Annotated in this window: 56 protein-coding genes (1 of these 56 running past the window's edge); 37 read left to right on the forward strand and 19 right to left on the reverse strand. The window is 57.0% G+C overall.

Annotated elements, in window-relative coordinates:
• Positions 1-232: 232 nt before the first annotated feature.
• The 4 genes from trmB to RHM65_RS04995 form a co-directional block, all read right to left on the reverse strand.
• On the reverse strand, positions 233-961 hold the full coding sequence (trmB, locus tag RHM65_RS04980; protein ID WP_322167041.1) for a tRNA (guanosine(46)-N7)-methyltransferase TrmB: 729 nt from the start codon (positions 959-961) through the stop codon (positions 233-235).
• A 10-nt stretch (positions 962-971) separates the two neighbouring features.
• Positions 972-1766 carry a thiazole synthase gene (locus tag RHM65_RS04985; RefSeq protein ID WP_322167040.1) on the reverse strand — a complete coding sequence of 265 codons (795 nt, stop codon included), beginning with the start codon at positions 1764-1766 and terminating at the stop codon, positions 972-974.
• Between the two features lie 75 nt (positions 1767-1841).
• Positions 1842-2042 carry a sulfur carrier protein ThiS gene (thiS, locus tag RHM65_RS04990; protein ID WP_322170638.1) on the reverse strand — a complete coding sequence of 67 codons (201 nt, stop codon included), beginning with the start codon at positions 2040-2042 and terminating at the stop codon, positions 1842-1844.
• 114 nt (positions 2043-2156) lie between these two features.
• On the reverse strand, positions 2157-2534 hold the full coding sequence (locus tag RHM65_RS04995; protein ID WP_322167039.1) for a DUF423 domain-containing protein: 378 nt from the start codon (positions 2532-2534) through the stop codon (positions 2157-2159).
• Positions 2535-2613: 79 nt separating this feature from the next.
• Here RHM65_RS04995 and mtgA point away from each other — a divergent pair, with 79 nt between their 5' ends.
• Positions 2614-3324: a monofunctional biosynthetic peptidoglycan transglycosylase gene (gene mtgA, locus RHM65_RS05000; protein WP_322170635.1), complete on the forward strand. Its 711-nt coding sequence runs from the start codon at positions 2614-2616 to the stop codon at positions 3322-3324.
• 182 nt (positions 3325-3506) lie between these two features.
• Here mtgA and rpoH read toward each other — a convergent pair whose 3' ends face one another.
• From rpoH to ftsY, 4 genes are all read right to left on the reverse strand, one after another.
• Positions 3507-4361: an RNA polymerase sigma factor RpoH gene (rpoH, locus tag RHM65_RS05005; protein WP_322167038.1), complete on the reverse strand. Its 855-nt coding sequence runs from the start codon at positions 4359-4361 to the stop codon at positions 3507-3509.
• Between the two features lie 112 nt (positions 4362-4473).
• Entirely contained in the window at positions 4474-5502 is a 1029-nt protein-coding gene (gene ftsX / locus RHM65_RS05010) for a permease-like cell division protein FtsX (protein WP_322167037.1), read from the reverse strand.
• A complete protein-coding gene (gene ftsE, locus RHM65_RS05015) occupies positions 5499-6170 on the reverse strand; it encodes a cell division ATP-binding protein FtsE (protein WP_322167036.1) in 672 nt (223 codons plus the stop codon). The genes ftsX and ftsE overlap by 4 nt, the downstream gene beginning before the upstream one ends.
• Positions 6167-7627: a signal recognition particle-docking protein FtsY gene (gene ftsY / locus RHM65_RS05020; RefSeq protein ID WP_322167035.1), complete on the reverse strand. Its 1461-nt coding sequence runs from the start codon at positions 7625-7627 to the stop codon at positions 6167-6169. Before ftsY ends, ftsE begins: the two co-directional genes overlap by 4 nt.
• A gap of 299 nt (positions 7628-7926) precedes the next feature.
• Here ftsY and RHM65_RS05025 point away from each other — a divergent pair, with 299 nt between their 5' ends.
• The 6 genes from RHM65_RS05025 to RHM65_RS05050 all read left to right on the forward strand — a co-directional run bounded on the left by RHM65_RS05025 (position 7927) and on the right by RHM65_RS05050 (position 13678).
• Positions 7927-9282, forward strand: coding sequence for a pitrilysin family protein (locus RHM65_RS05025; RefSeq protein ID WP_322167034.1), 1356 nt, complete (start codon positions 7927-7929; stop codon positions 9280-9282).
• Entirely contained in the window at positions 9275-10738 is a 1464-nt protein-coding gene (locus RHM65_RS05030; RefSeq protein ID WP_322167033.1) for a pitrilysin family protein, read from the forward strand. The genes RHM65_RS05025 and RHM65_RS05030 overlap by 8 nt, the downstream gene beginning before the upstream one ends.
• Positions 10738-11319, forward strand: coding sequence for a 16S rRNA (guanine(966)-N(2))-methyltransferase RsmD (gene rsmD / locus RHM65_RS05035; RefSeq protein WP_322167032.1), 582 nt, complete (start codon positions 10738-10740; stop codon positions 11317-11319). Before RHM65_RS05030 ends, rsmD begins: the two co-directional genes overlap by 1 nt.
• A 198-nt stretch (positions 11320-11517) precedes the next feature.
• Positions 11518-12564: a hydrolase gene (locus RHM65_RS05040; protein ID WP_416194748.1), complete on the forward strand. Its 1047-nt coding sequence runs from the start codon at positions 11518-11520 to the stop codon at positions 12562-12564.
• Between the two features lie 68 nt (positions 12565-12632).
• The gene (locus tag RHM65_RS05045; RefSeq protein ID WP_322167031.1) at positions 12633-13358 is read left to right on the forward strand and encodes an AzlC family ABC transporter permease; all 726 of its coding nucleotides are present in this window, start codon (positions 12633-12635) and stop codon (positions 13356-13358) included.
• Positions 13355-13678, forward strand: a complete 324-nt coding sequence (locus tag RHM65_RS05050; RefSeq protein WP_322167030.1) for an AzlD domain-containing protein — start codon at positions 13355-13357, stop codon at positions 13676-13678. The genes RHM65_RS05045 and RHM65_RS05050 overlap by 4 nt, the downstream gene beginning before the upstream one ends.
• A 51-nt stretch (positions 13679-13729) precedes the next feature.
• On the opposite strand, the gene RHM65_RS05055 is transcribed toward RHM65_RS05050, so the two are convergent.
• A complete protein-coding gene (locus tag RHM65_RS05055; RefSeq protein ID WP_322184420.1) occupies positions 13730-14584 on the reverse strand; it encodes a sulfurtransferase in 855 nt (284 codons plus the stop codon).
• Positions 14585-14625: 41 nt separating this feature from the next.
• A complete protein-coding gene (locus RHM65_RS05060) occupies positions 14626-15297 on the reverse strand; it encodes a TetR/AcrR family transcriptional regulator (protein WP_322167028.1) in 672 nt (223 codons plus the stop codon).
• Positions 15298-15517: 220 nt separating this feature from the next.
• Here RHM65_RS05060 and RHM65_RS05065 point away from each other — a divergent pair, with 220 nt between their 5' ends.
• The 5 genes from RHM65_RS05065 to RHM65_RS05085 all read left to right on the forward strand — a co-directional run bounded on the left by RHM65_RS05065 (position 15518) and on the right by RHM65_RS05085 (position 20151).
• Positions 15518-16948, forward strand: a complete 1431-nt coding sequence (locus tag RHM65_RS05065; protein ID WP_322184422.1) for a coniferyl aldehyde dehydrogenase — start codon at positions 15518-15520, stop codon at positions 16946-16948.
• A gap of 34 nt (positions 16949-16982) precedes the next feature.
• Complete coding sequence (locus RHM65_RS05070) at positions 16983-17522, forward strand: twin-arginine translocation pathway signal protein (protein WP_322167024.1); 540 nt, start codon at positions 16983-16985, stop codon at positions 17520-17522.
• 34 nt (positions 17523-17556) lie between these two features.
• Positions 17557-19149, forward strand: coding sequence for a GMC family oxidoreductase (locus RHM65_RS05075; protein WP_322184424.1), 1593 nt, complete (start codon positions 17557-17559; stop codon positions 19147-19149).
• Positions 19150-19337: 188 nt separating this feature from the next.
• Positions 19338-19817 carry a pantetheine-phosphate adenylyltransferase gene (gene coaD, locus RHM65_RS05080; RefSeq protein WP_322167020.1) on the forward strand — a complete coding sequence of 160 codons (480 nt, stop codon included), beginning with the start codon at positions 19338-19340 and terminating at the stop codon, positions 19815-19817.
• 82 nt (positions 19818-19899) lie between these two features.
• Positions 19900-20151 (forward strand): YfhL family 4Fe-4S dicluster ferredoxin, encoded by a 252-nt coding sequence (locus RHM65_RS05085; RefSeq protein ID WP_322167019.1) that lies wholly within the window; start codon positions 19900-19902, stop codon positions 20149-20151.
• A 14-nt stretch (positions 20152-20165) separates the two neighbouring features.
• On the opposite strand, the gene RHM65_RS05090 is transcribed toward RHM65_RS05085, so the two are convergent.
• The 3 genes from RHM65_RS05090 to RHM65_RS05100 all read right to left on the reverse strand — a co-directional run bounded on the left by RHM65_RS05090 (position 20166) and on the right by RHM65_RS05100 (position 22277).
• Positions 20166-20498 (reverse strand): multidrug transporter, encoded by a 333-nt coding sequence (locus tag RHM65_RS05090; protein WP_322167018.1) that lies wholly within the window; start codon positions 20496-20498, stop codon positions 20166-20168.
• 122 nt (positions 20499-20620) lie between these two features.
• On the reverse strand, positions 20621-21433 hold the full coding sequence (gene mutM, locus RHM65_RS05095; protein ID WP_322167017.1) for a bifunctional DNA-formamidopyrimidine glycosylase/DNA-(apurinic or apyrimidinic site) lyase: 813 nt from the start codon (positions 21431-21433) through the stop codon (positions 20621-20623).
• A 31-nt stretch (positions 21434-21464) separates the two neighbouring features.
• Positions 21465-22277 (reverse strand): HDOD domain-containing protein, encoded by an 813-nt coding sequence (locus RHM65_RS05100; protein ID WP_322170628.1) that lies wholly within the window; start codon positions 22275-22277, stop codon positions 21465-21467.
• A 251-nt stretch (positions 22278-22528) separates the two neighbouring features.
• On the opposite strand from RHM65_RS05100, the gene RHM65_RS05105 reads away from it, so the two are divergent.
• The 4 genes from RHM65_RS05105 to ilvD all read left to right on the forward strand — a co-directional run bounded on the left by RHM65_RS05105 (position 22529) and on the right by ilvD (position 27938).
• A complete protein-coding gene (locus RHM65_RS05105) occupies positions 22529-23068 on the forward strand; it encodes a type 1 glutamine amidotransferase domain-containing protein (RefSeq protein ID WP_322167016.1) in 540 nt (179 codons plus the stop codon).
• Positions 23069-23155: 87 nt separating this feature from the next.
• On the forward strand, positions 23156-24352 hold the full coding sequence (locus RHM65_RS05110; RefSeq protein WP_322167015.1) for a class I SAM-dependent rRNA methyltransferase: 1197 nt from the start codon (positions 23156-23158) through the stop codon (positions 24350-24352).
• Positions 24353-25178: 826 nt separating this feature from the next.
• A complete protein-coding gene (locus RHM65_RS05115) occupies positions 25179-25835 on the forward strand; it encodes a TIGR04211 family SH3 domain-containing protein (protein WP_322185258.1) in 657 nt (218 codons plus the stop codon).
• Positions 25836-26090: 255 nt separating this feature from the next.
• Complete coding sequence (ilvD, locus tag RHM65_RS05120) at positions 26091-27938, forward strand: dihydroxy-acid dehydratase (protein ID WP_322167014.1); 1848 nt, start codon at positions 26091-26093, stop codon at positions 27936-27938.
• Between the two features lie 146 nt (positions 27939-28084).
• Here the strand turns inward: ilvD and RHM65_RS05125 are convergent, their stop codons facing one another.
• Complete coding sequence (locus tag RHM65_RS05125; protein WP_322167012.1) at positions 28085-29140, reverse strand: haloacid dehalogenase-like hydrolase; 1056 nt, start codon at positions 29138-29140, stop codon at positions 28085-28087.
• 155 nt (positions 29141-29295) lie between these two features.
• Positions 29296-29814, reverse strand: a complete 519-nt coding sequence (locus RHM65_RS05130) for a dihydrofolate reductase (RefSeq protein ID WP_322184426.1) — start codon at positions 29812-29814, stop codon at positions 29296-29298.
• Positions 29815-29902: 88 nt separating this feature from the next.
• Between RHM65_RS05130 and RHM65_RS05135 the strand changes: the two genes are divergently transcribed.
• From RHM65_RS05135 to RHM65_RS05145, 3 genes are all read left to right on the forward strand, one after another.
• Entirely contained in the window at positions 29903-31282 is a 1380-nt protein-coding gene (locus tag RHM65_RS05135; protein WP_322184428.1) for a DUF2868 domain-containing protein, read from the forward strand.
• Positions 31275-32639, forward strand: a complete 1365-nt coding sequence (locus RHM65_RS05140) for a DUF3482 domain-containing protein (RefSeq protein ID WP_322184429.1) — start codon at positions 31275-31277, stop codon at positions 32637-32639. The genes RHM65_RS05135 and RHM65_RS05140 overlap by 8 nt, the downstream gene beginning before the upstream one ends.
• Before the next feature lie 197 nt (positions 32640-32836).
• The gene (locus tag RHM65_RS05145) at positions 32837-33271 is read left to right on the forward strand and encodes a YkgJ family cysteine cluster protein (RefSeq protein ID WP_322167008.1); all 435 of its coding nucleotides are present in this window, start codon (positions 32837-32839) and stop codon (positions 33269-33271) included.
• 164 nt (positions 33272-33435) lie between these two features.
• Here the strand turns inward: RHM65_RS05145 and typA are convergent, their stop codons facing one another.
• A complete protein-coding gene (gene typA / locus RHM65_RS05150; protein ID WP_322167007.1) occupies positions 33436-35256 on the reverse strand; it encodes a translational GTPase TypA in 1821 nt (606 codons plus the stop codon).
• 140 nt (positions 35257-35396) lie between these two features.
• Positions 35397-36851 carry a tRNA uracil 4-sulfurtransferase ThiI gene (gene thiI / locus RHM65_RS05155; protein ID WP_322184430.1) on the reverse strand — a complete coding sequence of 485 codons (1455 nt, stop codon included), beginning with the start codon at positions 36849-36851 and terminating at the stop codon, positions 35397-35399.
• Between the two features lie 334 nt (positions 36852-37185).
• Here thiI and glnA point away from each other — a divergent pair, with 334 nt between their 5' ends.
• From glnA to RHM65_RS05200, 9 genes are all read left to right on the forward strand, one after another.
• Entirely contained in the window at positions 37186-38592 is a 1407-nt protein-coding gene (glnA, locus tag RHM65_RS05160) for a glutamate--ammonia ligase (protein WP_322167005.1), read from the forward strand.
• A 228-nt stretch (positions 38593-38820) separates the two neighbouring features.
• Positions 38821-39243 carry a cupin domain-containing protein gene (locus RHM65_RS05165; protein WP_322184431.1) on the forward strand — a complete coding sequence of 141 codons (423 nt, stop codon included), beginning with the start codon at positions 38821-38823 and terminating at the stop codon, positions 39241-39243.
• 28 nt (positions 39244-39271) lie between these two features.
• Positions 39272-39793 carry a DUF4124 domain-containing protein gene (locus RHM65_RS05170; protein WP_322167003.1) on the forward strand — a complete coding sequence of 174 codons (522 nt, stop codon included), beginning with the start codon at positions 39272-39274 and terminating at the stop codon, positions 39791-39793.
• A 64-nt stretch (positions 39794-39857) separates the two neighbouring features.
• On the forward strand, positions 39858-40466 hold the full coding sequence (locus RHM65_RS05175; protein ID WP_322185260.1) for a DUF4124 domain-containing protein: 609 nt from the start codon (positions 39858-39860) through the stop codon (positions 40464-40466).
• 282 nt (positions 40467-40748) lie between these two features.
• Positions 40749-41834 carry a nitrogen regulation protein NR(II) gene (gene glnL / locus RHM65_RS05180; protein ID WP_322167002.1) on the forward strand — a complete coding sequence of 362 codons (1086 nt, stop codon included), beginning with the start codon at positions 40749-40751 and terminating at the stop codon, positions 41832-41834.
• Positions 41831-43264, forward strand: coding sequence for a nitrogen regulation protein NR(I) (gene ntrC / locus RHM65_RS05185; RefSeq protein WP_322167001.1), 1434 nt, complete (start codon positions 41831-41833; stop codon positions 43262-43264). The genes glnL and ntrC overlap by 4 nt, the downstream gene beginning before the upstream one ends.
• A gap of 93 nt (positions 43265-43357) precedes the next feature.
• Positions 43358-43696, forward strand: a complete 339-nt coding sequence (locus RHM65_RS05190; protein WP_322167000.1) for a hypothetical protein — start codon at positions 43358-43360, stop codon at positions 43694-43696.
• On the forward strand, positions 43693-44484 hold the full coding sequence (locus RHM65_RS05195; protein ID WP_322184432.1) for a hypothetical protein: 792 nt from the start codon (positions 43693-43695) through the stop codon (positions 44482-44484). The genes RHM65_RS05190 and RHM65_RS05195 overlap by 4 nt, the downstream gene beginning before the upstream one ends.
• A complete protein-coding gene (locus RHM65_RS05200; protein WP_322166998.1) occupies positions 44481-44678 on the forward strand; it encodes a hypothetical protein in 198 nt (65 codons plus the stop codon). Before RHM65_RS05195 ends, RHM65_RS05200 begins: the two co-directional genes overlap by 4 nt.
• 1 nt (position 44679) lies before the next feature.
• Here the strand turns inward: RHM65_RS05200 and mgrA are convergent, their stop codons facing one another.
• The gene (gene mgrA / locus RHM65_RS05205; protein WP_322166997.1) at positions 44680-45717 is read right to left on the reverse strand and encodes an L-glyceraldehyde 3-phosphate reductase; all 1038 of its coding nucleotides are present in this window, start codon (positions 45715-45717) and stop codon (positions 44680-44682) included.
• Between the two features lie 139 nt (positions 45718-45856).
• Positions 45857-46813: a serine O-acetyltransferase EpsC gene (gene epsC / locus RHM65_RS05210; RefSeq protein ID WP_416195118.1), complete on the reverse strand. Its 957-nt coding sequence runs from the start codon at positions 46811-46813 to the stop codon at positions 45857-45859.
• Between the two features lie 368 nt (positions 46814-47181).
• On the opposite strand from epsC, the gene RHM65_RS05215 reads away from it, so the two are divergent.
• The 9 genes from RHM65_RS05215 to RHM65_RS05255 form a co-directional block, all read left to right on the forward strand.
• Complete coding sequence (locus RHM65_RS05215) at positions 47182-48183, forward strand: D-cysteine desulfhydrase (RefSeq protein WP_322184433.1); 1002 nt, start codon at positions 47182-47184, stop codon at positions 48181-48183.
• Positions 48184-48391: 208 nt separating this feature from the next.
• Positions 48392-49189, forward strand: a complete 798-nt coding sequence (tcyJ, locus tag RHM65_RS05220) for a cystine ABC transporter substrate-binding protein (RefSeq protein WP_322166994.1) — start codon at positions 48392-48394, stop codon at positions 49187-49189.
• Complete coding sequence (gene tcyL / locus RHM65_RS05225; protein WP_322166993.1) at positions 49186-49854, forward strand: cystine ABC transporter permease; 669 nt, start codon at positions 49186-49188, stop codon at positions 49852-49854. The genes tcyJ and tcyL overlap by 4 nt, the downstream gene beginning before the upstream one ends.
• A gap of 3 nt (positions 49855-49857) precedes the next feature.
• Positions 49858-50601, forward strand: coding sequence for an L-cystine ABC transporter ATP-binding protein TcyN (gene tcyN / locus RHM65_RS05230; protein ID WP_322166991.1), 744 nt, complete (start codon positions 49858-49860; stop codon positions 50599-50601).
• Positions 50602-50896: 295 nt separating this feature from the next.
• On the forward strand, positions 50897-52021 hold the full coding sequence (gene ada, locus RHM65_RS05235) for a bifunctional DNA-binding transcriptional regulator/O6-methylguanine-DNA methyltransferase Ada (protein WP_322185262.1): 1125 nt from the start codon (positions 50897-50899) through the stop codon (positions 52019-52021).
• 200 nt (positions 52022-52221) lie between these two features.
• Positions 52222-53508, forward strand: coding sequence for an MFS transporter (locus tag RHM65_RS05240; protein WP_322166989.1), 1287 nt, complete (start codon positions 52222-52224; stop codon positions 53506-53508).
• 225 nt (positions 53509-53733) lie between these two features.
• Positions 53734-54495, forward strand: a complete 762-nt coding sequence (locus tag RHM65_RS05245; RefSeq protein ID WP_322166988.1) for a hypothetical protein — start codon at positions 53734-53736, stop codon at positions 54493-54495.
• Between the two features lie 173 nt (positions 54496-54668).
• Entirely contained in the window at positions 54669-55910 is a 1242-nt protein-coding gene (locus RHM65_RS05250; RefSeq protein ID WP_322166987.1) for an SfnB family sulfur acquisition oxidoreductase, read from the forward strand.
• A 20-nt stretch (positions 55911-55930) separates the two neighbouring features.
• Positions 55931-56942 carry the 5' portion of an SfnB family sulfur acquisition oxidoreductase gene (locus RHM65_RS05255; protein ID WP_322166986.1) on the forward strand. It continues 194 nt past the right edge of the window, so 1012 of the gene's 1206 nt are visible here — the first part of the coding sequence; its start codon is at positions 55931-55933; its stop codon lies beyond the right edge, outside the window.

Consider the following 56942-nt stretch of genomic DNA (forward strand, 5'->3'; position numbering starts at 1 on the left):
AGAGCTGCCGAAAGACTCACGCCGCCGCTCATTCTGTGGGAGCAGGTTTGCCTGCGAAGAGGTCCGTCATCGCGCCACTGATGTCGACTTGACGCCTGGGTCGCCTGCAATGACGCTTTCGTTGGCAAGCCAACTTCCCACAGAGGACTTCGGCTCCCACAGATTTTTTACAGCCAACCAAAATATTTCAACAAACAACACGTTATGTGTTGTTTGATCGAAATTTGTGTCGTTAGACAGCAAGCTTCTCGAACTTCAAATCCCACACGCCGTGCCCGAGCTTTTCACCCCGGCGTTCGAACTTGGTGATGGGGCGTTCGGTCGGGCGTGGCACGCATTTGCCATCTTCGGCCTGGTTGCGATAACCCGGCGCAACGTTCATCACTTCCAGCATGTACTCGGCATACGGTTCCCAATCGGTGGCCATGTGCAAAATACCGCCGACCTTCAGCTTGCTGCGCACCAGTTCAGCGAAATCTGGCTGAACGATGCGACGTTTGTGATGGCGGCTTTTGTGCCATGGGTCCGGGAAAAACAGCATCAGGCGGTCAAGGCTGTTATCAGCGATGCAACGGTTGAGCACTTCAATGGCGTCGCACTCGTAGACACGCACGTTGGTCAGACCTTGAGTCAGCACGCCATTGAGCAGCGCACCGACACCAGGGTGATGCACTTCAACCCCAATAAAATCATGCTCAGGCGAGGCCGCAGCCATTTCCAACAGCGAATGGCCCATGCCGAAGCCGATTTCCAGTGTGCGCGGCGCAGAACGGCCAAACACGTGATCGAAATCCACGGGCGCATCCACCAGCGGCAGAACGAACAGCGGTCGACCTTGGTCAAGGCCGCGTTGCTGGCCTTCGGTCATACGCCCCGCGCGCATCACGAAACTCTTGATGCGGCGGTGTTGGCGCTCTTCGCCTTCTTCCGGGATCGGTGCAGCTTCTAACGAATCAGTCATCAACGAGCTCTTACTTGATCAGGCCATCCAGCGGCGAGGAGGCGCTGGCATAGAGTTTTTTCGGCATCCGGCCAGCGAGGTACGCCAGACGACCAGCGACAATCGCGTGCTTCATGGCTTGGGCCATCATCACCGGGTTTTGCGCGTGGGCGATGGCCGAGTTCATCAGAACCGCCTCACAGCCCAGCTCCATGGCGATGGTCGCGTCGGATGCGGTACCGACACCTGCGTCGACCAGCACCGGCACTTTGGCTTCTTCGAGGATGATTTGCAGGTTGTACGGATTGCAGATGCCCAGTCCGGTACCAATCAGTCCCGCGAGGGGCATGACCGCGATACAGCCGATTTCAGCCAACTGACGGGCGATGATCGGATCATCACTGGTGTACACCATCACGTCGAAACCGTCTTTGACCAGAATTTCGGCGGCCTTGAGGGTTTCGATCACGTTCGGGAACAAGGTTTTCTGATCGGCCAATACTTCCAGCTTCACCAGATTTTTACCGTCGAGCAACTCACGGGCCAAGCGACAGGTGCGCACGGCCTCGATGGCGTCGTAGCAACCCGCCGTGTTCGGCAGGATGGTGTAGCGATCCGGCGGCAGGATATCCAACAGGTTCGGCTCGCCTGGGTTCTGCCCAAGGTTCGTTCGGCGAACGGCAACCGTCACAATTTCAGCGCCCGAGGCTTCGATCGCCAGACGGGTTGATTCCATATCCGGGTATTTGCCAGTGCCGACCAACAGGCGCGACTGGAACGTACGACCGGCCAGGACGAAAGGCTTATCGGTGCGAAAGTTGCTCATCGGAAATCCTCTTTAAGGTTGAGGTTCGTGCAGATTTGAAACCGGGTTAGACGGCCGCTGGTTGCTCGGCGCGGATCAACCGCCGCCGATAGCGTGGACCACTTCAACCTGATCGCCTTCGCGTAGGGTCGTGGAAACATGCTGGCTGCGCGGAACAATATCCATATTGAGTTCGACCGCGACTCTGCGTCCGGTCAGGTCCAGAAGGACGATCAACGCCGCGACGGTTTCGCCATCGGGCAGTTCAAAGGACTCGCCGTTCAATTGAATGTGCATGCGGGCAGCAGCCATCATTTTAGGGGCCAGCATTCTAGCCCGATCAGTACGTATGACCAAGGCAAAGCCGAGCCATTCGTCTCAAGCGGGGCTTGAGAGTCAGGACTCGAAGGCTTAAACCCCACCCAAGCGCCACGCCGTCAGGCCCAGCAACGCCCAACCGATCAAGAACGCCAAACCGCCGAACGGAGTGATGATGCCGAGCTGGCTGACGCCGGTCAGGGTCAACGCGTACAGGCTGCCGGAAAACAGCAGGATACCAATAGCAAACGAGATGCCTGCCCACGTCACCAGACGGCCGGGAATTTGGATCGCGATCACGGCAACCGCCAGTAAGGCCAAGGTGTGAATCAGTTGGTACAGCACGCCGGTGTGGAAAACCGCCAGGTATTCGGCGCTGAGCCGGTTCTTCAAGCCGTGGGCGGCGAACGCGCCAAGGGCTACGCCGGTGAAGCCAAAAAAAGCAGCCAGCATCAAAAAGCCACGAAACATGTCGAACTCCAGTCAACGGTTGTCATTTGCTCAGGGTCTGTATAATGGCCCGCTCAACAGCTCCGGCCAAGCCATCTCTATGCTGCGTCTCTTTTTCAATCGCCTCCTTAAAGCTCTGTTCTGGTTCGCAGCGGCCAGCGTCGTGCTGGTAGTGATCTTTCGTTGGGTGCCACCGCCAGGCACCGCGCTGATGGTTGAGCGCAAGATCGAATCCTGGTCTGACGGCCAACCGATCAACCTGCAGCGCACATGGCGGCCCTGGGACAAGATCTCCAACGACCTGAAAGTGGCGGTTATTGCGGGCGAGGATCAAAAATTCGCCGAGCATTGGGGCTTTGATGTCGAGGCAATTCAGGCGGCTATCGCGCACAACGAACTGGGCGGCTCGGTGCGAGGCGCCAGTACGCTGAGCCAGCAAGTGTCGAAAAACCTGTTTTTATGGTCGGGCCGCAGCTGGCTGCGCAAAGGGCTGGAAGTGTGGTTCACCGGCTTGATCGAAGTGTTCTGGTCCAAGCAGCGGATTCTTGAGATTTACCTCAACAGCGTCGAGTGGGACGACGGTGTGTTCGGTGCTGAAGCGGCAGCGCGGCATCACTTTGGTGTGAGTGCAGCCGCGCTCTCGACGCAACAGGCCAGCTACCTCGCCGCCGTATTGCCCAACCCCCGCGAATGGAGCGCCAGCCATCCCAGCAGCTATGTGTCCAGCCGTGCGAGCTGGATACGCCAGCAGATGCGTCAGTTGGGCGGGGATGATTATTTGGTGGGGCTGAACCATAGCCGCAAGTTTTAAACGCCAGCTCTGCGCTGATTGAACGGACTTCTTCGCAGGCAAGCCTGCTCCCACAGGTTCTGTTGACATAGATCCCGTGGGAGTTGGCTTGCCAACGAAGGGGACGCCACGGTTAAAACGAAACAACAAAAAAACGCCCCGACCATTTCTGATCGGGGCGTTTTTGTGTGTCGGCTAGCTGTTTACGCAGCGATCGACAGTTTCAGCTTGTTCATCGCGCTTTTTTCCAGCTGACGAATACGCTCAGCGGAGACGTTGTACTTCTGCGCCAGGTCGTGCAGCGTGGCTTTCTCTTCAGCCAGCCAGCGCTGATAAAGAATGTCACGGCTGCGCTCGTCGAGAACTTCCAGCGCCTGATGCAGGTTAGCGTTGGAGGTGTCGGTCCAGTCGGAGTCTTCCAACTGGCGAGCCGGGTCATAACGGTGGTCTTCCAGGTAGTTGGAAGGCGACTGGAATGCACTGTCGTCGTCCGCTTCAGCAGCAGGGTCGAACGCCATGTCGTGGCCGGTCAGACGGCTTTCCATCTCACGCACTTCGCGCGGCTCGACGCCAAGGCTTTCCGCCACGCGATGGACTTCTTCGTTATTCAACCAAGCCAAGCGTTTTTTCTGGCTGCGCAGATTGAAGAACAGTTTGCGCTGCGCCTTGGTCGTGGCGACCTTGACGATGCGCCAGTTGCGCAGAATGAATTCGTGAATTTCAGCCTTGATCCAGTGAACGGCGAACGACACCAGACGCACACCCATTTCCGGGTTGAAACGTTTGACGGCTTTCATCAAGCCAACGTTGCCTTCTTGAATCAGGTCAGCCTGTGCCAGGCCATAACCGGAATAGCTGCGTGCGATGTGCACGACAAAACGCAGGTGGGCGAGGACCATCTGCCGAGCCGCCCCAAGATCCTGCTCATAATAAAGACTCTCAGCCAGTTCACGCTCCTGCTCGGGCGTCAGCAAAGGAATGCTGTTGACCGTGTGCACGTAGGCTTCCAGGTTTGCGCCTGGGACTAATGCATAAACAGGTTGCAAAGAAGTGGTCATACGAAAAAAACCTCCAACTCACATGACAGGTGCAGTTCAGCACTGCGAAATTGACCGGGGAACCAGTAGACAAGTTCCCAAAACAGCTGAAATGACAACACAAAGTAAAAAATTAACGTGGCGCCAGCTCTCTTAAGTGGCGGGCTACCGCAATCCAAGCACCGATATACCCTAACAACACGGCTCCAAGCAAGAGCGACAGACCATCGGCTGCAGGTACGCCAGCCAATGAGAAGTCACTTCCGTACAAGCCGGCGAGTCCAATTACAGCATCGTTTAACCAATTCAACCCATAAGCAAGTACGCCCCAAGACAGAAAACCTGCCCCCAGGCCATACAGCGCGCCCATATACAAAAAAGGTCTACGGACATAACTGTCTGTACCGCCGACCAATTTGATCACTTCGATCTCGGTTCGGCGATTTTCTATGTGCAGACGAATTGTGTTACCAATTACCAAAAGAAGCGCCAGCACCAACAAGACTGTCAGGCCGAAAACAAAACGGTCACCCAACTTCAGAATCGCAGCCAACCGTTCAACCCATACCAAGTCGAGCTGGGCTTGTTGCACTTTGGGCAGCTGCGCCAGACGAGCGCGCAACGCTTCAAGCGCTGATTTATCAACTTCCTGCGGCGTGACCAATACAACACCGGGAAGCGGGTTCTGCGGAAGTTCTTTAAGCGCTTCACCCAAACCCGACTGCTGCTGGAACTCAGCCAAGGCCTGATCACTGCTGATGTACTCAGCATCGGCTACGCCAGGCATGCTTTTGATCTGTTCGCGCAGTTGCTCGCCGTCACCGGCGTTGGCATCAAGGTTCAAATACAGCGAAATCTGCGCCGCACGCTGCCAGGAACCGCCTAGTCGTTCCACATTGTTCAACAACAACGACAACCCCATCGGCAAACTTAATGCGATGGCCATGACCAAACAGGTGAAAAAGCTGCCAATAGGCTGTTTGCCCAGGCGTCGCAAGCTGTCGACCATGCTGGAGCGATGCGCTTCCAGCCACGCGCTCAGCTGTGCGCTGAAATCCGGGCCATCGTCGTCATCGCGTTGTTTTTTCTTTTTCTGCGGGGTCGGCTCGGCGGCCTTGGGCGAAACCCGCTCCGACACTTTGGGGGTGCGTGTGGCACTCATACCGTCGACTCCCCGTCACCGATCAACCGACCGCGCTGCAGGGTCAGCATGCGATGGCGCATCCGAGCGATCAGCGCCAAATCGTGACTGGCGATCAACACGCTGGTGCCGAGACGGTTGATGTCTTCGAATACGCCCATAATTTCCGCTGCCAACCGTGGATCGAGGTTACCGGTGGGTTCATCCGCCAGCAGCAACGCCGGACGGTGGACGATGGCCCGGGCAATGCCGACGCGCTGCTGTTGGCCAGTGGATAAATCACCGGGGTACAGATCTGTTTTGTCCGAGAGCGCCACGCGCTCCAGGGCAGAATCGACGCGCTTGGTGACTTCGCCTTTGGACAAACCAAGAATTTGCAGGGGCAACGCAATATTGTTGAACACTGTGCGATCAGACAATAACTGGTGATTCTGGAAGACCACCCCGATCTGCCGGCGCAAATAAGGAATTTGCGCGGTGCTGATTTTGCCTAAATCCTGACCGGCCAACAGCAGCTTGCCAGTGGTCGGCCGCTCCATCGCCAGCAACAGGCGCAACAACGTGCTTTTACCGGCGCCGGAGTGGCCGGTAACGAACAAGAATTCACCGCGACGAACCCGAAAGCTCAGCTCGTGCAGGCCTACGTGACCATTTGCATAACGCTTTCCGACTTGTTCAAAACGAATCATGTGCGCTCCCGCTCGGCAAACAGAGCTTGAACAAAGGGTTCGGCTTCAAAAGTGCGTAAATCGTCGATGCCTTCACCAACGCCGATATAACGGATCGGCAATCCGAATTGCTTGGCCAGCGCGAAAATGACGCCGCCCTTGGCCGTTCCGTCGAGTTTAGTCAGTGCCAAACCGGTCAGCGTCACGGTCTGGTGGAATTGCTTGGCCTGATTGATCGCGTTTTGCCCGGTGCCAGCATCCAGCACCAACAGCACCTCATGCGGCGCCTCGGTGTCCAGCTTGCCCATGACCCGGCGCACTTTTTTCAACTCTTCCATCAGGTTGTCTTTGGTGTGCAGACGCCCGGCGGTGTCAGCGATCAAGACATCGATGCCCCGGGCTTTGGCAGCCTGTACCGCATCGAAGATAACCGAAGCCGAGTCCGCGCCCGTGTGCTGAGCGATGACCGGAATGTTGTTGCGCTCGCCCCAGACCTGTAATTGCTCTACTGCCGCTGCGCGGAAGGTGTCGCCTGCCGCCAGCATGACTTTCTTGCCTTCGAGCTGGAGTTTCTTCGCCAGCTTGCCGATGGTCGTGGTTTTGCCAGCACCGTTGACGCCCACCACCAAAATCACGAAAGGCTTTTGCTGACCGGTGATCACCAACGGTTGTTCAACCGGCTTTAGCAACGCAGTCAGCTCGTCTTGCAGTGATTTGTACAGCGCGTCACTGTCGGTTAGCTGCTTGCGCGCGACTTTCTGAGTCAGGCTTTGGATGATCACCGACGTAGCCTCAACGCCCACGTCAGCGGTCAACAAACGGGTTTCGATTTCTTCGAGCAGGTCATCGTCGATGGCCTTCTTGCCGAGAAACAGACTGGCCATGCCCTCGCCAAGGCTGGCGCTGGTTTTCGACAGGCCTTGCTTGAGGCGAGCGAAAAAACCGATTTTGCTGGCTTCGGTAGGTGCCGATTCAACCATCAAAGCCGGAACGGGAACGGGCGACGGTAAGACCGATGCTTCGGCAACGATGATCGGTTCAGCCACAACCAATGCTTCAGAAACGATGACCGGCTCAGGTGCGAGCACAGGCTCCACCGTTACCACCGGCTCAACCATCACCTCGGGCAGCGACTGCACGATTGAAGCAATCTGCTGCGCAATCGGCGGCGTAACGTGGGGTTCAAGCTCATCGATCAGCGCGACGGGCTCTTCGGCCACTGGCAACACTAGCCATGGCTTGGACGTTGGGTTTTCGGGCGCAGGCGCTTCAGTCACCGCGTCTAGAAGCGGCGCGGGCACTAATGACGGCTCAACGGCCACCTGAGCCTGGTCGATGACCGGCTCGGGCGTTGCTGAAATGTCGCCTTGCGGTTGATCGGCAGCGGTTTCCTGCGACTTTTTGCGCAGCCAACCGAACAGGCCTTTCTTCTCTGCAGCCGGAGCTGGGGTCTTCTTGTCGTCGTTGGAACCAAACATGGAGGACGGCTATCTCAAGGTAGCGACGCGCCATAGCGGCGCCTCTGGAAATTCTGTCAATGGGAAACAGACTGCTTTTGTCCCGGCTTGTTCACCCGCAGCTATAGATAAGCAGCGAATGGGCTGGCCCGGAACGTCATTTCTGCGGATTTTGTCGATGTCTAACCGGCCGCTGAAACACAAGTAACAGCATAAGTACTGCTCTAGCCGTGGTCGGCAGTCAAACGGACCAGTATCCTAGCACCTCCGCGCCCGCCTACGCTAAGTTCAAGCAGGCCGCCTCACAGGTTCAAAAACGAATGAATGCTTTCGCCCGCCGCGCTGCCGGCCTGCTGTTCAGCGCGGTTTGCCTGCCTTTGTCAGCACTGGCCGCAGATCCACAACCTACCCATGAATTCACCTTGGACAACGGCCTTAAAGTCATCGTACGCGAAGACCACCGTGCTCCCGTGGTGGTTTCCCAGGTGTGGTACAAGGTCGGCTCCAGCTACGAAACTCCTGGCCAGACCGGTTTGTCCCACGCCCTGGAACACATGATGTTCAAAGGCAGCAAGCACGTTGGACCCGGCCAGGCTTCGCTGATTCTGCGTGACCTCGGGGCGGAAGAAAACGCCTTCACCAGCGACGATTACACCGCGTACTACCAAGTATTGGCCCGCGATCGCTTAGGCGTGGCCTTCGAGTTGGAAGCGGATCGGATGGCCAGCCTGTTGCTGCCGCCCGAGCAATTCACCCGTGAAATCGAAGTGATCAAGGAAGAGCGTCGTCTGCGCACCGATGACAAGCCCACCTCGAAAGCCTTCGAACGCTTCAAAGCCATGGCCTACCCCGCCAGCGGTTATCACACGCCCACCATCGGCTGGATGGCCGACCTGGACCGAATGAACGTCGCCGAGCTGCGCCATTGGTACCAATCCTGGTACGTCCCGAACAACGCCACGCTGGTGGTGGTAGGCGATGTGCAGCCTGATGAAGTGAAGGCGCTGGCTGAACGCTATTTCGGCCCGATCCCCCGACGCGAGACACCGCCTGCGAAAATTCCGCTGGAACTGGCAGAGCCGGGTGAACGGCTAATCACGCTGCATGTGCAGACCCAACTGCCGAGCTTGATTTACGGCTTCAACGTGCCAAGCATGGCCACCGCTGAAGACAAACGCTCGGTCAATGCTTTGCGCCTGATTTCCGCGTTACTCGACGGCGGCTACAGCGCCCGAATTCCCACCCGCCTGGAGCGTGGCGAGGAACTGGTGGCCGGCGCCTCGTCGAGCTACGACGCCTTCAGCCGTGGCGACAGCCTGTTCATGATCAACGCCACGCCTAACGTGCAGAAAAAGAAAACTCTGGCCGATGTGGAAGCCGGTATCTGGCGCCTGTTAGATGAATTGAAAACCACCCCGCCGACCAGCGCTGAGCTGGAACGGGTTCAGGCGCAGGTGATTGCCGCCCTGGTGTTTGAACGTGATTCGATCAGCAGTCAGGCCAGTACCATCGGCGAGCTTGAAAGCGTAGGCCTGTCGTGGAAACTCATCGACGAAGAACTGGATTCAATTAAAAACGTCACCCCAGCTGATATTCAAAAAGCTGCGCGCACCTATTTCACCCGCGAGCGCCTCAGCGTTGCGCACGTTTTGCCTGAGGAGAAAGCACATGAGTGAGCGCAAGGCTTTGCATGTCGTGCTGACCACGGTCTTGGGCCTGTTCATCACGGCCTCGGCCCAGGCCGATAACGCGGCACCCGACGTTGCGGCTCCGGCTTACACCCTGCAATCGCTGAAAGAACTCGACGGCAAACCGCCAGCCCACCGCACGATGAACATTCAGACCTGGAAAACCGCCGAAGGCACCAAGGTGTTGTTTGTCGAGGCGCGAGAGCTGCCAATGTTCGACATGCGCCTGATCTTCGCCGCTGGCAGCAGCCACGACCAGGGCATTCCTGGCATCGCCGTGCTGACCAACGCCATGCTCAACGAAGGCGTGGCCGGCAAAAATGTCAGCGCCATCGCTGAAGGTTTTGACAGTTTGGGCGCGGACTTCGGCAATGGCGCCTACCGCGACATGGCAGTAGCGTCGTTGCGCAGCCTGAGCGCGGTGGATAAACGCGAACCGGCGCTAAAGCTGTTTGCTGATGTCGTGGGTAAACCGACGTTTCCCAAGGAGTCGTTGGCGCGGATCAAAAACCAGTTGCTGGCCGGGTTTGAATACCAGAAACAAAACCCCGGCAGGCTGGCGGGTAATGAACTGTTTGAACGTCTTTATGCCGACCACCCTTACGCGCACCCGAGCGAAGGCACCGCCAAAAGCGTGACCCCGATTACCGTTGCGCAACTGAAGGCATTTCACGCCAAAGCCTACGCGGCGGGCAATGTGGTGATCGCGCTGGTGGGCGACCTGTCTCGAACAGAAGCCGAAGCTATCGCGGCTCAGGTGTCCGCCGCGCTGCCGAAAGGCCCGGCACTGCCGAAAATAACCGAGCCTGTGGCGCCCAAAGCCGGCGAAACCCACATTGAGTTCGCCTCCAAGCAAACCCACTTGATGCTCGCGCAGTTAGGGATCGACCGTAATGACCCGGACTACGTCGCGCTGACATTGGGCAACTCGATATTGGGTGGCGGTGGTTTCGGCAGCCGTTTGATGACTGAAGTGCGTGAAAAACGCGGCCTGACCTATGGCGTTTCGTCGGGCTTCACGCCGATGGAAGTCCAAGGTCCGTTTTTGATCGCCTTGCAAACCCGCGCCGAGCTCAGCGAAAACACGCTTAAACTGGTGCAGGGCATCGTGCGAGACTTCCTTGTTACAGGCCCGACCCAGAAAGAGCTGGATGACGCCAAGCGCGAATTGGCCGGTAGCTTCCCACTGTCCACGGCGAGTAATGCCGACATCGTGGGTCAGTTGGGCGCCATCGGCTTCTACGATTTACCGCTGACGTTCCTCGAAGATTTCATGCAACAAGCTCAGAGCACCACGGTTGAGCAAGTCAAAACAGCGATGAACAAGCACCTGAGTGCGGACAAGATGGTCATCGTCACCGCCGGCCCAACGGTCGTGCAAAAAGACTTGCCGCCCCCTACAGATAACCCCGTCGAGCAACCGCTTGGCGTACCGGAGCATTAATGGCTAATCCAAGACCTAAGGGCCATAACGGCCTGGGTCAACTTCGCATCATCGGCGGCCAATGGCGCAGCCGTCGCCTGACTTTTCCTGACGCTCCTGGCCTGCGTCCGACGCCTGATCGCGTACGTGAAACCTTGTTCAACTGGCTGGCGCCGATTATCGAAGGCGCGCGCGTACTCGATTTATTCGCGGGCAGCGGCGCATTGTACTTGGAAGCATTGTCCCGTGGCGCGAGCATGGCCTTGGCCCTGGACTCCAGCGGCGCCGCCATCGCCAGCTTGCGCCACAATCTGACCGCCCTTGATTGCACGACGGGGCAGTTGGTACATACCGATGCATTGCGTCATTTGGAAGGCCAACCTGCCGAGCAGTTCGACGTGGTGTTTCTCGATCCGCCGTTTCACCAAGGCCTGCTGCCAGCGGCCTGCGCGCTGCTGGAAGAGCGCAATTGGTTGGCCGAGGAGGCGTTTGTCTACACCGAAAGCGAGATACCACCGGCAACCATCGGCGTCCCCGGCACGTGGCGGCTGCACCGCGAGAAGAAAGCGGGTCAGGTGTATTACGCGTTGTGGCAGCGGTAATCGAGCTTGCGGATGCCCCAAGCTCGATGTCACCCCAGAAATTATCTGTAGGAGCCAACTCGTTGGCGAGAGGCTCAAAGCAGTGTGTCAGGCACACCGCCTCGCCAACACGCTGTCTCCTGCAGTTGGTCATAAACCTCCGCACGCCGCTCCACGGTTGTGGCAACGTAGCGATTAAGCAGTAACCGTGAATCGCCGATGAGTAATGACGTGCCTATCCGACCTGCTTTGCCAACGCCCACCGAACGCTTTATCCCCGCCTTGGGCTTGGGAAATCCCCACCTGCAAACCTTATGGGGTCCGCTGTGGCGCAAAAAAGCGCGAATCGAGCGTGAGCGGGAACGGATGTGGTTGGCCGATGGCGACTTTCTCGACCTCGATTGGTACGGCCCGAATGAAACGGGTACTCCACTGGTATTGGTATTACACGGCCTGACCGGGTCATCGAATTCACTGTATGTACTGGGTTTGCAGCAGGTGTTGGCCCGGCAAGGCTGGGCCAGTGTCGCTTTAAACTGGCGGGGTTGTTCCGGCGAACCCAATCTGCTCCCACGCAGCTATCACTCCGGCGCCAGCGAGGACCTCGCCAGTGTTGTCGCCCATGTCCGTGCCAAGCGGCCATTATCGCTGTTGTACGCAGTCGGCTACTCCCTCGGTGGCAACGTCTTGCTCAAATACCTCGGGGAAGAAGGCGTAAACAGCGAGTTACAAGGCGCCGTGGCGGTCTCAGTACCGTTTCGTCTGGATCAAAGCGCCGATCGGATCGGCCAAGGTTTTTCCAAGGTCTACCAGGCGCACTTCATGCGCGAGATGGTCGCCTACATCCGAGACAAACAGCGGCGTTTCCAGCACGAGGGACTCAGCGAAGGATTGGCAGAGCTTTCAGCATTGGGTTCACTGGAGAATATGCGCACGTTCTGGGATTTCGATGGCCGGGTCACGGCGCCATTGCACGGGTTTGTCGATGCCCAAGACTATTACCGCCGCGCTTCGAGCCGCTATTTCTTGGGAGAAATTCGCACGCCCACGCTGATTATTCACGCGGCCGATGACCCCTTCGTGTTTCTTCACAGCCTGCCAGACCCCGACGAACTGTCGTCGAGCACACACTTCGAGCTTCAAGCCCGAGGCGGACATGTCGGGTTCGTCGAGGGTTCGCTGAGAAACCCGAGCTATTACCTCGAACGGCGCATTCCGTCGTGGTTGAGCACGGCCCATGGCGTGGGTTCTCAAGCGGCTCATTAATTTAACTGCACAATCGTTCGAGACACGTTTTTCCTGACCGCCTAAGATGCCGGCTCAAGGAGAGACCCATGTCCCGCTATCAACTGTTTTCCAGAGGCCTTCGCGACAGCGTTCCGATGCTGGTCGGCATTGCGCCCTTTGGCATTATCTTCGGTACGCTGGCCGGTGCAGGCGGTTTGTCGCTGTGGCAGGCGGTCGGCATGTCGCTGTTCGTCTATGCCGGTTCCGCGCAATTCATCGTCGTTAGCCTCATGGGCGCAGGCGCCAGCGGTGTGGTGATTTTGCTGACCACCTTCATCGTCAACCTTCGCCACGTCCTGTACAGCGCCACCCTCCAACCGCAGGTCAACGAATTACCCCAGCGCTGGCGTGTGTTGTTGGCGTTTTGGTTGACCGATGAAACCTTCGCGGTGGTTCATCGCTATTACCTGGTGCACGGGCGTTCAGCGCTCGCCCACTGGTATTGGCTGGGGGTCGCCAGCGCGTTGTATGCCTGCTGGGTCGGCAGCTCATTGGTCGGGGTTTTGTTTGGCGAAGCCGTCCCGAACATGGCGAGTTGGGGATTGGAGTTCGCCATGCTCGCGACCTTCATTGGCATCGTCGTGCCCCTGTTGCGCAACCGACCGCAAGTGGCGGCAGCGCTGGCGGCAGGCGCGGTAGCCCTTATGACCCATGCCTGGCCGTACAAACTCGGATTGATGGCAGCGGCCTTCAGCGGGATTGCGATGGGCGTGCTGTTGGAACGTCGGCGCACCGATGTGACCGGGTCGTCGAGCCACGAGGTGCACTCATGAGTTATTGGTGGCTGATTTTCGGCATGACGGCGATCACCTTTTTGATGCGCTACAGCCTCTTCGCCTGGCCGAACTTACGCTTCCCGCCGGTGGTTCGCCAAGGACTGCACTACGTGCCAACCGCCGTGCTCACCGCGATCGTGGTGCCCGGCATGCTGCTGCCCGACGGCGAGCATTGGCAGCTGACCCTGAACAACGCGTTCTTGCTGGCAGGATTAGCCACCATCGCCATCGCCGCCCTCAGCCGAAATTTACTGGCCACGATTGGCGGCGGATTGTTGGTGTTCTTCCTGCTGCGCTGGGCGCTGGGGCAGATTTAACAGCACCAAGGAGCCAACTTGTTGGCTCTCAGAGGGAGGCGGTTGTGTTGATCACGCCCCCGTGGTGATTTCATGGGTTGGGTCGGTAATCCACTCGCTCCACGATCCGGCGTACAGCTTGCCCAGTGGATAGCCGGCCAAGCTCAGTGCAAAGAGGTTTTGGCACGCCGTTACCCCTGAACCGCAATACGCCACCAGATCGTCGGGTGAGCGGTCTTCCAGTTTTGCCGCAAAACGCTGCTTGAGTTGTGCTGCCGGGAGAAAGCGAGAGTCCGGGCCGAGGTTTTCGTTGAACGCGGCACACACTGCGCCGGGGATATGCCCGGCGACGGGGTCAATCGGCTCAACCTCACCCCGGAAACGCGGTTCGGCGCGAGCATCGATTAACGTCATTTCCGGCTGGCCCAAACGCGCTTGCAACGCTTCTGCGCTTACTAGCAACGACTCGTCTGCATGCCCGGCGAACGCTCCCTTTTGAACGTCGGGCACATCCAGACTGAGTTTTTGACCCGCCGCATGCCAGGCTTTCAATCCGCCATCGAGTAAATACACGCCATCGCGCTTGCCCAGCCATGCCAACAGCCACCAGCCCCGCGCGGCGAATGCACCGGGAGCATCGTCGTAAAGCACGATGTCGCTGTCCTGATTAACGCCCCACGCCTGCAAGCGCCGGGTCAAATCAGCCGGGCTCGGCAACGGATGCCGGCCGGTCACACCCTTAATCACCGAACCGCTAAAGTCACGTTCCAGATCTGCAAACAGCGCACCGGCAATATGCCCTTCGGCATAGCTGCTGTGGCCATATTCCGGGTCTTCCAAGGCGAAGCGGCAATCCAGAATCACCAACCCTGGTTCCCCCAGGCGGGCAGCCAGTTGTTCCGGGCTGATCAATTGCGCAATAGACATGACAGGCTCCTCTATGGAAAAAGTTGATTCAAACCCAGGCATCAGCTCATTTCTTGCAGCGCCCGGCTCAACGGCACATAAAATTCTTCGCACAATGCATTCACCGCACCGCGTGCGTGTGGCGTGACGTAACCCAACTCCAACATCAACACTTGGTAAACGCCTCGGCGCAGGGCTTCCTCACTGAGCCGCGTGGCGTTTTCGGTTGTGGTGCATAGAAAGCGCACCCACGAGGTGAGGATAATCCAGACGTTCAGGGTCAGCGATTCAATCTGCACTTTGTCCATCTGCAGAATGCCGGCTTCGACAAACCCGCCATAAATCGCCATGCCGTGAACCATGCAGCGCTGAGAAAACCGCCTATAACGCGCGGCCAACTCTGGATCGGCGTCGAGAAAATGCTCCAGGTCGCGGTGCAAAAACCGATAGCGCCACATGCCGTCAAGCAGCTCAAACAGGTAAAACCGCTTGTCATCCAGGCCGGGCAAACGGCCTTTTGGCAGACGTAAAAAGGTGTCCACCAGCGTTTCATACGCGGCGAACAACTCGGCAATAATCGCCTGTTTGTTGGGGAAGTGGTAATACAGATTGCCCGGAGAAATCTCCATGTGCGCCGCAATATGGTTGGTGCTGACGCTGCGCTCACCCTGCTGATTGAACAGCTCCAGACTGATATCAACGATGCGCTCACGGGTTTTGATACGCGGGGCCATGTTCAACTCGGGTAGGCGGGAATGAGCCGGATCTTAACGCAACCGAGAATGGCATACCCCACACAGAATCTCTGGAGCCAACGTGTTGGCGAAGCGGCTCACGAGTCGCCGCGTAAATACCCTCGCCCACACCTTGCATACTACAGAGGGCATGTTTGTATTTGACTTTATAGAGTTATGACTCTAAAACCACAGCACAACGCTAAAAAGAGCCACGACCATGCCCGCCGAACTCGCCTATTTGCAAGCGTCTGAACACACCGCCACCGACCTTGATCAGCGCTTCAACGTCCAGCGTCAGGCCTTCGCGGCCAATCCGATGCCGACTGCAGGTCAGCGCCAGCAATGGCTGAAGACTTTGCGCACGTTGCTGAGCGATGAGAGGCAGGCGTTGATCGACGCCATCAGCAGTGATTTCAGCCACCGCAGCGCCGACGAAACGCTGTTGGCGGAGTTGATGCCGAGTCTGTTGGGCATTCATTACGCCAGCAAACACTTGAAGCGCTGGATGAAGCCGTCTCGACGCAGTGTCGGCATGGCGTTTCAACCCGCCTCGGCCAAGGTGGTATATCAGCCGCTGGGAGTTATCGGGATTATTGTGCCGTGGAATTACCCGCTGTTTCTCGCCATTGGGCCGCTGGTTGGGGCGTTATCGGCGGGTAACCGGGTGATGCTCAAGCTCAGCGAATCCACGCCAGCCACCGGTCAGTTACTCAAGCGGTTGTTGGGCCAGGTCTTTCCCGAGGACTTGGTGACGGTGGTGTTGGGCGAAGCTGAAGTCGGCATGGCCTTTTCGAAGCTGCCGTTTAACCATTTGTTGTTCACTGGCGCCACCAGCGTTGGCAAGCATGTGATGCGCGCGGCAGCTGAAAACCTGACACCGGTCACCTTGGAACTGGGCGGAAAATCCCCGGCCATCGTTTCCCATGACGTGCCACTCAAGGATGCGGCTGAACGGATCGCCTTCGGCAAAACTCTGAACGCCGGGCAAACCTGCGTTGCGCCGGATTACGTGCTGGTTCCGGAAGATCGAGTCGATGCCTTTGTCGAAGCCTATCGCCAGGCGATCCACAATTTTTACCCGACCCTGGCTGACAACCCGGACTACACCGCAATCATCAATGACCGTCAGCTCGCACGGCTTAGTAGCTACCTGACCGACGCCAGCAGCAAAGGCGCAAACGTGATTTCGCTGTTCAACGAAAGCCAAGGTCGACGCATGCCGTTCAGCGTATTGCTCAACGTCAGCGACGACATGACGGTGATGCAGGATGAAATCTTCGGTCCGATTTTGCCCATCGTGCCCTACGGCCGTATCGACCAAGCGTTTGCCTACATCAATCAGCGACCACGCCCGCTGGCGTTGTACTACTTTGGATACAACAAAGCTGAGCAACAGCGGGTATTGGAGCAGACACATTCCGGTGGCGTCTGCCTGAACGACACGTTGTTGCACGTCGCTCAGGATGACATGCCGTTCGGCGGCATCGGTGCTTCGGGCATGGGTCACTACCATGGTCATGAAGGTTTTCTAACGTTCAGTAAGGCCAAGGGTGTGTTCGTCAAACAACGCTTTAACGCCGCACGGGTGATCTATCCGCCGTATGGGAAGGCGATTCAACGGCTGATCTACAAACTGTTTGTTCGCTGATCAGGCTCCTGAAACTAAAGGTCCACGACTAAAAATGAATAGCCCTGAAAGCCTCGGATTGTCGCGGCGTAGTGCACTGAAAGTCGGCCTGTGTGCGGGCGCTTTTTTGTCCACGGCCGGGCTCGCCGCAAGCCTGAGCGGCTGCTCAGCCAGCGTGCCCGCCAGCGATTTTAACGTGCTGCGCGACAGCGATTTGCCGTTTCTACGCGCGCTGATCCCGGTGATGCTGGAAGGCAGCCTCGGCGCCGTTTCAATACAGGATGCCGTCGCAGGAACGTTAAAAAACATTGATGCCAGCCTGCATGGGCTTTCGCCTGAAGTGCAGAAGCTGACTCAGCAACTGTTCGATGTTTTAGCGTTGCCGGTGACGCGTGCACCGTTAACCGGTATTTGGGGACGCTGGGTCAACGCGAGCCCGGAGCAAATCAGGAGCTTTCTTGATCGTTGGGATAACAGCTCGCTTAGCCTTTTGCGCATGGGCCATAACGCCTTGCTGCAACTGGTGATGATGGCGTGGTACAGCCGAACGCAATCATGGGCGCACTGCGGATACCCCGGCCCGCCGACCGTTTGACCAGCCTGTTAATAACAATAAGAACTGAGGTTTTATGCCGGTACCTGACATGTTTCGAGAAGGCCTCGCCCGTGGCTGGAAAGCCTACAACGGTGCGCGGCTGGAGAAAGACCTGACGCTTGAGGCCGACGTAGTGGTCATCGGCAGTGGCGCCGGTGGAGGGACGACGGCAGAGATTCTCAGCGCCGCCGGCTACAAGGTATTGCTGGTTGAAGAAGGCCCACTCAAAACCAGCAGCGATTTCAAGATGCTTGAAGAGCAGGCCTATTCCACGCTGTATCAAGAAGGTCTTGGCCGGATGAGCAAGAACGGCGCGATCACCATCCTTCAGGGCCGCGCCGTGGGTGGCAGCACGCTGGTGAACTGGACCTCGAGTTTTCGCACGCCAGAGCCAACGCTGACTCATTGGGCGGACCAACACGCTGTCGAAGGCCACAGTGCTGCGCAAATGGCGCCGTGGTTCGACAGGATGGAGCAGCGGCTGGGTGTCGCGCCCTGGGCCATGCCGCCAAACGCCAATAATGATGTGATCCGCGAGGGTTGCCACCAGCTCGGTTATAGCTGGAAGGTCATTGCGCGCAATGTTCGCGGGTGCTGGAATCTGGGTTACTGCGGCATGGGCTGCCCGACCAATGCCAAGCAATCGATGCTGGTCACGACCATTCCCGCCACGTTGGACAAGGGCGGTGAACTGCTTTACCTGGCGCGGGCCGAGTCACTGATGATCAAGGGCGACAAGGTGGTCGGCTTGCAATGCCTGGGCATGGATGAGCGCTGCGTGACGCCCAACGGTCGCAGTATCACGGTCAACGCCAAGCATTATGTGTTGGCCGGTGGCGGCATCAACAGCCCGGCATTGCTGATGCGCTCTGAGGCGCCCGATCCCCATAATCGGGTCGGCAAACGGACTTTTCTGCACTTGACGAGCTTTTCTGCGGCGCAGTTTGACCGGGTTATCAATCCGTTTTACGGCGCACCTCAGTCGATCTATTCCGACCATTTCCAGTGGCTCGACGGCACCACCGGGCAGATGTCCTACAAACTCGAAGTGCCACCTCTACAACCCGCACTGGCAACCACCCTGCTGGGTAGTTTTGGCCAGGACAACGCCGAACACATGGCTCAGTTGCCCAAGACCCACATGATGCTGGCCCTGATGCGCGATGGCTTTCACCCCGACAGCGTGGGTGGCAGCGTGCAATTGCGCGGTGACGGAACGCCAGTGTTGGATTATCAAGTCTCCCCCTACGCGTGGGACGGCATCCGTCGTGCCTATAAGAGCATGGCCGAAATCCAATTCGCTGGCGGCGCGAAGGCGGTGATGCCGTTGCATGAGGACACCGGTTACGTGAAAAATATTGCGCAAGCAAAGGCGGTCATCGATGGTTTGAAACTGGAAACCTTTCGCACCCGGCTGGGCAGCGCCCATGTGATGGGCGGTTGCGCCATGGGAGAAGCAGCACATAGTGCCGTGTGCGACAGCCTTGGACGCCATCATCAGCTGAGTAATCTGTCGATTCACGACGGCTCATTATTTCCCACCAGCATCGGCGCGAACCCACAGCTGTCGGTTTACGGGCTGACCGCACAGCTGGCGACGGCGTTGGCGGAGCGGTTGAAGACATAATCAAGCCAACTGTAGGAGGTAACTTGTTGGCGATAGGCATGATGCGGAGCGCCTGACACGCCGCCTCGCCAACGAGTTGGCGCCTACAGAGGTAGCTGAAAAGCGCACGCTAGCCATAAGCCGACTTGGCCGACCGGGATGGCTGCGATACCATCCGATTCCCCAAGGACTCCGACCAGGACGACGCGATGAACCGAGTGTTGTACCCAGGCACCTTCGACCCTATTACCAAGGGCCATGGCGATCTGGTCGAACGCGCCTCGCGCCTGTTCGATCAAGTGGTCATCGCTGTCGCTGCCAGCCCGAAGAAAAACCCGCTGTTTTCCCTGGAACAGCGCGTGGAGCTGGCCCGCGAGGTCACCAAACACCTGCCCAATGTCGAAGTTGTAGGTTTTTCCAGCCTGTTGGCCCACTTCGCCAAAGAACAGAACGCCAACGTGTTCCTGCGTGGCCTGCGGGCGGTGTCGGATTTCGAATATGAATTTCAATTGGCGAACATGAACCGCCAATTGGCACCCGACGTTGAAAGCCTGTTCCTCACCCCGTCTGAGCGTTATTCGTTCATTTCGTCGACATTGGTCCGTGAAATTGCAGCGCTGGGCGGCGATATCACTAAGTTTGTCCACCCCGCCGTCGCCGAAGCATTGACCGAACGGTTCAAACGCTAGGGTGCAGAAACATGCCTAATGCGGCACAATTCGCCGCATTAGTTTCCCTATGCCCCGGCGCCGACCGCGGCAGGAGTGTTTCATGTCCCTGATCATCACCGACGATTGCATTAATTGCGACGTCTGCGAACCTGAGTGCCCGAACGAAGCGATTTCACAAGGTGAGGAGATCTACGTGATCAACCCGAACCTGTGTACCGAGTGCGTGGGCCATTACGATGAGCCGCAATGCCAGCAAGTCTGCCCGGTGGATTGCATCCCGTTGGATGAAGCCCACGTTGAGAGCAAAGACGACTTGATGAGCAAATACCTGATTCTGACCAGCAAGGCGTAAACGCTTTACGTTGGTTATTCGCGCTTGTTGTAGCCTACGCCGGTACATCCCAGGCAGCGCGCAAACGCTGCTTGTCCGGGCTGCACCACCAAGGCTTTACCCATATCGCCAATACCACCGCCAGCGGCGGCAAACGGTAGCGCGACAACAAACAACACCGCACCAACGGCGGTTGCCGCAATCAGTAAAGGGCGGGCAATCAGCAAATCGCCAATCATAGCGAAGGCTGGCGGCGCTTCAATGTCGTAGGTCGGATCACCGCTGCGCTCTTGCTCAGCCTGCGCTGGTAGCGCCTGCAAGCCAAACAAAAAGGCTAAGGCAACAGCAAGGGTACGAAACGGGCTCATGGCGTGATCCTTCAAGCGCTAAGGTAGGAATGTCGCACACTATAAACAGCGGCGCCGGTTTCGCAAGGCTTGCATCGGTGAGATATCGTTTCATCCGCCATGCTGCTTTCGTTAAAGGTATTTCAGGTCTGGCACTTAGGGCAAAACACACTCGCCCGCTGGCCAAGCCTGACATCCCGCAGCTCAGTGCCGCAGACCTTGCACGGTTTATATCCACGCCCGTAGACAAATAACTCCTGCTGAAAATAACCGGGCTGGCCATCACCACCGATAAAGTCTTTTAGCGTGGTGCCACCGCGCTCAATGGCGTGGATCAGGATCCGTTTGATCTCGACGGCCAACCGCATGTATCGCGCCTTGGAAATGCTCTTGGCTTCCCGGCGCGGATCAATTCCGGCAGCGAACAGCGCTTCGGTGGCGTAGATATTCCCGACGCCGACCACGACAGCGTTGTCCATGATGAACGGCTTGACCGCCATTGATCGGCCCCTCGACCGCTCGAACAAACGCTCGCCATCGAACAGTTCAGTTAACGGTTCAGGTCCGAGGCGGACCAGCAACTCGTGGTTGTGCGGATCGAGGCTCCAGAGCATCGCGCCGAAACGACGTGGGTCGGTGTAGCGCAAGGCCAGTCCCGATTCCAGTTCGATATCAACGTGTTCATGCTTGAGCGCAGGCAGGCCGGCTTCAACCAGGCGCAAGTTACCGGACATGCCTAAATGACTGATTAGCGTCCCGACCTCGGCATTTATCAGCAAATATTTGGCTCGGCGCTCAACCAGGACAATTCGCTGCCCGGACAAACGCACATCAAGGTCTTCAGGAATGGGCCAGCGCAAACGCCGATCACGGACTATAACGCGAGTGACGCGTTGCCCTTCCAGATGCGGCGCGATGCCTCGGCGGGTGGTTTCGACTTCGGGTAATTCAGGCATGAGGGACCCAGGCAGAAAGCGGGAGCGACACCTAGTGGACGCTCAACTCGCGAATGGACTCTTTCAAGTGTTCAAAGTCGTAATCGGACAGCCCAACGTAATCCAGGACCAAGTGGCCAATGCTGTCCCACTCGTGGTCTTCGCCCTGATTACCCAGCACCCGATAGGACGCACAGATGTGTTCGGCCATCTTCAATATGGCCAATAGGTTCTTCAACTGGCTATTGCGCCCGGTGTCATCCTGAAAAATCGCCAGAGCGTTGTGATGGTTGGCGATGGCGTTGGTGACAAATTCAGGCAGGCGCCACGACTTGGCAGTGAAGTAGCCGACCACCGCATGGTTGGTATTGAACGCGGCGTTCTCGGTGTCCACCACACGGCAGGTAGGGCCTGCTTTGGCATAGGCGTCTTCCAGCACTTTCATGTAATTGGGGAAGCGTTTGAGCATCAGCGGGATGCCGCAATCGTGAAAAAGCCCCAGCGCATAAGCTTCATCTACCGTTTCCGATCCGATGCGTTTGGCCACGGTCAGGCTGGTCATCGCAACGTCTTGGGCAGTGTCCCAAAAACGATTCAGGGTGACGATGGTTTCGTCGGACATCTCGCCCCGGATCGACTGGGCGTTAATGAGATTGATGATCGAACGGCTGCCCAGCAAGTTCACGGCGCGGTCAATCGAGGCGATTTTATCGGTCAGGCCGTAATACGGTGAATTAACAATTTTCAACAACGCTCCGGATAAGCCCGGATCTTGCGCAATCAACCGCGCAATCGTGCCCAAATCTGGATCGGGCATGTACTGCTCCATCTGCAAATCCACCATGATTTGCGGCTGGGGCGGCACGCTGATTCCTTGCAGGGCCTGTCGGATCTGCTCGGAGGTAAGCTCTGGTGACATAAATACGTACTCTTGACTAGGCGGCGATTCTAACCCCATCACGGATTTAGTCGACAACCGCTGGCGCACAAGGCAGGAACTTTGACCAAAGAGATGCTTCGGACAGTGTGATGACTGAGGGTTCGTTCAACGAACGCAAAATAGCCATCACGTTAGCTCAGGACTAACGATCACTGCCATAAAACGAGGAAAGAACCATGTCCAACACCCTGAGTGGTAAGCGCATCGCAATATTAGTCACCGATGGTTTCGAGCAGGCCGAATTGACCGGCCCTAAAGATGCGCTGGAGCAAGCAGGCGCAAAAGTCGAAATCCTGTCGACCAAGGAAGGGCAGGTAAAAGGCTGGAACCATGACAAACCGGCTGACGACTTCAAGGTCAATCTGACCTTTAAGTCAGCGAATATTGATCAATACGACGCCGTTGTGCTGCCGGGCGGCGTTCAGAACTCCGACACGATTAGGGTTGATGTCGATGCCCAACAGATCGTCAAAAAAGCTGATTCGGCAGGCAAACCGATTGCAGTAATTTGTCACGGCGGCTGGCTGTTGGTATCCGCCGGCCTGGTTAAAGGGAAAACCATGACCAGCTATAAGACCCTGAAGGACGACCTGATCAATGCAGGTGCTAACTGGGTTGATAAAGAAGTGGTCAAGGATGGGCAGTGGATCAGCAGCCGCCAGCCCGACGATATTCCAGCGTTTAACCGTGAGCTGATTCAGGCCCTGTCGGCATAATTGGGCGCGAACGAGTTAATTACCGTGATCCCGGCCCTGAGTCGGGATCACGCGTTATAATCTCGCTCTTTTTTCAGGAGCGACGTCATGTCCCTGCCTAGCTTGCGCCTCAAAGCCAACGCCGACCGTCGCTTGCGCAACGGTCACTTGTGGGTCTACAGCAATGAAATCGACGTAGCCGCCACCCCACTCAGCGGCTTTGCTGCAGGCGATCAAGCACAGTTGGAAGCCGCTGGCGGCAAGCCACTGGGCATCGTTGCCATGAGCCCCAACAACCTGATCTGCGCGCGTCTTGTATCCCGCGATATCAAGGTGCAACTGGATAAGTCGTTGCTGGTGCATCGCCTGAACGTCGCTCTGTCCCTGCGTGACCGTCTGTTCGACAAGCCTTATTACCGCTTGGTATTTGGTGATTCCGACCTGTTGCCAGGCTTGGTCGTTGACCGTTTCGGCGACATCCTGGTGGTGCAGCTGGCTTCCGCCACCATGGAAAATCATAAGGACGATTTGATTGCGGCCTTGGTTCAGGTGGTCAAGCCAAGCGGCATTCTGTTCAAGAATGACTCCGCCGCACGCGACGCCGAAGGCCTGACCCGCTACGTGGAAACCGCGTTTGGCCTGGTGCCGGAGTGGGTTGCACTGGAAGAGAACGGTGTGAAGTTTGAAGCACCGGTCATTGCCGGGCAAAAAACCGGCTGGTTCTACGATCACCGCATGAACCGTGCGCGCATCGCCCCGTACGTCAAAGGCAAACGCGTACTGGACCTATACAGCTACATCGGCGGCTGGGGCGTGCAAGCAGCAGCATTCGGTGCCAGCGATGTTTTCTGCGTTGACGCTTCAGCCTTTGCCTTGGACGGTGTTGAGCGCAACGCAACGCTGAACGGCTTTGCTGACAAAATCACCTGCATCGAAGGCGACGTGTTTGAAGCCCTGAAGGAACTGAAAAACAGCGAAGAGCGTTTCGACGTCATCGTTGCAGACCCACCGGCCTTCATCAAACGCAAAAAAGACATGAAAAATGGCGAAGGTGCTTACCGCCGCTTGAACGAGCAAGCCATGCGCCTGCTCAGCAAAGACGGAATCTTGATCAGCGCCTCGTGTTCCATGCACCTGCCGGAAGATGACCTGCAAAACATCCTCCTGACCAGCGCCCGCCATTTGGATCGCAACATCCAACTGCTGGAACGCGGCGGCCAAGGCCCGGATCATCCGGTTCACCCGGCTATCGCAGAAACGCGGTACATCAAAAGCATTACGTGCCGGTTGTTGCCGAATAGCTGATAACGAGCGTTCTGTAGGAGGGACCGCCACGTCTTCGACGCTGCGCTGTCGCGCAGCAAACTGGGAAGCACTTTGTGTGCTTCGAGATTGCAGCGTGTCAGGACGGAAGCCTTCCCGAATAAATTCGGTCCCACAGTTTTGGCGCCGCACAGATTTCTGTAGGAGCTGCCGAAGGCTGCGATAGGTCCGAAGGACCTTCGCCAACAAGTTGGCTACAGATGGTCGCCTGCCTGTAGATCGCCCGTGAATTGAATATCAAATTACGGAAAGAGGCCCCGTGAAACCATGCGGCCGAACGCAGGCGTTGCGCAGGGGGTGACGAGGCAAGGATGCCGAGTAAGCCGTGCGCGGCCAGGGACGGCCGCTCACGGCGACCCCCGGAGCAACGCCGGAGTGAGGGAAGACCGAGCCTAAGCGAGGGCCCGCATGGTGGGGCAAGCCCTTTTGGCGGGACCTTTTTGGGCGTTTGAAAAAGGTTCCTCGCTGTAAAAGCGAAACCCTACTTTCAGCAACCAAAAATGCCGGATATACACACAAAATACAGCGCCAACCCATTGTTTTTAAAAGATTACAAAGTAGCTTGATAAGAGCCAACTTGTTGGCGAGGCGTACGACGCGGTTTGTCCATACCGCGTTGTCCCGTAGTACGTACGCTCGTGCCACCAAGGTGTGTAGATGGCCCGTCCACACATCAGGTCGAAATGAACTTGAAACAATTTGTCGGGTCTTTGTTGGGGCTAAGCGGGTCTTACTACCGAATTCCCCTTCGTGACCGGCCCGTCCATCGGCGCCCTTATCTTTTCTCCAACCAAAGATAACCATGCCTATGTTTCGTCATCTTTCTACACTCATTTCCCGTCAACGATATGCCTTAGGTGCCAGCTTGTTTGGCACATTGCTCGGGCTCTGTGGCATGGCGCAGGCTGAAGACGCCAAAACCACTGACCGCTGGGTTAGCGACAACCTCAATACCTACGTGCGCGCTGGCCCAACCGATGGTTACCGCATCGTCGGTACGCTCAAATCCGGTCGTAAAGTTGAGCTGATCAACACCCAAGGCGAATACAGCCAAGTGCGTGGCGAAGGCGGCGGCACCGTATGGATTCCCAGCGCCGACCTGCAAGCCGTACCCGGCCAAGCCGAACGCTTGCCGCAGCTGGTTCAGCAAGTAGCCGACCTTACTGGCCAGTTGAAAACCATCGACGACAGTTGGAAGGCCCGTATTCAGGGCATGCAAGAGACCCTCGACACCCGCAAGAAACTTATCGATGAACTCGAAGCCCGCAGCAAGGACCTCAACGCGCAACTGACCGACGCGCAGTCCGAACTTCGCAGCACCCAAGCCAAGATGGGTGACGAGAACAATCAGGTATTGATGCGCTACATGGCCTACGGCGGCAGCATCGCCGGTGCCGGGTTGCTCCTCGGCCTGATCATTCCCGCAATGACCCGCGGCCGTAAGCGTAAAGATGGTTGGGTTTGATGGCCGCGCTCTGGAGATGCAAACAAACTGTTCTGTGTCTGCCTCCCGACCTTTAGCATTCCCTCAAGCCACCACAGGTGTAGAATCGCTTCTATTCATCGCCAGTCATCCCCCGGCGGGTTTATGAGCTCAGGCCGAGCGCGCGGCGATCCCGTGGCGTTGTCGGTTTCATCGCAATTTCCGGTCACTGCCGGATGTTCGCGACGTCAGTAGAAGCTCTCTCCCCCTTTGATACCTGATTTGCCGGAGTGCCCCATGCCTGATTACCGCTCAAAAACGTCCACCCACGGCCGCAACATGGCCGGTGCCCGCGCATTGTGGCGTGCCACCGGTATGAAAGACGCCGACTTCAAAAAACCGATTATCGCCATCGCTAACTCGTTCACCCAGTTCGTGCCCGGCCATGTGCATTTGAAAGACATGGGCCAATTGGTCGCGCGTGAAATCGAACGCGCCGGTGGCGTTGCCAAGGAATTCAACACCATTGCGGTGGATGACGGCATCGCCATGGGCCACGACGGCATGCTGTATTCCCTGCCGAGCCGCGAGATCATCGCCGACTCCGTGGAGTACATGGTTAACGCCCATTGTGCCGACGCCATTGTCTGCATTTCCAACTGCGACAAAATCACCCCTGGGATGTTGATGGCTGCCTTGCGCCTTAACATTCCGGTGATTTTCGTCTCCGGTGGACCGATGGAAGCCGGCAAGACCAAATTGTCAGCCCACGGTCTGGATTTGGTCGATGCGATGGTAATTGCCGCCGACCCCAGCGCCAGCGATGAGAAGGTGGCTGAATACGAGCGCAGCGCTTGCCCGACGTGCGGTTCGTGCTCAGGCATGTTCACCGCTAACTCGATGAACTGCCTGACCGAAGCCCTTGGCCTTGCACTGCCAGGCAACGGCTCGCAACTGGCGACCCACAGCGACCGCGAACAGTTGTTCCTGCAAGCTGGCCGGACCATCGTTGACCTGTGCCGTCAGTACTACAACGAAAATGATGAGTCGGTTCTGCCGCGCAATATCGCCAACTTCAAAGCGTTTGAAAACGCGATGACGCTGGACATCGCCATGGGCGGCTCGACCAACACCATCCTGCATTTGCTGGCCTCGGCGCAGGAAGCAGAAATCGACTTCGACCTGAAGGACATTGACCGCCTGTCGCGCAAAGTGCCTCAGCTGTGCAAGGTCGCGCCGAACATCCAGAAGTACCACATGGAAGACGTGCACCGCGCCGGGGGAATTTTCAGCATCCTCGGTGAATTGGCCCGTGGCGGTCTGCTGCACACGGACCTGCCCACCGTACACAGCAAGACGCTTGCCGAAGGCATCGCCAAATGGGACATCACCCAAACTGACGATGAAGCCGTACACACTTTCTTCAAAGCGGGCCCGGCCGGCATTCCGACGCAGACGGCTTTTAGCCAGTCGACCCGTTGGGAAACCCTGGATGACGACCGTGAAAACGGCTGTATCCGTAGCGTCGAGCACGCTTACTCGCAGGAAGGCGGCTTGGCCGTGCTGTACGGCAACATCGCGCTGGATGGTTGCGTCGTAAAAACCGCAGGCGTTGACGAGTCGGTCCATGTGTTCGAAGGCACCGCAAAAATCTTCGAAAGCCAAGACAGCGCTGTTCGCGGCATTTTGGCTGACGAGGTGAAGGCCGGCGACATCGTGATCATTCGTTACGAAGGCCCGAAAGGCGGTCCAGGCATGCAGGAAATGCTTTACCCAACGTCATACCTGAAATCAAAAGGCCTGGGTAAAGCTTGCGCGTTACTGACTGACGGTCGTTTCTCGGGAGGCACGTCGGGTCTTTCCATCGGCCACGCCTCACCAGAAGCAGCAGCAGGCGGCGCGATTGGTTTGGTACGTGATGGCGATAAAGTGCTGATCGACATTCCCAACCGCGGGGTCAACCTGTTGATCAGCGATGAAGAAATGGCAGGCCGTCGTGCTGAGCAAGACGCTAAAGGTTGGAAGCCGGTTGAAAAGCGCCCGCGCAAAGTAACCACAGCATTGAAAGCCTACGCCCTGCTCGCCACCAGCGCTGACAAAGGCGCGGTCCGCGACAAAGCGATGCTTGATAAGTTGATGCCTTAAACGCAACCGGCCATTCCCAGGCAAGCCTGCTCCCACAGCATTTGGACCGGACACATAGTTTGTGCCTGACATTCAATTTGTGGGAGCAGGCTTGCCTGCGAATGAAGCGACGCGTTGCCATTGATACACCGCGCCCTTCAAAGCCTTTACTGAATCTCTTGCGGCTTCACAATCACCCAATTCTTGTCCGCCGTCACCGCCAGGCCTTCTTTGGCTTGGGCTTGTGCGTTGGATTTCATCATGCCGTTGAGTTGGGTCATGTACTTGTCTTTGCGGTTGACCCACAGGTGAACGCCACCTTTGGCCACGTCAACGCTGTGGAACAGCATGTAGCCGTCGCTCGACGGAGTATCGCCGCCCACCAGCACCGGTTTTTTCCACTGATCGATGTAGGTCAGAATCGCCGCCTGCTTTCCCGCCATCCAAGTCGCTGGGGTCCATAGGTATGGGGTTAGCTCCAGGCCCATGTTGGCCTTCTGGTCATATTTGCCCGCTGTGATCTGCTTGCGTGCCGTCGTCAGCTCGCCAGTCTTGCGATTTTTCAGCAGGGTGGTCACGCCAATGACGTTTTGCGGTTTGACGTTATAGCCGTACTTGGGATCCGACGCGACCATGCGCACCAGCTCCTCAGAAGCGGCCGTCATGACGTAGACCTCAATGCCATTTTCCATCAGCTTGTTGTACAGCTCAGCCTGCCCGGTGAAGACCTTTGGCGGTTCGACATTGATGGTCTTGACCGTGTCGCCGTCGTAGTAGGTGCTGGGTACCGGTTTGCCGGACGCCATCAGTTCATCGACATAGCCTTTGAGTTCGGTCAGGGTAAACCCGGAAAACACCTGGGCGACCCACGGATAGCAGACCATGTCATCGACTTCGCACAGTCGGTAGTAATAGCTGAACAGGCTTTCTTTGTGGTCAGCCGTGTCCTTGAAGGGGATCAGCTTAAGGGAAGGGTCAAGGGTTTCGCGGGTGATCAGCCCTTTGTTTTCCATGTACGGCAGCAGCGCCTCTTCCAGATCGTAGCGATAGCTGGTGTTGTCCATGTCGAATACGGCGAAGTTACCCTTGTTGGCGTTGGCCTCGATCATGGCATTGAGCTGCTTGGCCTGAGCGGCAGGCCAATGGGTCAATTCGGTGGCAAACGCGTGGCTGGCAATTCCCAACGTTAGTGCGGCAGCAAGCAGTTTCGGCACGAGTTTCATAACGGCGTCCCCTTTTTTTAATTAAGTACCGACCGTAACAAAATCTCATGACATATCAGGTTTACCCGCGACTACTTTTGTTCCGACGGCGTCATGTTGATAACAATCGCGACACAGGGTTTGAAAGCGACCCACGTTCCTGTACAGGTTTTTAGTCAGGCCTTAGTGCGTTCCCATACTTCAAAACTGTAGGCCGGTTTGTCATCTAGCGCTGGGTGTTGGTTATTCGAGACTAGCGCCCATTGCGCCATATCGAACTCGGGAAACAACGCATCACCGTCGGGGCTTAGTGCAACGCGGGTCAGGTACAGTCGGTCCGCCTGCTCCAAGCCTTGCGCATATAACTGCGCTCCGCCGATCAGCATTACTTCATCGGCGCCCTGCTCCCGCGCCCATTGCTCGGCACGTACAACAGCAGCGTCCAGCGAAGCAAATACTTCCGCGCCTTCAGGCTGTAAATCGGCCTGCCGACTGACCACTAGGTTCAACCGTCCCGGCAATGGCCGACCGAGTGAATCCCAAGTCTTGCGACCCATGATGATCGGCTTACCCAAGGTGTTCGCCTTGAAGTATTTGAAATCCGCAGGCAGATGCCACGGCATGGAATTGTCGACGCCAATCACACGGTTTTCACCAAGGGCGGCAATCAGACTGAGGGGGAGATGAGTTTTCATGGGCGCGAGAATAGCAGAAGCACGGGGCTTGCCCCGAGCCCGGTCACAGAGGTTATGCTCACCGCTGACTTTATCGACAGGACGCCGCGTGACTGCTCTAACCCCTATGGATAACCTCTGGCTGACCGAAGCCGTGCGCCTGCGCGAAGAACACGCCGGGCCGCTGGAGGATATGGAAGCCAATCGCCGCGCCCGCGCCACGGCGGGAGATTTGACGACTCGGATCAAGAACCGGGCGTTGTGGTTGGCCCAACGCGATGGTTTAGTCCGCGCGCTGCATCGCTGGAAACAAGGCGCGCGACTGGCGCTGCTGCTATTGGCCGTTATCGTCGTCATCAGCGGCGCCGGCCTGGCGTTCGCGGCGCTGGGCAATGGGCAAACGCCGGTCAATGTCTTCTGGGCCCTGGGCAGTTTGCTTGGACTTGATCTGATTTTGCTGCTGAGTTGGGTGCTGGGCATGGTCTTCGCGGGGGAAAGCACCGCCAGCCTTGGTCGATTGTGGTTATGGCTGAGCGAAAAGCTCGCCCGCGACGCACAGGCCGCGCAACTGGCCCCGGCGCTGATTTTGTTACTGCAACGCCAACGCTTGAATCGCTGGGCGCTGGGCATGGTGGTCAACGGTGCGTGGCTGCTGGCGTTGCTCAGCGCGCTGGGAATCCTATTGTTACTGATGGCGACTCGGCGTTACGGCTTTGTGTGGGAAACCACCATTCTAGGCAGCGATACCTTCGTCAGCGTGACCCGTTTTCTGGGAGCGATCCCAGCGGTCCTGGGCTTCAATGTCCCGACCGAAGCGATGATTCGCGCCAGTGGCGATAACGCCTTGAGCATCGACAGCGCACGTCAAGCGTGGGCGGCATGGATGGTTGGCGTGCTGCTGGTATTCGGAATAGTCCCACGCCTGTTACTGGCGCTGATGTGCCTGTGGCGTTGGCATCGCGGTCGTGCCGCACTCAGTCTTGATCTGACGCTGCCCGGTTACGCCCATCTGCGCGAACAGCTGATGCCAAGCAGCGAGCGTTTGGGTATCAATGACGCGGCGCCAGAGCATCTGGCGAGCGCGCCGTCATACACCGTGGCCGTCGACAGCGAAGGGGCGTTGCTGGTCGCCATCGAACTGGACGAACAACACCCGTGGCCACCGATGCTGCCCGAGACAGTCAAGAACGCAGGTGTTCTAGACAGCCGCGAATCCCGGCGAAAACTGCTTGATCAGCTCACTCGCTTTCCCCCTGCCCGGCTGGGCATCGCCTGCGATCCGCGTCGCTCCCCGGACCGTGGCAGCCTGGCGCTAATCGCCGAGCTGGCGCGTTGTGCCGGTGCTACCAGGGTTTGGTTGCTGCCGGCGCCGTTGGACCAGACCCTGGACGCAGAGCGACTGGATGACTGGCATTCGGCGCTGGACTCCCTCGCCATTACCTACGCTAACAGCTCGCCGCTGATTTGGTTGGAGACTGGCCATGACTAAAGCGCTCACGCTCGCGGTGGTCGGTCACACCAATGTTGGCAAAACCTCGCTGCTGCGAACCTTGACCCGAGATGTCGACTTCGGAGAAGTGTCGCACCGCCCGAGCACCACTCGACACGTCGAAGGCGCTCGCTTGTCGGTGGACGGCGAGGCGCTGCTGGAGCTTTACGACACGCCGGGACTCGAAGACGCCATCGCGCTGCTCGACTACCTGGAACGTCTTGACCGCCCCGGTGAGCGCCTTGATGGGCCTGCGCGGTTGGCTCGATTCCTTGAGGGCAGCGAAGCCCGACAGCGCTTCGAGCAAGAAGCCAAGGTGCTGCGTCAGTTGCTGGCGTCGGACGCCGGTTTGTACGTCATCGACGCTCGTGAACCGGTGCTGGCCAAATACCGAGATGAATTGGCCGTGCTGGCGAGCTGTGGCAAACCCTTGCTGCCGGTGCTGAATTTCGTCAGCAGCGCTGAACACCGCGAAGCCGAGTGGCGCGAAGCGCTAGCGCGGCTGGGCTTGCACGCATTAGTGCGGTTCGACAGCGTAGCACCGCCGGAAGATGGCGAGCGCCGGTTGTATGAAAGCCTGGCGCTGCTGCTGGAAAATTCCCGCGATCAACTGGAACGCCTGATCGTTGATCAACAGACACAACGGGGCGCTCGTCAGCACAGTGCGACGAGGCTGATTGCCGAACTGCTGATAGATTGCGCCGCCTGTCGCCGCAGCGTCGTCACCGGTTCGGGGTTGGAACAGGCTGCTATCGAGGACTTGCGCAAAGCGGTGCGGCAACGCGAGCAACGCTGCGTCGATGCGCTGCTCAAGCTGTACTCGTTTCGCCCGCACGATGCGACGGCCATTGATGTACCGCTGTTGGACGGGCGATGGAGCGACGATTTGTTCAACCCGGAAACCTTGAAGGTGCTGGGTGTCCGCGTCGGCAGTGGACTCGCTGCGGGTGCCGCCGCCGGGGCTGGCGTCGATTTATTATTGGGCGGTATTACGCTGGGCGCTGCCGCTTTGGCGGGTGCGATTGCCGGTGGTGCCCTGCAAACGGCTCGCAGCTATGGAGGGCGGCTGATCGGCAAGCTCAAGGGCAAACGCGAGCTGACGGTTGACGATGCGGTGTTGAGGCTGCTCGCCCTGCGCCAGCGGCAACTGCTGCAAGCGCTGACCCTGCGCGGTCATGCTGCCATGACAAGCATCACGCTGGCCGCGCCAAGCGACAAAAGCTGGCGTGAAGGCAAACTTCCCGATGCACTGCAAAAGGCACGGGCGCATCCACAGTGGTCGTCGCTGAATCCACATTCGCGGCTGAGCCAAGCGCAGAGGCAGGAGCACATTGAGGGGCTGGCTGCGTTACTGTAGAGCCAACTTGTTCGCGAGAGGCCTTATGTGGTGCACCTGTCATACTGCCTCGCCAACAAGCGCCTACAGATAAGGTGCGGCCAGCGCCTGATCAGCCCTTCGATGACCACCGACAGTCGGTCATTTAATTTTTGCTTACGCGAATTCCTCAACCACCGGTATCATCGCGCGCCCGATACACCCGGAAATGTAAGCACATGAAACCCACACTGATCGCCGCCGCAGAAATCGACCGAATCGATACCTGGGCTAAATACTCCAGCACCATGTGTGGCGGCTGCATTTCCAGCTGCTGTACGCTGCCGGTGGAAGTGAAGATCAAGGACTTGATCCGCATCGGTGTGGTGGATGAGTTCGAGCGTGGCGATCCACCGAAGAACATCGCTAAACGCCTGCAAAAGGAAGGAATCGTCGAGCGCTATAACCAGAAGCTCGGGATTTTTACGTTGCAGCGCATGAGCAACAACGATTGCTTGTATCTGGACCGTAAAAGCCGGTTGTGCACAATTTACGAACAGCGCCCTGATACCTGCCGCAATCACCCGAAAATTGGGCCAAGGCCTGGGTATTGCGCATACGTGCCAAAAACCCCTGAGCGTAAGCCGGTCGATAATACCCTGTATATTTTTTGATCAGCCTGTAAGAGCCAACTTGTTGGCGAGGCGTCTGATGCGGTTTGTCAGCTATGGCGCTTCGCCAACAAGTTGGCTCATACAGAAAAATAGCTCATACGCCACACAAACAAAAACGCCCCCGACATCGCTGTCGGGGGCGTTTTTTTAACAGCTACTTAAACTCAGTTGCCGTTTTTCTTGGCAGCGCGGGTACGCTCGCTTTCGCCAAGAATTTTCTTACGCAGGCGGATCGACTTTGGAGTCACTTCGCAGAGTTCGTCTTCTTGAACGAATTCCAGCGCTTGTTCCAGAGTGAAACGGATAGGCGGAACCAGAGCGATGGTTTCGTCTTTACCGGAAGCACGCATGTTGTCGAGCTTCTTGCCTTTGGTTGGGTTAACGCCCAGGTCGTTGTCGCGGCTGTTGATGCCGACGATTTGGCCTTCGTACACGTCTTCGCCATGACCCAGGAACAGCTTGCCACGCGCTTGAAGAGTTTCCAGCGAGTAGGTCAATGCCTTACCGGTAGCAACCGAAACCAGAACGCCGTTCTGACGGCCGGACATGTCGCCCGACTTCATCACGTCGTAACGGTCGAAGATGCTGGTCAGAATGCCGGCGCCTGAAGTCAGGGTCAGGAATTCGTTTCGGAAACCGATCAAGCCACGAGCCGGGATGTTGTATTCAAGGCGAACACGGCCCTTGCCATCCGGAACCATGTTGGTCAGGTCGCCTTTACGGATACCGATTTGTTCCATGATCGCGCCTTGGGAATCTTCTGGCAGATCGATGGTGACGTTTTCGTAAGGTTCGTGCTTAACGCCGTCAACCATGCGGATGATCACTTCTGGACGACCAACACCCATTTCGAAGCCTTCGCGACGCATGGTTTCGATCAGTACCGAGAGGTGCAACTCGCCACGGCCAGACACTTTGAACTTGTCGGCAGAGTCGCCTTCTTCAACGCGCAGAGCAACGTTGAACAGCAATTCCTTGTCCAGACGTTCCTTGATGTTACGGCTGGTGACGAACTTGCCTTCTTTACCGCAGAAAGGCGAATCGTTTACCTGGAAGGTCATCGAAACAGTAGGTTCGTCAACGGTCAGCGGCTTCATCGCTTCAACATTCAGTGGGTCGCACAGAGTGTCGGAGATGAACAGCTGGTCGAAGCCGCTGATGCAGACGATGTCGCCGGCAGCTGCTTCTTCAACGTCAACGCGGTGCAGACCGTGGTGACCCATCAGTTTCAGGATACGGCCGTTGCGGCGCTTGCCATCAGCGTCGATCGCAACAACCTGGGTGTTCGGCTTGACGCGACCACGAGCGATACGGCCAACACCGATGACGCCCAGGAAGCTGTTGTAGTCCAGTGCCGAGATTTGCATCTGGAACGGACCGTCACGGTCAACCTGTGGAGCAGGAACGTGATCGACAACAGCCTGGTACAACGGCGTCATGTCGTCAGCCATCTCGTTGTAGTCGAGACCGGCAATACCGTTCAAGGCAGAGGCGTAGATGACTTTAAAGTCCAGCTGCTCTTCGGTAGCGCCCAGGTTGTCGAACAGGTCGAAGATTTGATCCAGAACCCAGTCCGGACGCGCGCCTGGACGGTCAACCTTGTTGATAACCACGATTGGACGCAGGCCGGCTTCGAAAGCCTTTTTAGTCACGAAACGGGTTTGCGGCATAGGGCCGTCTTGAGCATCAACCAGCAGCAGAACGGAGTCGACCATCGACATCACACGTTCTACTTCGCCACCGAAGTCGGCGTGGCCTGGGGTGTCTACGATGTTGATGTGGTAGCCATTCCAGTTGATCGCGGTGTTTTTCGCGAGAATGGTAATACCGCGTTCTTTCTCCTGGTCGTTGGAGTCCATCACGCGCTCGTCGTTGAGCTCGTTGCGTTCCAGGGTGCCGGATTGACGCAAGAGTTTGTCTACCAGGGTGGTTTTACCATGGTCAACGTGAGCAATGATGGCGATGTTGCGTAGATTTTCGATCACTTGTGTATCTCGATCAGAGGATTCGGTCAGCTGACTATTGTAGGCAGCTATTAACAGTAGAGTCGGCCTAAGCCGTTACGGCTAGACGACTGGCGTCGGGGGGCCGGTGACGCAAGCCACAGGCAAACAGCCCCGGGCACTTAGCTCGGTCGATAAACGCGCACATTGGCATGCCCCTCACTGAGCAAATGATGAGCATGCAGGCGACTCATGACGCCTTTGTCGCAATACAACAGGTACTGGCGCGTGTAATCCAGTTCCTTGAAACGGCTGTTCAATGCATAGAACGGCAGTGTTTGTATCTCAATGCCAGGCAATTCCAGCGGCTGATCTTCCTGAGCATCCGGGTGACGGATGTCGATAACGATCTGACCGGCCAGCGCCTGACTGACTTCTTCTATGTCGACACTTTGGCTCAACTCGTCGATTACTCGATCGATTGTCACCAGTTTTGCTCGCTCAAGCGCTCGCTCGAGAATAGCCATGTCGAACTGTTGTTCCTCGTACTCAACGCGGTTGCGCTTGGCGTTGGTCTTGGGGTTGATCGAAATCACCCCGCAATATTCAGGCATGTGCTTGGCGAAATCGGCAGTCCCGATCTCGCTAGCCTGATCGATGATGTCTTGCTTGTGACTGGCGATCAGCGGGCGCAATACCAGCTTGTCAGTCGCAGCATCGATGAGTGACAGGTTCGGCAGCGTTTGGCTGGCAACCTGGGAAATCGCTTCACCAGTGACCAATACGTCGATTTCAAGCCGATCCGCAATTGAAGACGCAGCGCGCAACATCATACGCTTCAAAACCACGCCCATATGACTGTTATCGACTTTCTCGAGAATTTCTCCCAGAACCTCTTCGAACGGAACGCTGACAAACAGCACTCTTTGCGAGCTGCCGTACTTCTTCCAGAGGAAATGGGCGACTTCCATCACACCCAATTCGTGGGCGCGGCCGCCGAGATTGAAGAAGCAAAAGTGGCTCATGAGCCCACGGCGCATGATCTGGTAGGCCGCCACCGTCGAATCGAAACCGCCGGACATCAACACCAGGGTCTGTTCGAGGGCGCCTAACGGATAACCGCCGATGCTGTTGTGCTGACTGTGAATCACGAATAACCGTTGGTCGCGAATTTCCATGCGAACTTCGATTTCAGGTTTTTTCAAGTCAATTCCGGCAGCTCCGCACTGCTGGCGAAGCTGGCTGCCGACGTACTTTTCGACGTCCATGGAGCTGAATGTATGTTTACCGGCGCGCTTGCAGCGTACTGAAAATATTTTCCCGGCCAGGGAATCACCGTAGTGAAATTTGCACTTGGCGAGAATGTCATCCATGTCGCCAAGGGGATATTCTGCGACCTGCAGAAAATTCGCGATGCCCGGCATGCAACTCAGGCGCTCAGTCATCTCAAGCAAGACTTTCGGCTCGCTGACCTTGGTCTCAACCTCAAGATTGTCCCACACGCCGGCCACCACCAGCGCCGGGTCCAGGTCGCGGAGCACGGTACGGATGTTCTTGGCCAACTGGCGGATGAATTGCTTACGCACCGGCCGGCTTTTGATGGTGATCTCTGGGAAGACTTTTACGATTAGTTTCATGTATACAGCGCGCGATGTGCCAGCCGAAAAAGTGGGGGCGGAATTATAGCGGAAATTGCTCAAGGTTTAACCAGTTATTCTGAGCGCCACACTGAGCGCACCAAAAAAGACCATCTTTGGAAAAGCGAGCATCATTATGGCGCATCAAATATTTCAAATATCCGCTTTAATAGCCTAAGCGCCTGCGTTTCAAGCAAAAAACCCAACACGGGGCACTGGCATGCAATTTGCTCCCTTGTGAGGCAGGCTGCCTTGGCCGATATTCGCGCCTGGCATCACCCAATTCAAAGGGTCAAAAACCACTACCCTGGCCCGAAGCCACCCGGAGGACACTATGTCGAAGACGGTTCAACTCATCAAAGATCAAGACGTTAAGTGGATTGATCTGCGCTTCACGGACACCAAAGGCATTCAGCACCACGTGACCATGCCGGCTCGCGATGCGCTGGATGAAGATTTCTTTGAAATCGGCAAAATGTTCGACGGCTCCTCCATTGCCGGCTGGAAAGGCATCGAAGCGTCCGACATGATCCTGATGCCCGACGACAGCACCGCCGTGCTCGACCCGTTCACTGAAGACCCAACCATTATCCTGGTTTGCGACATCATCGAACCTTCGACCATGCAAGGCTACGACCGCGACCCACGCGCCATTGCTCACCGTGCCGAGGAATACCTGAAGTCCACTGGCATCGGCGACACTGTTTTCGTCGGTCCAGAGCCAGAGTTCTTCATCTTCGACTCCGTAAAATTCAAATCTGACATCTCCGGCTCCATGTTCAAGATCTACTCTGAACAAGGTTCATGGATGTCCGACCAGGACATTGAAGGCGGCAACAAAGGCCACCGTCCAGGTGTGAAAGGCGGCTACTTCCCAGTGCCTCCGTTCGACCACGACCACGAAATCCGTACCTCCATGTGTAATGCAATGGAAGAGATGGGCCTGGTGATCGAAGTTCACCACCATGAAGTGGCGACTGCTGGCCAAAACGAAATCGGCGTTCAGTTCAACACGTTGGTGAAGAAGGCTGACGAAGTTCAGACCCTGAAATATTGCGTACACAACGTAGCTGATGCTTACGGCCGTACCGCTACCTTCATGCCTAAGCCTCTTTATGGCGACAACGGTTCAGGCATGCACGTGCACTTGTCCATTGCCAAAGATGGCAAGAACACCTTCGCTGGCGAAGGTTATGCCGGCCTGTCCGACACCGCCCTGTTCTTCATCGGCGGCATCATCAAGCACGGTAAAGCACTGAACGGCTTCACCAACCCGTCGACCAACTCGTACAAGCGTCTGGTCCCAGGTTTCGAAGCACCGGTCATGCTGGCCTACTCGGCACGTAACCGTTCCGCTTCGATCCGTATTCCTTACGTGTCCAGCCCTAAAGCTCGCCGTATTGAAGCACGCTTCCCGGACCCAGCAGCTAACCCTTACCTGGCGTTCGCTGCACTGTTGATGGCTGGCCTGGACGGCATCCAGAACAAGATCCACCCTGGCGACGCTGCTGACAAAAACCTGTATGACCTGCCGCCTGAAGAAGCGAAAGAGATTCCACAGGTTTGCGGTAGCTTGAAAGAAGCCCTGGAAGAGTTGGACAAAGGTCGTGCGTTCTTGACCAAAGGCGGCGTATTCAGCGACGACTTCATCGACGCTTACATCGGCTTGAAAAGCGAAGAAGAAATCAAAGTACGCACGTTCGTACACCCACTGGAATACGAGCTGTACTACAGCTGCTAATCCAGTCACGTCGGCTGCATTGACGTAACAAAGAGGCCTCCTTCGGGAGGCCTTTTTTGTGGCAAATTATTAATCGTCAACCACGGTATGAAGCCCGCGACCGAGGCGTTTGATATCCCCGTATTTCAGACATTTCCGGTAAATCAACCTCGCTGGATCGTGCCTATTTCATGACGTTTAATCCGCGCCACTCAGAGCATTTCGCCCTGAAAGACAGAGAACAACATCATGATAAAACTCGCCCCTCTCTCCTTTGGCCTATTGACCCTGATCGGTACTGCCAACGCAGAAACACAACCCGCCATTGATTCGAAAATCCTTCTGCAGACCTCTTCGTCCTGGGACGGCACGCCCTACACTGCCTACCCAGCCGGCCAGCCTGAGCTGACCATCCGAAAAGTCACCATGGCCCCCAACAGCAGTTTTGACTGGCATAAGCATCCAATGCCGGCTGCCGGCTATGTGGTTTCCGGCGAGCTGATCGTCGAAGCACGTGAGGGCGGGAAAACCGTGACACTGAGCGCAGGAGAGGTTTTACCGGAAATGAACAACATTGTTCACCGTGGCAGCAGCGGTGATCGCCCTACCGAACTCATAGTGTTCTATGCTGGCACCCCGGGCATGCCAATCTCGATCGACGCTGCCATGTAACTTAAACACCATTGTCATCGGAGACTTCATGCGTCGAGGCCTTATTTTTCTGCTGCTGTTGGTTGCCTTGCCTGCTGTTGCGCAGATCTATAAATACACCGATGCCAATGGCAACCCCGCCTACAGCAATCTGCCGCCCAACGGCACACCCAGTCAGACGGTAGACTTGCCGCCGCTAAATACCGTCAATGTCAAAAAGACGCTTGAACAAAACACTAACCCTGCGACATCTCAACCCAGTCAGCCTTCAAGCGCCTACAGTCTGCTGGAACTGACCAACCTGCCCACCGACGAAGCGTTGCGCGCCAATAACGGCACCTTCAGCGTTGGCGTGGCCATTCAGCCGCGCCTACAGCCAGGGCATCTGTTGCAGATGGTCGTCGACGGCATGAGTTATGGCCAGGCCAGTAATGTGCCCCGACTGCAAGTGGTGAACCTGGAACGCGGCGAACACAGTTTGGCCGTGCGTGTCGTGAGCGGTGACAAGATCATCCAGCAAAGCTCAACCGTCACGACGACGGTGCAGCGAGTCCATGTTGGGAAACCCTGAAGTGCTCCCACTCCACGCCACCGCGCCTGCAACGCCGCGCTGTCGCCGAGCAAACACATACTGTTTGATCGGAGCGCTATTGCTGATTGCTATGCCGGCCATCGCCGACGTTTATACCTACGTCGACGCTCAGGGAAACCGTGTATTTACGGACCAACCCCACAGCGGCGCTCATCGCGTTGCGATTCCTCCCAGCAACAACATGACTGGCACCTCTGCGCCCCGATCAGCCGCAAAAGCCAAATCTGCAGTCGTAAAACCCGGCCCGCTGTTCCATTACCAGTTACTACGGATTCTGGTGCCCGAACCCGAAGCGACGATTCGCAATATCGCCGGTGAGTTGATTGTCACTGTCAATAATGACCCTGAGTTGCAAACGGGGCACATGTACCGCCTGTTCCTGGATGGCAAACCCTTTGGCGAAGCGGGTCGCAGCCCGGTATTTCCCCTGAGCAACATTGATCGTGGCACTCATTCATTGGCTGTCGAGATTCTCGATGAAACCGGGCGTATGCTCGAACGTACACCAAGCCAGGAATTTCAGATGCTGCGCATCAGCCTCGCGCAAAAACGCCAGGCACAGCCCTGCACAACGGACGACTACGGGGTTAGACCCGAGTGCCCGATCGCGGACAAGCCCCCAGAAAAGAGCAGCTTCCTGCCGTTCTTATGAGCGTCAAAACTGGCGACGCTCCGTATTGGTGCAATACTTCCCGTACCGACTAGCCTCGTTACCCATTTTGGTTCGGAAATAGTCCCAAACTGTTCAGTCGAAGGACCCGCTGTCCGAAAAAAGCTCGATTTTACGGATTAAACGCTTCTTTTCGGAGCCTTGGTTTGGTTTTTGCAACTTCCAGTGAACTAAGCACCGTATCAGCAGGTTGCCCGATGATGGCGAGGCTTGAACACGGCCCGCCGCAGGCTGCAATGTGCCAAAAGAGGTCAACGAGGATTTATGACTATCAGTGATGCGCTGCACCGGCTGTTACTCGACAACCTGACCACTGCCACTATTCTGCTCAACGCCGACTTGCGGCTTGAGTACATGAATCCCGCAGCCGAAATGCTGCTGGCGATCAGCGGTCAGCGCAGCCACGGACAATTTATCAGCGAGCTGTTCACCGAGTCAGTCGAAGCGCTGAACGCTCTGCGTCAGGCTGTCGAACAGGCCCACCCGTTCACCAAGCGCGAAGCGATGTTGACGGCGCTGACCGGGCAAACACTGACCGTCGATTACGCTGTCACGCCTATTCTGAACCAAGGCGCAACCATGCTGCTGCTGGAGGTCCACCCGCGTGATCGCCTAATGCGCATCACCAAGGAAGAGGCCCAGTTGTCCAAGCAAGAAACCACCAAAATGTTGGTGCGTGGCTTGGCTCACGAAATTAAAAATCCCCTAGGAGGGATTCGCGGCGCCGCCCAATTGCTGGCACGTGAACTGCCCGAAGAGAGCCTCAAGGATTACACCAACGTCATCATCGAAGAGGCCGACCGCCTGCGCAATCTGGTCGACCGCATGCTGGGCTCGAACAAGCTGCCATTACTGGCCATGACCAACGTGCATGAAGTGCTTGAGCGTGTGTGCAGCTTGGTGGACGCCGAAAGCCAAGGTTGCATCACCCTCGTACGTGATTACGACCCAAGCATTCCCGACGTGTTGATCGACCGTGAGCAAATGATTCAGGCCGTGCTCAATATCGTTCGCAACGCGATGCAAGCAATCAGCGGCCAGAACGAACTGCGTCTGGGCCGTATCAGCTTGCGTACGCGAGCGCTGCGTCAGTTCACCATCGGCCATGTCCGCCATCGTCTGGTGACCAAGGTCGAAATTATCGATAACGGCCCTGGCATTCCAGCAGAACTGCAGGAAACCATTTTTTACCCAATGGTCAGCGGCCGCCCAGATGGCACGGGGCTTGGCCTCGCGATTACCCAGAACATTATTAGCCAGCACCAAGGACTGATTGAGTGTGACAGCCATCCTGGCCACACCACTTTCTCGATCTTCCTGCCGCTGGAACAAGGAGCAGCGTCGTCATGAGCCGTAGTGAAACTGTCTGGATCGTCGATGACGACCGTTCCATCCGTTGGGTTTTGGAAAAAGCGCTGCAACAAGAAGGCATGACTACCCAAAGCTTCGACAGCGCCGATGGCGTCATGAGCCGTCTGGCCCGTCAGCAACCCGACGTAATCATTTCCGATATCCGCATGCCGGGGGCCAGTGGCCTTGAGTTGCTGGCGCGAATTCGAGAACAGCACCCGCGTTTGCCGGTGATCATCATGACCGCCCATTCAGACCTGGACAGCGCCGTGGCGTCGTATCAGGGCGGCGCGTTCGAATACCTGCCTAAGCCGTTTGACGTCGATGAGGCTGTGTCGCTGGTCAAGCGCGCCAATCAACACGCTCAAGAACAGCAAGGCATGGAAGTGGTACCCGCGCTAACCCGCACTCCGGAAATCATTGGCGAAGCGCCCGCGATGCAGGAAGTGTTTCGCGCCATCGGTCGTTTAAGCCACTCCAACATTACCGTGTTGATCAACGGCGAGTCGGGTACCGGTAAAGAATTGGTTGCCCACGCATTGCACCGTCACAGCCCTCGCGCGTCGTCGCCGTTCATTGCGTTGAACATGGCGGCCATTCCCAAGGATTTGATGGAGTCCGAGCTGTTCGGCCACGAAAAAGGCGCGTTCACCGGTGCAGCGAACTTGCGGCGCGGCCGCTTCGAACAAGCGGACGGCGGCACACTGTTCCTTGATGAAATCGGCGACATGCCTGCTGACACTCAAACCCGTTTGCTACGGGTACTGGCAGACGGTGAGTTTTACCGCGTTGGCGGGCACACGCCGGTGAAGGTAGACGTACGAATCATCGCCGCGACTCACCAAAATCTGGAAATTTTGGTGCAGGCCGGTAAATTCCGTGAGGATTTGTTCCACCGTTTGAACGTGATTCGGATTCACATCCCGCGGATGTCTGATCGCCGCGAAGATATTCCAACGCTGGCCAAGCATTTTCTGGCCCGCGCTGCGCAGGAACTGGCGGTTGAGCCGAAACTGCTTAAAGCTGAAACCGAGGAATATCTCAAGCACCTGCCATGGCCTGGCAACGTGCGTCAGCTGGAAAACACCTGCCGCTGGATCACCGTCATGGCGTCCGGGCGTGAAGTCCATGTCAGCGACCTGCCGCCAGAGCTGTTGAGCCTGCCCCACGATGCCGCGCCTGTCACCAACTGGGAACACGCGCTGCGTCAATGGGCTGACCAAGCGCTGGCACGGGGTCAGTCGAGCCTGCTGGACAGTGCGGTGCCAACCTTTGAACGCATCATGATCGAAACCGCCCTCAAGCACACCGCCGGCCGCCGCCGGGATGCCGCTGTGTTATTGGGCTGGGGCCGCAATACCTTGACGCGCAAGATCAAGGAGTTGGGCATGAAGATCGATGGCGACGAAGACGACGGCGACGACGCCTAAACCTGTCATTTCTGACAGTTTACGCAGCGTCTTAAAAGTGATTAGCTCCTTATCTGACCTCAACATTCGAGGTCAGACAAGGAGCTGGCTGCTATGGATACAGCACTAAACACCCGTCTGCTCGCGGCCCTGCCGCCTCGGTCTTCAATCCCCCTGCGTGATCGAATCGTCGATTACGAAATCGTCGAAATGGCTGTGCTGTTTCGCAGTAAGGAACTGACGTCCTACGACATTACAGTCGCTTACTTGCAACGAATCGATCAGTTCAACGGCCCTTTTGAAACCTACGATGCAAACGGCGGTTACAACGCATTTGTGCGTATTGATCGACTGGAAGCACTGACGCAAGCACGCGACGCCGATCTCTGGTTACAAAACCCCAACGACGACCGCGGTCTCGCACCACCGCTGTGTGGTATTCCAATGGGGTGAAAGACTCGATTGGTATAAAGGGCCGGGAAAGTAAAAATGGCACCCAGGCCCATCTTGGAGCGACCGTCAAAGAGTTCCCTGGACTTAACATTGGAACACCCGAATGCCCTTTCTCCAATACGGAGATCTTGGGAGAGGTCGTCGACGATCAGGGCAATGTAAATCCAATCACGCCGCTAACAGCGGTCACCTATAGCAACTCAGTGGAGACGGAATACTGGCGAGCGGTCGCCGAGTTCGCGGCAGGGAGTCTTCCCGATCATCAAACTGAACTGCTGGGGATGTATTGGCAAAACACAGGCATTGGGGCCCAGAGAGTGACCGTCGGGATGCGTACCGAGGGTGAGCGGCGCAGGCGTGAGGAGCAAATGCTTTATCAAAAAGCGCTAGACGAAGCCGGTGTGGACTTTATGTTAGTCATGCCACTGGGCGCGCACGTTGGCCGCCGATTCGACGACAAACTCGACTCGATTCTTGTCAGACGGTTACAGATTGACGCACCTAATCTCCATGGCTGGCCAATGCTGAGTTTCCCTATTGGCTATGGTCAAACTGGGCTGTCGAGGCAATTACCCATCAACGCTGCGTTCTGGGGCCCTCGATTTAGCGAAGCGCTGATTATCCAGGCAGCCATCGATTATCAAGACCGGTTTTCCGGCTACCACACCGTTGCGCCGCCCGACCCTCCAATGCCCGACCCAAGGCGCCCAGCGAATATTCCGCGAGTACGTCCCGTCACGCCACAAACCTCAACAGACCCGGTTGTCAGACAGGGGATTTCACGATGAGCCTGATCAACAGCACACCCTTTTTTACCGTAAAGTGGGCGCCAGCTATCAGTCCCGGCCTGCTGCCAGCCGACCCAAGACTAGAGAACGAAAAATTCATGACCGTCGGCTGGCAAGCGAAGCTGGGAGCAGTTTTCTACCCGTTCCAACATAAGGTGCCCGTTAACCCAGCTAAGCCGCTCGCCGACTCCTAGGTCACTGATCAGTCGACGGCTTTTCCCACAGGTTAATCCCGCCTTCCACCGCAAAGCTGTCGATTTCGGCCAGCTCTTCGGAGGTGAAGTCCAGGTTCTTCAATGCGCCGACGTTTTCAACGATCTGCTCCGGACGGCTCGCACCAATCAGCGCCGAGGTAATACGCGGGTCACGCAGGGTCCAGGCCAATGCCAGTTGCGCGAGGCTTTGGCCGCGGCGCTTGGCGATTTCATTCAGCGCGCGGACGTGAGCAATGTTGCTCTCGGACAAGTGCGAAGCCTGCAACGAACCCCCACCCGGCTTGTTCACCCGCGCATCCTTGGGAATGCCATTAAGGTATTTGTCAGTCAGCAAACCTTGAGCCAGCGGGGTGAAGGCAATTACGCCCGCGCCGAGGTCATCGGTGGCGTCCAACAGGTCGCGTTCAACCCAACGGTTGAGCAAGTTGTACGCAGGTTGATGAATCAACAACGGCACTTTCCACTCTTTGAGCAACGCCGCCATTTCCCGGGTTTTTGCACCCGAATAGGACGAGATCCCGATATAGAGCGCTTTGCCCTGCTGTACGGCAGTAGCTAACGCGCTGGCGGTTTCTTCCAGCGGGGTCAGTGGGTCGAAGCGGTGCGAATAAAAGATATCCACGTAGTCCAGCCCCATGCGCTGCAAGCTCTGGTCAAGGCTGGCAAGCACGTATTTGCGCGAGCCGCCGCCTTGGCCATAAGGGCCTGGCCACATGTCCCAGCCGGCTTTGCTGGAGATGATCAACTCGTCGCGGTAGTGCTTGAAATCTTCGCGCAGCAAGCGGCCGAAGTTGATTTCGGCGCTGCCATATGGAGGGCCGTAATTGTTGGCCAGGTCGAAGTGGTTGATACCCAGATCGAACGCCGTGCGCAGCAATGCGCGCTGGGTATCCATCGGCGTGCTGTCGCCAAAGTTGTGCCACAGCCCCAAAGACAAAGCAGGCAGAACCAACCCACTACGGCCGACGCGGCGGTACGGAATGGCTTCATAACGGTTTTCGGCAGCGATATAAGTCATCGAATCCTCTCTCGTAGGTGTATGGGGTTGCGACTCCTTAATCGGAGACACAGTTCCCCCTTTTTTTATTATCCGAGCGCTTTGATCGAACATTCAGAGCCTGTAGAGCCAACGTGTTGGCCCCTACAGGGGAAGGGCGTTACTTCAAGCAATCATCCTTCTGTAGCAAGTTCGCCTGAGACACGTTGCAGCCGGGTGGCACGCTGCGGGTCAGCCAGACGTTGCCGCCGACGGTGGAGCCTTTGCCGATGGTGATGCGCCCCAAAATCGTGGCGCCGGCATAGATCACCACGTCGTCTTCGACAATCGGGTGACGCGCATGGCCTTTCTGCAGCTGGCCATCTTCATCTGCCGGGAAGCGTTTCGCACCCAGGGTTACGGCTTGGTAGATGCGAACCCGCTCGCCAATGATCGCAGTTTCGCCGATGACCACACCTGTTCCGTGATCGATAAAGAAACTGCCACCGATCTGCGCACCCGGATGAATATCGATACCGGTGGCCGAGTGCGCAATTTCGGAACTGATCCGCGCCAACAACGGCAACCCGGCGCGGTACAGGTGATGGGCCAAACGGTGATGAATGACCGCAAGAATGCCCGGATAGCACAGCAGCACTTCATCGACACTGCGCGCAGCCGGGTCGCCGTGGTAAGCGGCCAAGACGTCGGTGTCGAGGAGGATGCGCATGGCTGGAAGCGCGGCAGCGAAGGCTTGAATCAGTTGGGTCGCATGATGTTCAACGGCACTGACGTCTTCGCCCCGCTGGCGCGCGACATAACGCAGCTCCAGGCGGGCCTGAGCCAGCAACGCATTAAGGGCGACGTCGAGGGTATGACCGACGTAGAAGTCTTCACTCTCCTCACGTAAGTCCACTGGACCTAAGCGCATCGGAAACAATGCGCCGCACAGCGCTTCAAGAATGTCGCGCATGGCGGCTCGGGACGGCAACTCGCGACCGCCCAGTTCGCCACTGACCCGGCCATTGCGCTGGCGCCAGTCGTCCCGCGCCTCACGTAATTGACTAACGATTTGCTGCAACTGCCAGTTACCGGCGCGGTTGTCGGCGGGTGCGTCTGAAATATCGCTCACGCTCATCACTCCTTTTTAGGCTTAAAGCCAGGATGGGCTAACTTTACGGCAAACTTTAGACACGAAAAAATAACAATTTCTACCGGACGCTCTATTTATAGGTACGACAACCCGGCGTCGAAGAGGCGACGGAATCTCGATTCAACTGTAAACACGCGTTTGTCTGTAGGAGCCAACTTGTTGGCGAAGGGCATTACGCGGTGATCCAGGTAAGCCGTTTCGCGAACAAGTTCGCTCCTACAGTAGCCCCGTGTTTGCTGCGCGACAGCGCGGCGTTGGAGGATGCGGCATCTCAGGCATACACAAATGTTTGCGGCCACCCGGGGTGACTGCCTATAGTCCATCGACTTACTTCGTCGGCCATCCAAACCACCATGATCAAACAACAGCTCGCTCGTTTTAATCGTCTTGAATTACTGGGCGCACCCACCGCGCTGGAAAAGCTTGCGCGTTTATCCTCATGGGTGGGCCGGGACGTTTACATAAAGCGTGACGACACGACAACCCTGGCGTTGGGCGGCAACAAGGTGCGCAAGCTTGAATACTTGGCAGCCGATGCGCTGGCACAAGGCGCGGACACCTTGATCACTGCTGGCGGTCTGCAATCCAACCATGCGCGACAAACCGCTGCCCTGGCTGCACACCTGGGTCTTGGGTGTGTGGTGTTGCTGGAAAATCCCTTGGCCACCAACGACCCCAACTACCTCGGCAATGGCAATCGGCTGCTGCTTAGCCTGTTCGATGCCAAGGTCGAGCGGGTGGATAACCTGGACAACGCCGACGACCAGTTGTATGCCCTTGCGGCACGCCTGCGGGCCAGCGGTAAAAAACCGTACAGCATCCCTATTGGTGGATCCAACGCGTTGGGCGCTTTGGGTTATGTGCGGGCAGGGTTGGAACTGGCCGATCAAATTAAAGACACCGGCCTGACGTTCTCGGCCGTGGTACTCGCCTCGGGCAGTGCCGGCACTCACAGTGGCTTGGCATTGGGACTCAGCGAGACGCTGCCCAATCTGCCGGTGATCGGCGTCACCGTTTCCCGCAGCGACGACGCACAACGGCCGAAAGTCCAAGGCTTGGCTGAGCGCACCGCCGAACTGCTGGGCATCGATCTGCCAAGCAGCTTCAAGGTTGAGTTGTGGGACGAATATTTTGCCCCCGGCTACGGCGCGCCGAATGCGGGAACACTGGCTGCCATCAAATTAGTCGCCAGTCAGGAAGGCCTGTTGCTCGATCCGGTGTACACCGGCAAAGCCATGGCGGGCCTGCTTGACGGTGTCGGCCGCCAGCGTTTGGATGAGGGTCCGATCATCTTCCTGCACACCGGTGGCGCGCCTGCGCTGTTCGCGTACCCAGACGTATTTTCCGATCAGTAACACAGACCTCTCTTTTATTCGATTTAGAAATATATAAAGTAATTTTTAGTATTTAAACTGATATGACGACTGCCTTATAGTCGCGTTCGCGTTAGGGATCACGGATGGAATAAGGCCGCGTGAAATCGCAGGATAACGTTTCACAGTCACAGTACTTTTGTCGGGCCTGATTTTTGCCTGACATTCAAAACACAATAAGGGGCTCTTCATGAATATTGCTGCCATCCGCCGGACATTTCTTCTTTCTACGTTCAGCCTCGTGCTCGGTTCCAGCCTGATAGGGCAAGCCGTTGCTGGGGATCAGCTGCAAAAAATCAAAAGCAGCGGCACGATCAACGTCGGCCTTGAAGGTACGTACCCACCTTTCAGCTTTGTCGCTGAAGACGGCAAGCTCGCCGGTTTTGAAGTCGAGTTTTCCCAAGCACTGGCCAAGGAGCTGGGCGTGACGGCGAAACTGCAACCGACCAAGTGGGACGGCATCCTCGCGGCGCTGGAATCCAAGCGCCTGGATGTCGTGATCAACCAGGTAACCATCTCTGAAGAGCGCAAGAAGAAGTACGACTTCTCCGAGCCTTACACCATCTCCGGTATTCAGGCCCTGACCCAGAAGAAAGACGCCGACAAATTCCCGACGCCTGAATCGCTGTCCGGCAAGAAAGTCGGTGTGGGCCTGGGTACGAACTACGAGCAATGGCTGAAAGAAAACGTGCCCGGCGCAGTAGTCAAAACCTACGACGATGACCCAACCAAGTTTCAAGACTTAATGGCTGGCCGCACTGACGTGATTCTCGTCGACCGTCTTGCCGCGTTGGAAATGGTCAAGAAAACCAACAATAAACTGGCAGCTTCCGGCAAAGCGTTCTCGCGTCAGGAAGCCGGTATCGCGATCCGCAAAGGTGAGCCTGAGTTGGTGGCTGCGATCAATGCTGCCATCGACAAACTGCGCGCCGACGGCACGCTGGCCAAGTTGTCACAGAAGTACTTCGGCTCTGACGTGACCCAATGATTGAAGAGAGTCTAACGCTAGCGCTGGACTCCGCGCCCTTCTTGCTGAAGGGCGCGTATTACACCGTCATTCTCAGCCTGGGCGGAATGTTCTTTGGCTTGTTGCTGGGCTTCGGCCTGGCGTTGATGCGTCTGTCGCGTCTCAAGCTGGTGAGCGGTATTGCCCGGGTGTACGTGTCGTTCTTTCGCGGCACGCCGTTGCTGGTTCAGTTGTTCGTGATCTATTACGGCTTGCCGCAATTGGGCATCGAGCTTGACCCGCTTCCGGCTGCTTTGATCGGTTTTTCGCTGAACATGGCCGCTTATGCGTGCGAGATTTTGCGAGCCGCCATCGGAGCTGTGGACCGTGGGCAATGGGAAGCCGCCGCCAGCATCGGCATGACTCGTGCGCAAGCCATGCGACGCGCCATTGTGCCGCAAGCCGCGCGAACCGCATTGCCGCCGCTGGGCAACAGTTTCATTTCGCTGGTCAAAGACACTGCATTGGCGGCCACCATTCAAGTGCCCGAGCTGTTTCGGCAGGCGCAGTTGATCACCGCGCGAACCTTCGAAATTTTCACCATGTACCTGGCTGCGGCGCTGATCTACTGGATTCTCGCCAGCCTGCTTGCGCACCTGCAAAACCGACTGGAAGCGAGGGTCAACCGACATGATCTGGAGTCTTGAAGCATGATCGTGGTTGAAAAACTGACCAAACAATTCAAAGGCCAAACCGTGCTGAACGGCATCGACCTGCGCATTGAAGCCGGTGAAGTGGTGGCCATTATCGGCCCCAGCGGATCGGGCAAAACCACACTGTTGCGTTGCCTTAACTTTCTCGAAGAACCCACCAGTGGCAGCATTCAAGTGGGGGATATCAAGATCGATGGCAGCAAGCCGTTGACTCAGCAACAGGGCCTTATCCGGCAATTACGACAACACGTGGGTTTCGTCTTTCAGAACTTCAATCTGTTCCCGCACCGAACAGCGCTGGAAAACGTCATTGAAGGGCCATTGGTGGTCAAGAAGATGGCCAGGGAACAGGCGGCCAAACTCGGGATGGCTTTACTGGCCAAGGTCGGGCTCGCCGGTAAAGAAGATTCATACCCGCGACGCTTGTCCGGTGGACAGCAGCAACGGGTAGCGATTGCGCGAGCGTTGGCCATGGAACCCGAAGTCATTTTGTTCGACGAACCCACCTCAGCACTGGACCCGGAATTGGTCGGTGAAGTGCTGACCACTATCCGTGCGCTCGCGGAAGAAAAACGCACCATGGTGATCGTCACCCACGAGATGAGTTTTGCCCGGGATGTTGCTAATCGGGTGATCTTTATCGACAAGGGCGTGATCGTCGAGCAGGGTGAAGCAAAGGCACTGTTCGCCCATCCCAAGGAAGAACGCACTCGGCAGTTTTTGGAACGAAGCCGCCATTGAAGGTTGGCTTTGGATCAATAAAACAGCGCCCTTCAGGCGCTGTTTTTGTTTGTGTGAGGGCGGCATCCATTGGAATTCCGGAAAGTGATTCACATAATAAAATTTGATAGCAACAAACGGGAGGCAGGGGATTTGCGCGCGCGGTATGTTGGCCTGCATGCAATCGATAAAGAAAGGCAGATGCTCGAACTGGCAATAGAAAAAACTGGGCTCTGAAAATTGGAGCGAGCACCTGCATCGTGTGAATGACCATGGATTTACAGGCATTAAGAACAATCAACGACGGAGCAAAACCATGGAAAGCACAAAGGTTCCGGCAACAAAGCACGTTCCAAGGATAGAAGATGATCCGCGCTGGGGCGTCCTGATAAACCGACAGGCGGACATTGGCGACGACTTCGTGTATGGCGTATTGACGACAGGTATCTATTGCGGACCTCGCAGCCCGACCAAGCTGCCGCGTCCGGAAAACGTCGTTTTTTTTGACACCGCAATCGAAGCTGAAGCAGCGGGCTTTCGTCCGTCCAAGCGTCGCGACAGCAATCAGGAGACGATAGCGCTCAAGCACGCAGCCACAGTTGCCGAAACCTGCAGAATGATAGACGCGTCCGACTCGGTACCCAACCTGAGCGACATGGCCGAAAAGGTCGGGATGAGCACCTTTCACTTTCACCGCATCTTCAAAAAAATCACAGGGTTGACGCCAAAAGCCTATAGCGTCGCCTCGGTGCGCTCGCGGGTCAGGGACCAGCTCTCCCAGTCCGGGACGATCACCAGCGCACTTTACGAAGCCGGCTACAACTCCAACAGCCGTTTCTATGAAGCCTCTCAGAAGATTCTCGGCATGAAACCCACCGAGTACCGCGCAGGAGGGGCCAACGTCGACATCAAATTTGCGCTGGGTGAAAGCTCACTTGGGTCGATTCTGGTAGCCAGAAGTGCCCGTGGCATCTGTGCGATTTTGCTCGGAGACGATCCAAATAGCCTGGTTGAGAGTTTTCAGGATCAGTTTCCAAATGCCAATCTGATTGGCGGGGACGCAGAGTTTGAAGGACTGGTTTCCACCGTCGTGGGTTTCGTAGAGTCGCCGGCTGTGGGCCTGGCGCTACCGCTTGATATTCGCGGCACTGTTTTCCAGGAGCGTGTGTGGCAGGCGTTGAGGGATATTCCTGCCGGATCGACCGCCACGTACACCGATATCGCGGTCCGGATAGGCATGCCCAGCGCAGTACGGGCGGTAGCGAACGCCTGCGGCGCCAACAGCCTCGCTGTGGCCATTCCTTGCCATCGCGTCGTGCGCAGCGACGGAACATTGTCCGGGTACCGGTGGGGTGTCGAGCGTAAGCGTAAGTTGCTTGAGCGAGAAAAAATGGATTCGCCTGAAGAGTTGCCATTGGTTGTGGGTTCGATAATCCCGTAAAACCTGGACATTCAACGTCAGGTATCACTGCCAGATCCACTGGATTAGCGAACGTGGTGTTAGTTCTCAGGAACCAGCCTACCGGACAACGAGTCCGGCTCAAGAAAAACGCTGCAGCCCCGCGCAGTTCAATATAACTAGTTGATGTCCCCCGCCCCCTCTAAATGGGCGGCTAACTTCCATGATTCAGGAGACACAGTATGGACGCTGATAAAACAGATCCATTGCGGCACATTGCACATAAAAATTTCAACTTGTTATGGTCCGGCCAGTCCATGAGCCTTTTTGGTAATCAGTTCTTGGTTATCGGACTTCCACTTCTCGCCGTACAGGTGGTGGGGGCTTCAGCCGCCCAAGCGGTTCTACTGCCTTTTATGATGTTTATTCCCTTTCTGCTTTTCGGACTTCCAGCAGGCGCCTTGGTTGATCGACTGCCCAAGCGCAAAACCATGGTCGTGGCTGATCTGGTTCAGATGCTCGTGTATTCGTGTATCGCAATACTGTCGATCAAAGGCCTGATGACATTTCCAGCGCTGATGGCGTTGGTGTTTGTTGCAGGGACCGCGACCGTCTTTTTTCAAGTGGCCTACACCTCATTCCTGCCGGAAATATATTCGGGAGCGTCCGAACTTCAAAAAGGTAACGCCAAGCTGTTTTTTTCCGAATCGGTTGCTCGCACATTAGGACCTGTAGCCGCGGGCCCTTTGATTGCTGTATTTGCCCCGCCTATTGCGATCCTCCTTAATGGCGGTTCTTTCCTGGTGTCTGCGCTCACGCTAGGGGCCATTCGAAATGTCGACACCGCGTTGGATCTAACCAGGTCCGTGCCTGTGCGGACATCCATCGTGGCGGATATAAAGACAGGGCTGAAATTTGTCTTTTCACACCCGAAACTGGAACCCGTGTTTTTGTGTGGAGCAGTGTATGTTCTGTTTCTCACCTTCATTGAGACCAGTCTGGTGCTTTATTGTAAGGACGTTCTGGCGCTCTCTCCCAGCGCCATCGGCCTGGTGATTGGTGCAGCGGCCGCAGGATTTCCTGTCGCCAACCTCATCTCATCAAGATTAATGAATGACTTCGGTATCTCCCGCACGTTGGTCATGGCTGCAGCGACATCTGTTTCCGGTCTTTTTCTTATTGCCGTGTTCGGCGCCTCGGGTTCAATTGCAGGCTTGATAGCCGCCAGTGTGCTTCATGGTCTGGGCGAAGGTGTTTTTGGACCGACCTCACTGACGCTAAGGCAGACAGTCACGCCGTTATCCCTGCTGGGCAGAGTGAATTCGGTGCAACGCTTCATGATCTGGGGAGCCATTCCACTGGGCAGCGTATTGACCTCGCTAACCATTAAATACGTTGGAATCGATTGGACCCTATGGTTCGGCGGAGTCGGCACCGTGCTATGCCTGTTGCCGCTCATCCGGCGTGGAATCCTCACCGATCTGCGCAAGCCTGATTCGACATTACGTCCTGATATCACTCAAAGCTGAGAGCGGCCGCCAAGTAGGACGCAGCACCTACTCTCCAGTGGTCTTCTAACCTCGCCGACGTAGGAACAATCTGATTCCTTTGCCCCCTCGACTCTTCTGCCATTCCCCTCCTTGACACCTATTCCCAATCCCTCTTAGCTAGGCCCCGCTACCTCTAAACTTCAATCAACAAGGACTATCACGTGGCGTAAATTCATCGGCCGCGGGTAATAAGGAGTCTCGAACATGGACAGTGCGACCCTACCTTCCCCTCACATCAAGTTGTTTGCGCCTTCGTTACCGCAAGCCAATAAGTTCGGTATAAGCGCTGCGGCCGCTGCGCATTTGATGGTCACTATCAGACCCTACGCCAGGATGGACGAAGGTGACTTGATCACGCTGTTTTGGGACGGATGCTACGTAGCCTCGAAGCTGCTGACTGCGGACGATATCGGTCAGCCGCTGGCGTTGCGGGTACCGGAAAGCTTCGTGCAGAGTGGCACTACCAGCACTTGGTATGAAGTGCAAAAAATCGGCATGCACCCCACGCTTTCACCCAGTAAAAGCGTGCTGGTCAAGCTTGATCGGCCCGGTGGAAACCTTGCCAGCAGCTGTACCGAGGAAAATCAAAACCTGACGCCGCTGACCCTTCCTGACGCGCTGCTGCACAATGGCCTGACCGCCAAGCAGCTCAAAAAAGGGATTGCGCTGACAATTGAGGCGTACCCCAATATGGCCGCGAAAGACGAAATCACCCTGCGCTGGGGCGATGTGCGAATGGATTTACCCGCGATCAATCCACGGGATGTCGGCAAGCCCATCACGATCAAAGTGCCGCCTGCGATGATTCTGGAGGCCGGCGAAGATCCATCGCTGGAAGTCACTTATTGCGTCATCGACCTGGTTGGCAACAACTCACGCTGGGCGCCCTCCCGGATACTCAGCGTTGCGCCCTTACATGCCACCCCTAACGCTTCTATTGTTATTCCAAAAAGCATGTTTATTTAATTTTTATACACGCTTAGGGTATATCTACCGGACCACCGGACCACCGTCAGTTTATTTTCGCCGCAGCTTCTCACACGCTGGCTGCGGCTAATGTCGAGGTTTGGAATGGTCATTTTCACCATCACCCCCGTGTACAACGCCGACACATCATGTGCAGCCAAGGAGCAGCGCTGATGTCCCGTCTGGCAACTGCACCCGTTAATAACGATGTGGATATCTCGCCGCTGCTGTTGCCTGCCAAAGTGCTGGCCAACGATGCCGAGGCGATCACTGCCGCTTATGCATTGGCGGACATTGCCCGCCAACACGCCGCACAGCGTGATCGACAGCGCAAATTACCCTGGGCCGAAATCGAACACTTCACCCGCAGTGGCCTGGGCAGTATTTCGGTGCCACGGGCCTATGGCGGCCCGCAAGTGTCGTTCGTGACCGTGGCCGAAGTGTTCAAGATCATTTCCGCCGCCGACCCGGCGTTGGGGCAAATTCCGCAGAACCAGTTCGGCATCCTTCATTCGTTGATCGGCAGTGCCAGCGAGGTGCAGAAAAAAGAGTTGTTTCACAGCGTTCTCAACGGCTGGCGCGTCGGCAATGCCGGCCCCGAGCGCGGCACGAAAAATACCCTGGACCTTAAAGCACGCATCGTTGCCGAGGGCGACGGCTTTGTCATCAACGGACAAAAGTTTTACTCCACTGGCGCGCTGTTCGCCCATTGGGTGGCGGTCAAGGCACTGAACGAGCACGACCAGCAAGTGTTGGCGTTCGTGAAGCGAGGTACCCAGGGGCTGCGTATCGTCGATGACTGGTCGGGCTTTGGCCAACGCACCACCGCCAGCGGCACCGTACTGCTGGACAACGTGCGGGTCGAAGCCGACCACGTCATCGACAACTGGCGCTTGGCATTGATCCCGAATATTCAGGGCGCAGTGTCGCAACTCATCCAGGCTGCAATTGATGCCGGGATCGCCCGAGAAGCCATCGACGACAGCATCCGCTTCGTCCGCGAGCGCTCGCGCCCGTGGATTGAAGCCAAGGTCGAGCGCGCCGCCGATGATCTCTACGTAATCGCCGACATCGGCAAACTGAAACTCGAATTGCACGCTGCCGAGGCGTTATTGCGTAAGGCCGGTCAAGTGCTGGACGACATCAGCGCTGCGCCCATCGACGAGCAATCGGCCGCCCGCGCCTCAATCGTCGTCGCCGAAGCCAAGGTACTGACCACCGAAATCTCCCTGCTCGCCAGTGAAAAGCTGTTCGAGCTGGCAGGCAGCCGCGCCACCCTGGCCGAGTTCAACCTCGACCGCCACTGGCGTAACGCCCGCGTTCATACCCTCCATGACCCAGTGCGCTGGAAATACCACGCCGTCGGCAACTACTACCTCAACGGCGCCTTGCCCGCCCGGCATTCCTGGATCTGACCAGACCACTGGAGCAACACATGACTTCTTTTTCTACCCTGCGCATTCCCGCTGCAGTGATCAGCAGTGACGCCCAAGCCCTGCACGTGGCGGGCGAATTGGCTGAACAATTCAAGCGCGACAGTGCCTTGCGTGACAGCGAGCGACGCCTTCCGTATGCCGAACTTGACCTGTTTTCCAACTCAGGTTTATGGGGCATCACCGTGCCGAAAGCGTTCGGCGGTGCGGGTGTTTCCAATGTCACGCTGGCGACGGTTATTCGACTGATCGCCCAAGCCGACTCGTCTCTGGGGCAAATCCCGCAAAACCATTTTTATGCGCTGGAAGTTTTGCGGGTGAACGGCAGCCCTGAGCAGCAAAAACGCCTGTATGCGCAAACGTTGACCGGTGCTCGGTTCGGTAACGCGCTGGCCGAACTGGGAACCAAAACTGCTCACGACCGCACCACGCGCTTGAGCCGCGACGGTGACGGCTATCGCATTAATGGCCGCAAGTTTTACGCCACCGGCGCGTTGTATGCGCAGCGAATCCCGACCTCGGTGATCGACGACCTGGGCGTGCAACACCTGGTATTCGTCCCCTATGACAGCGCCGGTTTGAGCGTGATCGATGACTGGAGCGGCTTTGGCCAGCGCACCACCGGCAGCGGCTCTGTGGTGTTCGATGACGTATTCGTCAGCGCCGACGATGTGGTGCCGTTTCAAAGCGCGTTTGAGCGCCCCACCACGGTCGGCCCGCTGGCGCAAATTCTCCACGCCGCCATCGACACCGGCATCGCCCGCGCCGCCTACGAAGACGCACTGCATTTTGTCCGCACCCGCACCCGACCCTGGATCGACTCCGGCACCGAAAAGGCCGTGGACGATCCTTTGACCCTGCACAGTTTCGGCAAACTCGGGGTTCGCCTTCATGCCGCCGAAGCGCTGCTGGAACGCGCAGCTGAATTCCTGGACCGCGCACACGCTGACAGCAGCGCAGCAAACGTCGCCGCAGCCTCCATCGCGGTGGCCGAAGCGCGGGCCATTAGCACTG

The sequence above is a fragment of the Pseudomonas sp. CCI4.2 genome (assembly GCF_034350045.1).
In the GTDB taxonomy this organism is placed as follows: Bacteria; Pseudomonadota; Gammaproteobacteria; order Pseudomonadales; family Pseudomonadaceae; genus Aquipseudomonas.

Coding starts and splice junctions, on each gene's coding strand:
- trmB (WP_322167041.1), bottom strand. CDS start 961: ATGACTGATTCGTTAGAAGCTGCACCGATCCCGGAAGAAGGCGAAGAG.
- RHM65_RS04985 (WP_322167040.1), bottom strand. CDS start 1,766: ATGAGCAACTTTCGCACCGATAAGCCTTTCGTCCTGGCCGGTCGTACG.
- thiS (WP_322170638.1), bottom strand. CDS start 2,042: ATGCACATTCAATTGAACGGCGAGTCCTTTGAACTGCCCGATGGCGAA.
- RHM65_RS04995 (WP_322167039.1), bottom strand. CDS start 2,534: ATGTTTCGTGGCTTTTTGATGCTGGCTGCTTTTTTTGGCTTCACCGGC.
- mtgA (WP_322170635.1), top strand. CDS start 2,614: ATGCTGCGTCTCTTTTTCAATCGCCTCCTTAAAGCTCTGTTCTGGTTC.
- rpoH (WP_322167038.1), bottom strand. CDS start 4,361: ATGACCACTTCTTTGCAACCTGTTTATGCATTAGTCCCAGGCGCAAAC.
- ftsX (WP_322167037.1), bottom strand. CDS start 5,502: ATGAGTGCCACACGCACCCCCAAAGTGTCGGAGCGGGTTTCGCCCAAG.
- ftsE (WP_322167036.1), bottom strand. CDS start 6,170: ATGATTCGTTTTGAACAAGTCGGAAAGCGTTATGCAAATGGTCACGTA.
- ftsY (WP_322167035.1), bottom strand. CDS start 7,627: ATGTTTGGTTCCAACGACGACAAGAAGACCCCAGCTCCGGCTGCAGAG.
- RHM65_RS05025 (WP_322167034.1), top strand. CDS start 7,927: ATGAATGCTTTCGCCCGCCGCGCTGCCGGCCTGCTGTTCAGCGCGGTT.
- RHM65_RS05030 (WP_322167033.1), top strand. CDS start 9,275: ATGAGTGAGCGCAAGGCTTTGCATGTCGTGCTGACCACGGTCTTGGGC.
- rsmD (WP_322167032.1), top strand. CDS start 10,738: ATGGCTAATCCAAGACCTAAGGGCCATAACGGCCTGGGTCAACTTCGC.
- RHM65_RS05040 (WP_416194748.1), top strand. CDS start 11,518: ATGAGTAATGACGTGCCTATCCGACCTGCTTTGCCAACGCCCACCGAA.
- RHM65_RS05045 (WP_322167031.1), top strand. CDS start 12,633: ATGTCCCGCTATCAACTGTTTTCCAGAGGCCTTCGCGACAGCGTTCCG.
- RHM65_RS05050 (WP_322167030.1), top strand. CDS start 13,355: ATGAGTTATTGGTGGCTGATTTTCGGCATGACGGCGATCACCTTTTTG.
- RHM65_RS05055 (WP_322184420.1), bottom strand. CDS start 14,584: ATGTCTATTGCGCAATTGATCAGCCCGGAACAACTGGCTGCCCGCCTG.
- RHM65_RS05060 (WP_322167028.1), bottom strand. CDS start 15,297: ATGGCCCCGCGTATCAAAACCCGTGAGCGCATCGTTGATATCAGTCTG.
- RHM65_RS05065 (WP_322184422.1), top strand. CDS start 15,518: ATGCCCGCCGAACTCGCCTATTTGCAAGCGTCTGAACACACCGCCACC.
- RHM65_RS05070 (WP_322167024.1), top strand. CDS start 16,983: ATGAATAGCCCTGAAAGCCTCGGATTGTCGCGGCGTAGTGCACTGAAA.
- RHM65_RS05075 (WP_322184424.1), top strand. CDS start 17,557: ATGCCGGTACCTGACATGTTTCGAGAAGGCCTCGCCCGTGGCTGGAAA.
- coaD (WP_322167020.1), top strand. CDS start 19,338: ATGAACCGAGTGTTGTACCCAGGCACCTTCGACCCTATTACCAAGGGC.
- RHM65_RS05085 (WP_322167019.1), top strand. CDS start 19,900: ATGTCCCTGATCATCACCGACGATTGCATTAATTGCGACGTCTGCGAA.
- RHM65_RS05090 (WP_322167018.1), bottom strand. CDS start 20,498: ATGAGCCCGTTTCGTACCCTTGCTGTTGCCTTAGCCTTTTTGTTTGGC.
- mutM (WP_322167017.1), bottom strand. CDS start 21,433: ATGCCTGAATTACCCGAAGTCGAAACCACCCGCCGAGGCATCGCGCCG.
- RHM65_RS05105 (WP_322167016.1), top strand. CDS start 22,529: ATGTCCAACACCCTGAGTGGTAAGCGCATCGCAATATTAGTCACCGAT.
- RHM65_RS05110 (WP_322167015.1), top strand. CDS start 23,156: ATGTCCCTGCCTAGCTTGCGCCTCAAAGCCAACGCCGACCGTCGCTTG.
- RHM65_RS05115 (WP_322185258.1), top strand. CDS start 25,179: ATGTTTCGTCATCTTTCTACACTCATTTCCCGTCAACGATATGCCTTA.
- ilvD (WP_322167014.1), top strand. CDS start 26,091: ATGCCTGATTACCGCTCAAAAACGTCCACCCACGGCCGCAACATGGCC.
- RHM65_RS05125 (WP_322167012.1), bottom strand. CDS start 29,140: ATGAAACTCGTGCCGAAACTGCTTGCTGCCGCACTAACGTTGGGAATT.
- RHM65_RS05130 (WP_322184426.1), bottom strand. CDS start 29,814: ATGAAAACTCATCTCCCCCTCAGTCTGATTGCCGCCCTTGGTGAAAAC.
- RHM65_RS05140 (WP_322184429.1), top strand. CDS start 31,275: ATGACTAAAGCGCTCACGCTCGCGGTGGTCGGTCACACCAATGTTGGC.
- RHM65_RS05145 (WP_322167008.1), top strand. CDS start 32,837: ATGAAACCCACACTGATCGCCGCCGCAGAAATCGACCGAATCGATACC.
- thiI (WP_322184430.1), bottom strand. CDS start 36,851: ATGAAACTAATCGTAAAAGTCTTCCCAGAGATCACCATCAAAAGCCGG.
- glnA (WP_322167005.1), top strand. CDS start 37,186: ATGTCGAAGACGGTTCAACTCATCAAAGATCAAGACGTTAAGTGGATT.
- RHM65_RS05165 (WP_322184431.1), top strand. CDS start 38,821: ATGATAAAACTCGCCCCTCTCTCCTTTGGCCTATTGACCCTGATCGGT.
- RHM65_RS05170 (WP_322167003.1), top strand. CDS start 39,272: ATGCGTCGAGGCCTTATTTTTCTGCTGCTGTTGGTTGCCTTGCCTGCT.
- glnL (WP_322167002.1), top strand. CDS start 40,749: ATGACTATCAGTGATGCGCTGCACCGGCTGTTACTCGACAACCTGACC.
- ntrC (WP_322167001.1), top strand. CDS start 41,831: ATGAGCCGTAGTGAAACTGTCTGGATCGTCGATGACGACCGTTCCATC.
- RHM65_RS05190 (WP_322167000.1), top strand. CDS start 43,358: ATGGATACAGCACTAAACACCCGTCTGCTCGCGGCCCTGCCGCCTCGG.
- RHM65_RS05200 (WP_322166998.1), top strand. CDS start 44,481: ATGAGCCTGATCAACAGCACACCCTTTTTTACCGTAAAGTGGGCGCCA.
- mgrA (WP_322166997.1), bottom strand. CDS start 45,717: ATGACTTATATCGCTGCCGAAAACCGTTATGAAGCCATTCCGTACCGC.
- epsC (WP_416195118.1), bottom strand. CDS start 46,813: ATGAGCGTGAGCGATATTTCAGACGCACCCGCCGACAACCGCGCCGGT.
- RHM65_RS05215 (WP_322184433.1), top strand. CDS start 47,182: ATGATCAAACAACAGCTCGCTCGTTTTAATCGTCTTGAATTACTGGGC.
- tcyJ (WP_322166994.1), top strand. CDS start 48,392: ATGAATATTGCTGCCATCCGCCGGACATTTCTTCTTTCTACGTTCAGC.
- tcyL (WP_322166993.1), top strand. CDS start 49,186: ATGATTGAAGAGAGTCTAACGCTAGCGCTGGACTCCGCGCCCTTCTTG.
- tcyN (WP_322166991.1), top strand. CDS start 49,858: ATGATCGTGGTTGAAAAACTGACCAAACAATTCAAAGGCCAAACCGTG.
- ada (WP_322185262.1), top strand. CDS start 50,897: ATGGAAAGCACAAAGGTTCCGGCAACAAAGCACGTTCCAAGGATAGAA.
- RHM65_RS05240 (WP_322166989.1), top strand. CDS start 52,222: ATGGACGCTGATAAAACAGATCCATTGCGGCACATTGCACATAAAAAT.
- RHM65_RS05245 (WP_322166988.1), top strand. CDS start 53,734: ATGGACAGTGCGACCCTACCTTCCCCTCACATCAAGTTGTTTGCGCCT.
- RHM65_RS05250 (WP_322166987.1), top strand. CDS start 54,669: ATGTCCCGTCTGGCAACTGCACCCGTTAATAACGATGTGGATATCTCG.